Source organism: Cupriavidus sp. OV096 (genome assembly GCF_900115455.1).
GTDB lineage: Bacteria > Pseudomonadota > Gammaproteobacteria > Burkholderiales > Burkholderiaceae > Cupriavidus.
In genome coordinates this window covers 394,557-451,664 of the sequence record NZ_FOWM01000003.1, presented here as the reverse complement: position 1 = coordinate 451,664, position 57,108 = coordinate 394,557, and the positions used below count along the sequence as shown (strand labels likewise).

The window sequence follows — 57,108 nt, the reverse complement described above, 5'->3', positions numbered from 1 at the left end:
ACGCGCACAACGTGATCGGCCTGTTCAGCCTGCCGTTCCACATGGTGTTCGCGGTCACGGGCGCGTTCCTGTGCCTGTCGCTGGTCATGGTGATGGTGTTCAACGCGCTCACCTTCAACGGCAAGCTGTTCGAGCAGGTGCCCACCGCGATTGCGGCCACGCCGGAAATGACGGCGGCCGGACGGCCTTCGCCGACCATGTCGGCGGCGCAACTGCTGGCCATCGCGCGCGAGCATGGCGGCGAACGCTTCACGCCGGAAGCCATCCGCTTCCAGCGCTATGGCGATGCCAATGCCGTGGCGGAAGTCCGTGGCGACAGCGAGCGCGCGCTCGGCAATGGCGGCTCGGTGGGCATCCACGCGGCGGCCAACGAGCCGAACGCGGGCAAGCTGATCGCCAACCAGACCCCCGGCGCGCGCGACACCAATCACACGCTGTATAGCGGCGTCTTCGCGCTGCACTACGGCACCTACGGCAACCTGCCCGTGCGGATCTTGTACCTGCTGGCCGGTCTGGCGGGCGCGTTCCTGTTCTATTCGGGCAACCTGCTGTGGATCGAGTCGCGCCGCAAGACGCGCCAGGCCGAGCAGCCGCGCGTGCATCGACTGCTGGCGCAGGCCACCGTGGGCGTGTGCATCGGCACCTGTATCGGCGTGGCGCTGTGCTTCCCGGCCGCGCTGCTGTGGCCTGAGCGCGCCGTGAGCTATGTGTTCTGGCCGGTGTTCCTGCTGGCGGTGGGCTGGTCGCTGGTGCGTCCGCCGGTGCGGGCGGCCGCCGAGCTGCTCTATGTGGCGGCGCTGGCCTCGCTGACTGTGCCGCTCGCCAATGCCCTGCTGACCGGCGACCACTTCGTCGTGGCCGCCCTGCACGGGCGCTGGGGTGTGGCGGGCTTCGATATCGGCGCCATCGCGCTGGCAGTGGGCTATGTGGTGCTGGCCCGCGCCACCCAGCGGCGCGCGCACAACGGCCCGGCGGAATCGGTCTGGGCGCTGCGCCCGGCTACGTCCGAGCAAGCCGCGCAGCCGGCCCTGCGCAAGGCCGACGCGTCCTGATGTGCCGGCGTCTCTCCCCCTCGGGGAGGGACGCCTTCTGCTTCCCTCTTCAGCGCAGGTGCTTTTCCATCGCCTGTTTCAGGTCCGCGATCAGATCGCGTGAATCTTCCAGGCCGATGTAGAGCCGCACCAGCTCCCCCGCATTTTCCCAGCCAGCCGGCGGCCACGTGCCCGCCGGGCGCATGCCCTCCACGTGGTACGGCACGGCCAGGCTGTGCGCCCCGCCCCACGACCAGCCAATTGCATACAGCTTCAGCGCCTCGACGAAGGCATCCACCTGCTCGCGCCCAAAACGGCTGTGCAGGATGATCGAGAACAGCCCGCTCGCGCCGGTGAAGTCACGCCGCCATTCGGCATGGCCGGGGCAATCGGGCAGCGCGGGATGCAGCACGCGGGTCACCTCGGGCCGCTTGGTCAGCCATTCGGCAATCTCGCGTGCGGCGCGGTCGTGCGCGGCCAGCCGCACCGGCATGCTCGCCATGCCGCGCAGGACCAGGAAGCAGTCATCGGCGGACACGCCCCAGCCCATCACCATGCGCGTGCGCTTGAGGCGGTTGTGGAGCGATTCGTCGGCCGTGATCACGGCGCCCATCAGCACGTCGCTGCCGCCCGACTGGTACTTGGTCAGCGCCTGCACCGAGACGTCGATGCCCTTCGCGAACGGCTGGAAGTAGACCCCCGCCGACCATGTGTTGTCGATGGCCGTCAGCACGCCGCGCGCCTTGGCCGCTGCGACGATGGCCTCGGTATCGGGCACCTCCATCGTCACCGAGCCCGGCGACTCGAGCCAGATCAGCTTGGTGTTCGGCTGGATCATCGAGGCGATACTGGCACCCGCCATCGGATGGTAGTAGCGCACGCTCACGCCGAATTCGCGGGCCAGCCACTCGCCATGGTCGCGATTGGGGCCGTAGACGTTGTCCGGCACGAGCACATCGTCGCCCGACTTCAGGAACGCGAAATAGACCAGCGAGATGGCGCCCATGCCAGACGGCAGCAGCAGGGTCTGCCGGCCTCCTTCGATCTGGGCGAGTTGCTGGCACAGCGCCTCGCTGGTGGGCGTGGCGTGCAGGCCGTAGCGCCAGTACGTCTTGGTGGGGTCGCCATAGGCGCGCAATTCGTCCAGATTGCGGAAGACCACGGTCGAGCCGCGATAGGTCGGCGTGGAAAACGAATCAAAGCCCGGCGCGATATCGAGTTCGGGCTGGACGGCGAGCGTCTGGAGATAGCGGGAGGCGTCGGATTGGGAATGGTCGGACACGGCGAGTTCCTCGTTTTGCGGGAGGTCGGATCAGACGTCCGAGCTTACCAGCAAATGCCGGGGTGGCCGAGGGGCCACCACGCCGATGTCAGCGCGAGTTGCCGATCGAGATCGAGGATTTCGGCACGAGCGGCGCGTAGGTGACGCCGCTGCTGGGCCGCATGTCGAACGGGGGAATGACGAGATAGCCGCCGAGGGGGCGGATGAAGAACGGCAGCACGATGGCCGGGTTGAAGGCGTCGGTCCAGGTGCCGCTCACCGCGCCATTCTGGTCGATACGGCCTTCCCAGTTGCCCGAGACACGCGTGCCGTCATCGGACTCTTCCATCAGGAAGGCGCCTTCGTTCCATTCGCCGGACAGCAGGCGCACACCGCCCTTGCCGTCGCCGGACGCGTATTCGCCCTGCAGGCTGTCGCGGGTGTCGGTCTTGGCGCCCACGCGCAGCCGCACTTGTTTGTCGCCGACGTTGCCGACGTAGACCGGGAACTTCGCGTACTCGGAGCGCGGCGCCAGCGAGCCGACCGGGCCCGAAGACAACGACGTCCCGCGCCGGGCTTCCCCAGCGCGGATCGCGTCATTGATGCCGAGACTGCCCTGCCCACCCGTCGACAACGACTCGCCGCCAGCCGCCTGGGCGGCCAGCGGGACGAACACCGCAAACGCGGCCACAACGGTCAGGCGGAAAGGCATCGGACGCAGCAAGGCAAACCCCGGATCAGGACTCAGATACGCTCAAAGATAGCAGCAATGCCCTGGCCACCGCCAATGCACATCGTCACGAGCGCATAGCGGCCCTGCACGCGTTGCAGTTCGTGCACGGCCTTGACGGTGATCAGTGCGCCGGTGGCACCGATCGGATGGCCCAGCGAGATGCCCGAGCCGTTCGGGTTGACCTTGGCCGGATCGAGGCCGAGCGCCTTGGTCACCGCGCACGCCTGGGCGGCGAAGGCTTCGTTGGCTTCGATTACATCGAGATCCTTGACCGTCAGGCCGGCGCGTTCGAGCGCGATCCTGGTGGCCGGCACCGGGCCGATACCCATGGTCTTCGGGTCCACACCGGCGTGGCCGTAGGACACCAGGCGCGCCAGCGGCTTCAGGCCGCGGCGCTCGGCTTCGGCGCGCACCATCAGCACCACGGCGGCGGCCGCGTCGTTCAGGCCGGACGCATTGCCAGCCGTCACCGTGCCGTTTTCCTTGACGAAGACCGGCTTGAGCTTGGTCATGTCGTCGATGGTGGCGTCGTGGCGCACGTGCTCGTCGGTGTCGAACACGACATCGCCCTTGCGCGACTTCAGCGTGACGGGAACGATCTGGTCCTTGAAATGGCCGGCCTTGATGGCGGCGGACGCGCGGCGGTGCGACTCCAGCGCAGCCTCGTCCTGCTGGGCGCGCGAGATGTCGTACTCCTTGGCCACGTTCTCGGCCGTCACGCCCATGTGGATGGCGTGGAACGGGTCGTGCAGCGCGCCGAGCATCATGTCGACGAGCTTGGCATCGCCCATGCGCGCGCCCCAGCGCGCCATCGGCGCCAGGTACGGCGCGCGGCTCATGCTCTCCGCGCCACCGCCGATGGCCACGTCGGCATCGCCGAGCAGAATGGTCTGGGCGGCGCTGATGATGGCCTGCAGGCCCGAGCCGCAGAGACGGTTCACGGTCAGCGCGGGGGCGTTGATCGACACCCCGCCGTTCACGGCCGCCACGCGGCCCAGGTACATGTCCTTGGGTTCGGTCTGGATCACATTGCCGAATACCACGTGACCGACGTCATCGCCGGACACATTGGCGCGGGCCAGCGCCTCGTGCACGACCAGCGCGCCCAAATCGGTCGGGGCCAGGTCCTTCAGGCTGCCGCCGAAGGTGCCAACTGCGGTGCGCACACCGCTGACAACCACCACTTCACGCGTCATGTCTTGTCTCCATGAGTTTATGTTGCGGCGCACAGTATAGTCCCGGCCACCCCAAAACGAACGACCGTACTTTTACCTAATGTCCCGGACCCGGCAGTGATCCTTAGACCACTTCACCCCACAGGTCGTGACCATCGGCACCGGTGATCTTCACGTGGACGAAGTCTCCGGTCTTGTAGCGTTGCGAGGGCTTCGCGGCCGGGTCGATATAGACCAGACCGTCGATCTCGGGCGCATCGGCCGACGACCGACCCACGCCGCCATCCTGGTTCACTTCGTCCACCAGCACGCGCAGCGTTTGGCCAACCTTGCGCTGCAGGCGGCGTGCGGAAACTTCCTCGGCCACTTCCATGAAGCGCGCGCGGCGCTCCTCACGCACGGCGTCCGGCAGCGCGCCGGGCAGGTTGTTGGCGGTGGCGCCGTCCACGGGCGAGTAGGCGAAGCAGCCCACGCGGTCCAGTTCGGCTTCGGCGATGAAGTCCAGCAGCGTCTGGAACTCTTCCTCGGTCTCGCCCGGGAAACCGGCGATGAACGTGCTGCGGATGGTCAGCTCGGGGCAGATCTCGCGCCAGGCGCGGATGCGATCGAGCGTCTTTTCGGCATTGGCCGGGCGCTTCATGCGCTTGAGCACGTCCGGGTGGGCATGCTGGAGCGGCACGTCCAGGTACGGCAGCACGTTGCCCTGCGACATCAGCGGAATAATCTCATCCACGTGCGGATAGGGGTACACGTAGTGCAGGCGCACCCAGGCACCGTACTGGCTGGCCAGCTCGCCCAGCGCGCCGACCAGTTCGGTCATGCGGGTCTTGAGCGGACGGCCGTTCCAGAAACCGGTGCGGTACTTCACGTCCACGCCATAGGCGCTGGTGTCCTGCGAGATCACCAGCAGTTCCTTGACGCCCGACTTGAACAGGTTTTCCGCCTCCAGCATCACTTCCGCCACCGGACGCGATACCAGATCGCCCCGCATCGACGGGATGATGCAGAACGAGCAGCGGTGATTGCAGCCCTCGGAGATCTTCAGGTAGGCGTAGTGCTTGGGCGTCAGCTTGATGCCGGCCGGCGGCACGAGGTCCGTGAACGGATCGTGCGGCTTGGGCAGGTGCGTGTGGACGGCCTGCATGACCTCGCCCAGCGCATGCGGGCCGGTCACGGCCAGCACCTTCGGGTGTACCGACGAGACGATGTCATGCCCGGCCGCATCCTTCTTGGCCCCCAGGCAGCCGGTGACGATGACCTTGCCGTTCTCGGTCAGGGCCTCGCCGATGGCGTCCAGGCTCTCCTGCACGGCTTCGTCGATGAAGCCGCAGGTGTTGACCACGACCAGATCGGCATCGTTATAGGTACCGCTGATCGCGTAGCCTTCGGCACGCAGCTGGGTCAGGATCTGCTCGGAATCCACGAGCGCTTTCGGACAGCCCAGGCTGACAAACCCCACGCGGGGCGAATTGGCTACGCCGGCCGCGTAAGCCGTTGATTTTTCGTCACTTTTCACTTGTACTTCCTGACTGCATCTTGTGGGGGCCGGCGCAAGGCCGAAGGTGGGGCGAATTCTAACCCAGGGCGGGCAATTGGGCGTCGTGATGCAGAAGCGGGAGCCACTCGCTTCATGACAAACGACATCGCCGCGCGCGCCTCATTCCAGGCGCGCGCGGCGATGGGGGGGAATCCGGATGGCCGGCGGTGCCGGCTCAGGTGTCTCGCGGTGGCTTACTTCTTTTCCTGCTGGTTGAACGGGAACGTGCCGAACATGTTCTTGGCCTGGCTCTGCATCTGTTCCTGCATCTGCACGAACAGATTCTTGCTCTGCTCGATGTAGTTGCTCATCATCCCTTGCATCATCGGGCCCTGCATGTTCATGAACTGCGACCACATGTCCGGGCTGAACGCTTCGCCCGAGTAGAGACCCTTCGAGTTCTCGGCCAGCTTGTTCTGGATGTCGATGAACGCCTGGATGTTCTTTTCCAGGTAGGTGCCCATCATGCCCTGCATGGCATGGCCGTAGAAGCGGATGATCTGCGACAGCATGGGGCTCGAGAACATCGGCACGCCGCCGGTTTCCTCTTCCAGAATGATCTGCAGCAGGATGCTGCGCGTCAGTTCATCGCCGGACTTGGCGTCCACGACCTTGAATTCCTCGGAATCCATGACCAGCTGCTTGACGTCCGCGAGCGTAATGTAGGTGCTGGTCTGCGTGTCGTAGAGCCGGCGATTCGGGTATTTCTTGATCAGTCGCTCTGCGCCTTTTTTGGTCGTGGCCATCGGTGCTCTATCCTTTGTCGTCGCTGATGCAGGGGGTGCGCATCTGCTGCTGCGCGCTGCTGCACCGCATGCGATGCACTGCGCAATTGGGGGCGCCCGCGCCGCGCTCTAGTTTGGTGCCGGGGGCGCCGCTGACCTGATTCTATGCTCAAGAAAGCACTAAGAAAAGCCACCCCGATTAAGGAAAACCCGCAGCATCGTATGCAAAACGGGCCGTCCTGGCAGCCAGGCGGCCCGTTTTCCGAGGTGCGCCGTGGCACGCTTCCGGCCTGCTGCAGCGCGCTCGGTGCGCCGCAGCAGGCCGGCCGCGCGCCGCGCAGCCAGCGGTCGGTCAGCCCATGTGCAGGCCGCCGTTGAGCGAGAAGTCGGCGCCCGTGGAGAAGCCCGATTCGTCCGAAGCCAGCCACGCGCAGATCGACGCGATTTCCTCCGGCAGACCCAGGCGCTTGACCGGAATCGTCGCCACGATCTTGTCCAGCACATCCTGGCGGATGGACTTGACCATGTCCGTGGCGATATAGCCCGGCGACACCGTGTTGACCGTCACGCCCTTGGTGGCCACTTCCTGCGCCAGCGCCATGGTGAAGCCGTGCAGGCCGGCCTTGGCCGTCGAGTAGTTGGTCTGACCGAACTGGCCCTTCTGCCCGTTCACCGACGAGATATTGACGATGCGGCCCCAGCCGCGGTCCGCCATGCCGTCGATGACCTGCTTGGTCACGTTGAACAGCGACGTCAGGTTGGTGTCGATCACCGCGTCCCAGTCGGCACGCGTCATCTTGCGGAACACCACGTCGCGGGTGATGCCGGCATTGTTGACCAGCACGTCCACCTCGCCGACATCGGCCTTGACCTTGTCGAAGGCGGTCCTGGTCGAATCCCAGTCGGCCACGTTGCCCTCGGACGCCACGAACTCGAAGCCGAGCGCGCGCTGCTGTTCGAGCCACTTCTCGCGGCGCGGCGAATTCGGGCCGCAGCCCGCCACCACCTTGTAGCCGTCACGGGCCAGGCGCTGGCAAATGGCGGTTCCGATGCCGCCCATGCCGCCGGTCACATATGCAATGCGCTGAGTCATATCCACTCCTGTTGGCTCGCTGATCGATGCAAGGGCACCGATCTCTGTTATAGACGCCGACGGCCAAAACCATGTCTCCTGCCGCCGGCTACCCCTCAGTGCAACTCAAATACTCGTTTTCGGCCAGATCGGTCTGACTTAGTTCCGTTCCACGGCCAGTGCCACGCCCATGCCGCCGCCGATGCACAGCGAGGCCAGGCCCTTCTTGGCGTCGCGGCGCTTCATTTCGTGCAGCAGCGTCACCAGGATGCGGCAGCCGGACGCGCCGATCGGATGGCCGATGGCGATGGCGCCGCCGTTGACGTTGATCTTCGACTGGTCCCAGCCCATCTGCTGGTGCACGGCCAGCGCCTGCGCGGCGAAGGCTTCGTTGATTTCCATCAGGTCCAGGTCCTTGACTTCCCAGCCGGCGCGCGACAGGCAGCGCTTGCTGGCCGGCACCGGGCCCATGCCCATCACGGCCGGGTCCACGCCGGCGTTGGCGTAGGCCTTGATGGTGGCCAGCGGGGTCAGGCCCAGCTCCTTGGCCTTGGCGGCCGACATCACCACCACGGCGGCGGCGCCGTCGTTGAGGCCAGAGGCGTTGGCGGCGGTCACCGTGCCGGCCTTGTCGAAGGCGGGCTTCAGGCCGGACAGGCTGTCCAGCGTGGCGCCCTGGCGCACGAATTCGTCGGTCTTGAACGCCACCGGGTCACCCTTTCGCTGCGGAATCAGCACCGGCACGATTTCCTCGTCGAACCGGCCGGCCTTCTGGGCGGCCTCGGCCTTGTTCTGGGAGCCCACGGCGAACTCGTCCTGCGCCTCGCGCGTGATGCCGTACTCCTTGGCGACGTTCTCGGCCGTGATGCCCATGTGGTACTGGTTGTACACGTCCCACAGGCCGTCGACGATCATCGAGTCGACCAGCTTGGTATCGCCCATGCGGAAGCCGTCGCGCGAGCCGGGCAGCACGTGCGGCGCGGCGCTCATGTTTTCCATGCCGCCGGCCACGACGATCTCCGCCTCGCCGGCGATGATGGCGTTGGCGGCCAGCATCACGGCCTTCAGGCCGGAGCCGCACACCTTGTTGATGGTCATGGCCGGCACCATGTCCGGCAGGCCGGCCTTGCGCGAGGCCTGGCGCGCCGGGTTCTGGCCGGCGGCAGCCGTCAGCACCTGACCCATGATGACTTCGCTCACCTGGTCCGGCTTCACGCCGGCGCGCTCGAGCGCGGCCTTGATGACGAGGGCGCCCAGCTCCGGTGCCGGGATCTTGGCCAGCGAGCCGCCAAACTTGCCAACTGCGGTGCGGGCTGCGGAAACGATGACGATGTCGGTCATTTGAAGTCCTTTCGAGATAGCGTGAAGCCAATCGGTACGAAACCCCGGGCCGGTCCCACGGAACCGGCCCCGGCGGAAAACGTTCAGGCGCGCTGCTTGACGTAGCGGCCCGGTGCGGGTTCGATGGCCCGGTAATGGGCGTTGCCATAGTCGGCCGGCGCGGCGCGCTTGGCGCCGGCCTGCTTGCCGAGCCACGCCATCCAGTCCGGCCACCAGCTGCCGGGCTTTTCCTCGGCGCCGGCCAGCCATTCCTGGGCCGAGCCGGGCAGCGCCTCGTTGATCCAGTGGCTGCGCTTCTTCTTGGCCGGCGGGTTGATCACGCCGGCGATATGGCCGGACGCGCCAAGCACGAAGCGCAGCTTGTTCTTCAGCAGGCCGGTGGAAGCGAAGGCAGACGTCCACGGCACGATGTGGTCCTCGCGCGAGCCATAGATATAGGTCGGCACGTCGATATCGCCCAGGTCCAGCGGCGCGTTGCAGACGCTCAGCTTGCCGGGCACCTTCAGTTCGTCCTGCAGATACATATGGCGCAGGTACCAGCAGTACCACGGGCCGGGCAGGTTGGTCGCGTCGCCGTTCCAGAACAGCAGGTCGAACGGTACCGGCGTGTTGCCCTTGAGGTAGTTGTCGACCACGTAGTTCCAGACCAGATCGTTCGGCCGCAGGAACGAGAACGTGTTGGCCAGCTCCACGCCGCGCAGCAGCGCGCACGGGGCCCCGGCAGCGCCGCCGATGGTGGCCTCGCGCAGTTGCACGTGCGGTTCGTCGACGAATACGTCCAGGATGCCGGTGTCGGTGAAGTCGAGCAGCGCGGTCAGCAGCGTCAGGCTGGCCACCGGGCGCTCGCCGCGCGCGGCCAGCACGGCCAATGCCGTGGCGACGATGGTGCCGCCCACGCAGAAGCCGAGCACGTTGATCTTGTCCTGCCCGCTGATGTCCCGTGCCACCTCGATCGCGCGGATGGCCGCGTGCTCGATGTAGTCGTCCCAGGTGCGCTCGGCCATCGACGCATCGGGGTTGCGCCACGACACCAGGAAGACCGTGTGGCCCTGCTCCACCACGTAGCGGACCAGCGAGCTTTCGGGCTGCAGGTCGAGGATGTAGAACTTGTTGATGCACGGCGGCACCAGCAGCAGCGGCCGGGCGTGGACCTTGTCGGTCAGCGGCTTGTACTGGAGCAGCTGGAAATATTCGTTCTCATAGACCACCGCGCCCTCGGTCACGGCCACGTTGCGGCCCACCTCGAAGGCGGTGTCGTCGGTCTGGGAGATCTTGCCCCGGGTCAGATCCCCGAGCATGTTGCGCATGCCGGTGCGCAGCGATTCGCCGCCCGATTCGATCAGGCGCTGCTGGGCGTCCGGATTGGTGGCGAGGAAGTTGGCGGGCGACATCGCGTCCACCCACTGCGACACCGCGAAGCGGATGCGCTGGCGGGTCTTGGCGTCGGCCTCCACGGCGTCGGCCAGCTCGGTCATCGTGCGGGCGGTCAGCAGGTAAAACGCGGCGGCGTAGCGGTACGGCGCGTTGTTGCGCCAGGCCGCGCTGGCGAAGCGGCGATCGGACAGCCGCTGACTGGCGGCCTCGGCATCGCCGTTGCTGTTGCCACCGGCTGCGCCGTTCGGCACGGCAGCCGCGCCCATTTCACGCCAGAGTTCGGAGAAGTCTTTCAGGTAGCGTTCCTGGATCTGAGCCAGCAACGTCGGCGGGATCTTCAGGCCGGCGCCTGCCGGGCCCTGGAATGCACCCTGGAACGCCTTGGCAAATGCATCGCCGCCGGGAAAGCCCGGGAACGCGCCGGGCACGCCGTTCGGCATGCCTGACGGAAAACCGGGCGGCAGCTTGCCGTTGATTTCAGGAGCCCACTGACGGGACCATTCCAGCCATGCAGCTGGATCGAATGGCCCCGGCGCAAACTGAAACGGTTGGGACTTGTCTTCCGCGCTGGAAGCTGCCGCACCTTTGCCGGTCGCCATGATGTATTCGTCTCTCTGCCGTCGTGATGGGTAGACGGGCTCGGGGTAACTGTCTCCCGACCCGCCCCGATTCCGGGTTGCGCCTCTGGATGATCTGGTCACCCAGACCGGGACGCCGCATTGGCGGCGCCAGGTCATACGCTATGCTTGCCGGCGAAACCCTGGAGAACTTCCTCGGTTCCGATACATTTGAAGGCATTGTTGCCTTGCAATGTAGACGCTGTCAATGCGGAATTCCGCATTGCGAACGCGCGTGCGGGAAACGCATCCCCGACCTACCGGACGGTAAGCCTGACGCGGGTTCGCGGGCAGTCCGAGGACCATTTCCGGCTGCCACGTGACGCCACCGTACTTTTAACAGATAGAGATGAACGCCTGATGTATATCGTCGCAATCGGCTGGATCTACGTGGCCCTGATGATGTCGATTACCGAGACGAACCTCGTGGCCGGGGTCGCCACGTTCCTGTGCTACGGCGTGGCGCCGGTATCGATCATCATCTACATCATGGGAACGCCCGGCCGGCGGCGCCGGCGCCAGGCGCGCGAGGCGGCCGAACAGGCGGCCGGGCAAGCCGGGCCGAAGCCCGTCGAGGAAGCGGAAGGGTCAGGCCGCTAGCCAGACCAGCGTGGCCATGCGACCCGTGGTGCGGTCGCGGCGGTAGGAGTAGAAACGCGCGGCGTCGGCCACGGTGCAGGCATCGCCGCCGTAGACCCGCGTGCAGCCGGCGCGCGCCAGCCGCGTACGCGCCAGCGCGTACAGATCGGCCCAGTACTTGCCCGGCGCGCCGGGGCGGAACGCCGCCTCGATGGCCGGCCGCTCCGCTTCGCGGGCCTGGGCCAGGAATGCTTCCCGAACCTCGGCGCCCACTTCGAATGCCGATGGGCCGATGGCCGGGCCCAGCCACGCCAGCCATTCCGAACCGGGGCCGGCCTGCGCGGCCATGCGCGCCAGGGTGGCCTCGATCACGCCGTCGCAGAGCCCGCGCCAGCCGGCATGGGCGGCACCGACCACCGTACCCGCCGCATCGCACAGCAACACCGGCAGGCAGTCCGCCGTCATGATCGCGCAGACGTGGCCGGGAGTGGTGGCGATGCTGGCGTCGGCACGCGGCACACCGCCCTCCCCGTCTTCCACTCCGTCTTCCACCCCGTCGGCGGTCGCCACGGCGCAGCCATGCACCTGTTCGAGCCAGCGCGGCATGGCAGGCAGATGCGCCGCCAGCCGGGCACGGTTCTCCGCCACGGCGGACGGGTCGTCCCCCACATGCGTACCGAGATTGAGCCCGCGCGGGCTGCCATCGGCCAGCCCGTAGGGGCCGACGCTCACGCCACCCTGCCGGGTCGTGGACAGCGCCCGCACGCGGGCCGGCGCCGGCCAGTCCGGCACGATCCAGCCGGGTTGCCGCTCAAGCGTCATCGTCATCCCTTACGTAGATGATCTCGACGTCATGGTCGTCATCGTCGTCGAAGTCGTCATCGTCGTCCTCGACCGGCCGCGCGGCGTAGCCTTCAAAGTCGAGCGCCTCGATCAGGTCCAGCATGTCCTCGGGCGGCTCAACCTCCCACGACACCTTGCGCCCGCTCTCCGGATGCACCAGTCCCAGCTTGCACGCATGCAGCGCCTGGCGCTCGAACGGCACCGGCAGCGTCACGCGGATGGCCGGGCGCTGGCCGCGCTTCGTGGCCTTGTGGTAGACCGGGTCGCCCACGAGCGGATGGCCGATCGACTCGAAATGCACGCGAATCTGATGCGTGCGGCCGGTTTCGAGCTGGCACATCACCATCGACACCTTGCCGCGGCCCAGCGGCACCGTGCCCAGCGTCTTGAAGTGCGTACGCGACGGCTTGCCGCTATTCGTATGGACGATGGCCATGCGCGTGCGCTCGCGCGGGTCACGGGCGATGGGGGCGTCGATGGTGCCCTCGTCCGGCGTCTCGCCCCAGACCAGCGCGAGGTAGGTGCGCTTGACGGTCCGGGCGGCCAGCTGGCGCACGAGGTCGGTCTGCGCGGTAAGCGTACGGGCGACGACCATCAGGCCCGAGGTTTCCTTGTCCAGCCGATGCACGATGCCGGCGCGCGGCAGCCGCCCCGCGGCCGGGTCGCGGTGCAGCAGGCCGTTTAGCACCGTGCCGCTCCAGTTGCCGGCGGCCGGATGCACGACCAGCCCGGCCTGCTTGTTGATGACGAGTAGCGTGGCGTCCTCGAAGACCACGTCCAGCGGCACGTCCTCGGCCGTGAAGGCGAGCGACTCGGGCGCGACCTGCGGCTGGATCTCGATCTGCTGGCCCATCTGGACCGATGCCTTGGCGCGGCTCGGCTCGCCATCCACCCGCACGGCGCCTTCCTCGATCCATTGCTGGATGCGGCTACGGGAGAATTCGCTGAAATGCCGCGCGAGCAGCTTGTCCAACCGCTCGCCATGTGCAGCACTATCCACTTCAAGGTACAAAGGCGGCTGGTCCGGCGCGGTGGCCGGCGTGGCCATCACCGCGCCGCCGTCTTCGCTGACATCGCCGAGATCGTCGTTGAAATCATCGGTGTCCAGCGGGGAATCGACATCCGCCGGGGAATCGTTCGCCGGACCGTTTTCGGCCTTAGGGCTTGGGCTATAATGCTTGACGCTATTTTTCATCCGGAACAGGTTGCCCAATGCAATTGCAGAGCATGAAACGCGCGAACTGGCGCGCGAGAGTTGGAGCGATTTTGCTCGCAGGCGGCTGCCTCATGCTGTCTGCATGCGGCCTGCTTGGCGACCAACCCGACGAAACGGCCGGCTGGTCGGCGAACAAATTATATTCGGAAGCCAAGGATGCGCTGGATGGCGGCGACTATACACGTGCCGTCAAGCTCTATGAAAAGCTTGAAGGCCGCTACCCGTTCGGCCGCTACGCCCAGCAGGCGCAGATCGACACCGCGTTCGCCAACTACAAGGATGGCGAGACCGCCGCCGCGCTGGCCGCCGTCGACCGCTTCATCCAGCTCCACCCGAGCCATCCCAACATCGATTACGCCTACTACCTCAAGGGCCTGATCAACTTCAACGACAACCTTGGCTGGCTGGGCCGCTTCTCCGGCCAGGACCTGAGCGAGCGCGATCCCAAGGCCGCGCGTGCCGCCTACGACGCTTTCCAGATCCTGATCACGCGCTACCCGGACAGCAAGTACGCGCCGGACGCGACGCTGCGGATGCAGTACATCGTCAACGCGCTGGCCCAGCATGAAGTGCATGCCGCCCGCTATTACTATCGCCGTGGCGCCTACCTGGCGGCCGTGAACCGGGCCCAGCAGGCGCTGAAGGACTACGATGGCGCGCCGGCCAACGAGGAAGCGCTGTACATCATGGTCCGCTCGTACGATTCGCTCGGCATGAAGGATCTGCGCGACGACGCGGCCCGCGTGATGGAGCGCAACTATCCGAACAGCGACTTCGTCAAGTACGGCTCGCGCCGGAAAGACAAGTCCTGGTGGGAAGTGTTCTGAGCCTCGCCCGCAGGTAAAAAAAGCCCGACGAATCGTCGGTCTTTTTTTTGGCGCTTATTCGTCCGCTGGCTCGTCTGCCGGCTCGTCCGCCGGCGCCGGCTCGGCCTTGCGCAGACCCTCCAGGAAGCGGATGACGGTGTCTGCCTCCCGCGTGCGCGTGAACGGCGGCAGGCTCTGCCAGATCTGGCGGCCGTAGGGCTTCTCCACGAGCCGGGTATCGCAGATCGCCAGCACGCCCCGGTCGGACTCGGAACGGATCAGCCGCCCGGCGCCCTGCTTCAGCGTGATAACCGCGTGCGGCAACTGGTGCACGGCAAACGGGCTCAGGCCCTTCTTCTGCAGGACCTCCATCCGGGCGGCCAGCACCGGGTCGTCGGGCGGGGCGAACGGCAGCTTGTCGATGATGACCAGCGACAGCGCCTCGCCGCGTACATCCACCCCCTCCCAGAAGCTCTGGCTGCCGACCAGCACCGCGTTGCCGAGTTGCCGGAAGCGATCCAGCAGTTCGGTCCGGCTCGCCTGCCCCTGCACCAGCAGCGGCAGGTTGAGCCCGCGCTCGGCAAACAGCTCGTACAGCATGTCCGATGCCTTCTGCACCGCGCGCAGCGTGGTACAGAGCAGGAAGGTGCGGCCGCCCGCGGCCTCGATCAGCGGCAGGGCCTCATGGACCACCGCTTCGGTGAACTGGGGCGACTGCGGCGCCGGCATGTTGCGCGGCACGTAGAGCAGGCCCTGCTTCGCGTAGTCGAACGGGCTCGGCAGCGTCAGCGACCGCTCCTTGTCCAGCCCGAGCTGGGCCGCGTAGTGGGTGAAGTTGCCCTTCACGGACAGCGTGGCCGAGGTAAAGACCCAAGCGCGCGGTTGGCCCTCGCGCTGGCGCGTGAAGATCGGCGCGATGGACAGCGGCGTGCGATGCAGTTGCACGGTATGCGAGAACACCTCGACCCAGCGCACGGTTTCCGGGCCCAGGGACACCGGCGCGGGCGGCGGCGTGCTTTCGCTCCCGCCATCGCCCTCATCTTCCGCCGGCGCAGCCGGGGCCGGAGCGGGCGCCACTCGGTCGTCGCGCCAGGCGGCCAGCCGCTGGGCCAGTTCCACCGCCCGGCGGTGGCATTGTTCGAGCGACTCCGCGCGTTCGGCCTGGCTCTCTAGTGCTTCGACGAAATCGGACAGCGCACTGTCCAGCGCGTCGAGGGTCTCGAAGAACGGCTCGCGCGTGCGCGGATCGGATTCGATCTGGCCCAGCGCCAGCCGCAAATTGTCTCTGCCGAAGGCCAGCCGCAGGTCACGCGCCGCTCGCTCCAGCGGGCCGCCCAGCGCCACCCAGTCCACGGCATCGCGTGCATGGGAGAGCCCTTCCGCCACGGTATCGCGCGCCAGTTCCAGCAACTGGCTGGTGGAGAGCGTCTCGCCGAAGAACAGCGTCGCGGTTTCCGGCAACTGGTGGGCTTCGTCGAAGATCACCGTGTTGGCGGCGGGTAGCAATTCGGCCATGCCGGTGTCGCGCAGCACCACATCGGCAAAGAACAGGTGATGGTTCACCACCACCACGTCGGCCTGCTGCGCCTCCTTGCGGGCGCGCATCACGAAGCATTCCTTGTACTGCGGGCACTCGCTGCCCAGGCAATTGTCGCGCGTGGAGGTCACAAGTTGCCAGACCGGCGCGTTTTCGGGCACGGCAGCCAGTTCGGCCTTGTCGCCCGAGGTCGTGGTCTTGGCGAAGCGGGCGATATCCCGCAGCCACGCCGCGTCCTGCTTCGACGCCAGCCGGCCGTTGGCCTGCGCGCGCTCGAGGTGGTAGTGGCACAGGTAGTTGGCGCGCCCCTTGAGCAGCGAGACCGAGATCGGCACGTTCAACGCCTTGCGCACCGTGGGAATGTCGCGCAGGTACAGCTGGTCCTGGAGGTTCTTGGTGCCCGTGGACAGGATCACCTTGCCGCCCCACAGCATGGCCGGGACGAGGTAGGCGAAAGTCTTGCCTGTGCCCGTGCCCGCCTCGACGATCACCGAGTCGTTCTGGGCGATGGCACCCGCCACGGCCTCGGCCATCTTCTGCTGCGACGCGCGCGGCCGGTAGCCGGGAATGCCGGTGGCCAGCGTGCCGGTATCGGCGAAGATCGTCGCCAGTTGCGCCGCCTGCGTAGCCGCCTGGTTGGCCGATGCGGCGGCCACCGCCTCGTTCAGCGAGGTGTGGTCGTCCTGCGGCAGCGCTTCAGGGGATGGCGTTTCGGCGGATTCGGGAAGCGCGTCGTCGGTCGGTTCAGACAAAATGAGTTTTCTGCAAAGGCGTGGCGTGCGGGGGGCGCCTGCGGGAATTCAGGCCGGTACGTCCGGCTCGAGCTGAAGCTGCAACAGCGTGATGGCGTCCTTGAGCTTGAGCCGGCGCTTCTTGAGCCGGCGCAGCTGCAGTTCGTCGTGGGCGGCGTCCTCGGACAGGTGATCGATCAGGAAATCGAGATCGCGATGCTCGATTTGCAGTTCGATGATCTGCCGCGCCAGTGTGTTGAGATTCTCATCCATGTAGCGGCTCCCCGTGGATCGTCCGGCCTGCGCCGACAGCCTGGGCTGTCACGCCGGTCAGAACCCGAACGGGCTCGGGGTGGAACCCTGGCCCTGCTTTTTCTTTTCCTCGGCATTGGCGCGGCGCTCGTCCAGGTCCTTCTGGCGCTGGGCGGCGTCCGCCTGCTTCTGCTGGTAGGCCCGCGTGTTTTCCTGTCGCTGGCGGGCCTGGTCGGCGCCCTTCTGCTTCGCCTCGTTCATCTTGGCGTCGAAGTCGGACTGCTTCTGGTTGTATTTTTCGGCGTTGGCGGCGCGCTGGGGCGCGTCGGCGCCCTGTTGGGCGTCGCGCAGCGCCTGTTCCTGCTGCTTGCGGTCGTAGGAGGCACGGCTGGCGGCCTCGTTGGCGGCGCGGCCCGGCTGGCCGGCCTCGTACTCGGCCTGGCGCAGCGCCTGTTCGCGGTCGCGCTCGGCGGCCTTCCAGGCACGTTCGGCGTCGCCCACTTCCAGCTCCTTGGCGCGCAGCACGTGGAGTTCATCGCGCTGCACGTCCTTGGCCTTGTCGATGCAGCTGTTCACGAGGAACTTGCCGTAGCAGGCGCGCTCGGCCTCCGCAAAGCGGTAATTGGTCCACGCGCGGGAGTCGCCAATCGCCTTGCGCTCGGCCTCGAAGTCGCGCGGGGGCGGATTCTTGGTCTGCGCCAGAGCCGGTGCGGCCAGCAACAGGGCGGCGCACATTGCGGCAAGGACGGGGGTGGAGACGAGATGGGCCACGGCGGCCGAACGGGGCTTGACGATCATGGCCGAATTCTAGCATCCGGGGGCCTTGTCAGCCCCACCGGCAAACGTTGCAACATGTGTCCGATCCGGGGCCGGGGTGGGCCCAGGGTGGGGTCCGGGGGAGGCTGGCACGGGGCTGGCGCGGGGTTGGGTGGCCCGCCCGGGCGCGGTGTCGCGGAACAGGCACGTGAAAAGCCGTCTTCCCGTCACCGGCAGCGCCGTGCGCTTGTGGCAAAATGCCCCGCTTTCGACCGACTAGTTTCCCGATGTCCAACTTGCCTGCTTCCGTCTCGCAAAAGATTGTGTCGCTCATCGCGGCAGAACTGTCCGTGCAACCGCGCCAGGTGGCGGCAGCCGTCGCGCTGCTGGACGAAGGCGCCACCGTGCCGTTCATCGCCCGCTACCGCAAGGAAGTGACTGACAACCTGGACGATACGCAGCTGCGTAACCTCGAGGAGCGCCTGCTGTACCTGCGCGACATGGAGGACCGCCGCGCGACGATCCTGGCGTCGATCGAGGAACAGGGCAAGATGACCGACGCGTTGCGCGCCGCCATCGAGGCCGCCGACACCAAGCAGACGCTGGAAGACCTGTATCTGCCGTACAAGCCCAAGCGCCGCACGCGCGCCCAGATCGCCCGCGAATGCGGCCTGGAGCCGCTGGCCCAGGCGCTGCTGGCCGATCCCACGCTGGACCCGCAGGCCGAAGCCGCCAAGTTCGTCAACGGCAACCCCACCGCCGACGGCGGCGTGCCCGACGTCAAGGCCGCGCTGGACGGCGCGCGCGACATCCTCTCCGAACAGTTCGGCGAAACCGCTGAATTGCTAGGCAAGCTGCGCGAGCACCTGTGGAACCACGGCGTGGTCGCCTCCACGGTGATGGAAGGCAAGGAAGGCGCCGAGGAAGAGAAATTCCGCGATTACTACGCCTATAGCGAGACCATCCGCACCGTGCCGTCGCACCGGGCGCTGGCGCTGTTCCGCGGCCGCAACGCGGGCGTGCTGATGGTGAAGCTGGGCCTGGGCGAGGAACAGGACGCGATGGTGCCGCACCCGTGCGAAGGCATGATCGCGCGCCATGTGGGCATCGAGAACCGGAACCGTCCGGCAGACAAGTGGCTGGGCGACGTGTGCCGCTGGTGCTGGCGCGTGAAGGTGCAGCCGCATATCGAGACCGAACTGCTGACGCAACTGCGCGAAACCGCCGAGAACGAGGCCATCAAGATCTTCGGCCGCAATCTGCATGAGCTGCTGCTGGCCGCGCCGGCCGGCCCGAAGTCGGTGATGGGCATCGACCCGGGCATCCGCACCGGCTGCAAGATCGCCGTGGTCGACCATACCGGCAAGCTGCTGGACACCGCCACGATCTACCCGCACGAGCCCCGCCGCGACTGGGAAGGCTCGCTGGCCACGCTGGCCCGCCTGGCGAAACAGCACAACGTGGCGCTGGCCTCCATCGGCAACGGCACGGCCAGCCGCGAGACCGACAAGCTGGTGCAGGACCTGATGAAGCGCGCCCCGGAACTGAAGCTGACCAAGATCGTGGTCAGCGAGGCCGGCGCCTCGGTCTACTCGGCTTCCGAGCTGGCCGCCAAGGAATTCCCGGAGCTTGACGTGTCGCTGCGCGGCGCGGTGTCGATCGCCCGCCGCCTGCAGGACCCGCTGGCCGAACTCGTGAAGATCGATCCGAAGTCGATTGGCGTGGGCCAGTACCAGCACGATGTGAACCAGCGCGAGCTGGCACGCGCGCTGGACGCCGTGGTGGAAGACTGCGTGAACGCCGTGGGCGTGGACGTGAACACCGCCTCGGCCCCGCTGCTGGCCCGCGTGTCGGGCCTGAACACGGTGCTGGCGCGCAATATCGTCGAATTCCGCGATGCCAACGGCGCGTTCCCGAACCGCGATGCGCTCAAGAAGGTGCCGCGCCTGGGCGACAAGACGTTCGAGCAGGCCGCCGGCTTCCTGCGCATCAACACGGGCGACAACCCGCTGGACCGCTCGTCGGTCCACCCGGAAGCGTATCCGGTGGTGCAGCGCATTCTGGATCACATCAAGAAGGGCCTGCCCGACGTGATGGGCAACCGCGACGCGCTGCGCGGCGTGACCGCCCAGCAGTTCACCGACGAGACCTTCGGCCTGCCGACGGTGCGTGACATCCTGACCGAACTCGAGAAGCCGGGCCGCGACCCGCGTCCCGAGTTCAAGACCGCGACGTTCCAGGACGGCGTGGAGGACATCAAGCACCTCCAGCCGGGCATGGTGCTCGAAGGCGTGGTGACCAACGTGGCCGCCTTCGGCGCCTTCGTGGACATCGGCGTGCACCAGGACGGGCTGGTCCACATCTCGGCGCTTTCCACCAAATTCGTGAAAGACGCGCACGAGGTGGTCAAGGCCGGCCAGATCGTCAAGGTCAAGGTGATGGAGGTGGACGTCAAGCGCAACCGCATCGGCCTGACCATGCGTATGGACGACGAGCCGGGCCAGGCCGCGCCCCGCGCCGGTGGCGAACGGAGCGATCACCGCGGCGGCCAGCGCCACGGTGGCCATGGCGGTGGCGGTGGTGGCGGCAAGGGGTTCGGCGGCGGCAAGCGCGAACCCGAAGTGGCCGGCGCCATGGCGGCAGCCTTCGCCAAGCTCAAGCGCTGATCCACCCGGGCGGCCACCCCACACACCGGGCCGGCCGCCCCGCCCCCCCCCCTCACAGCGGATTGATGATCCCGCTGGGCTGCTGGACCCGCGTGGGTCCGATGATGCTGTTGAACAGCAGGTCGCCATCCGGCAGGAACTGCATCACCGCGTAGAAGCCGTTGCCCCAGATCCCGGTTCCGAGGATGGTCTGGTGCACGGTGGCGCCGGTATTCCAGTCCAGCCCCGTCACCACCCATCCCCAGCCGTTCTGGTAGTAGCCGTTCGTGAACACGAGGTTCGAGCCCGCGCTGATGGCGGGCACCATCGAGTTCGACGAAATGTCGCTGCGCGCCCAGCTCGAGGCCCACGCATGGGTCAGCGGGTTCCACGCAAAGCGCTCGACGCCAATCGGCGACGGCAGCAGCGGCCCCCGGATCAGTCCATCCACGATCGCACTCGTCCCGCTTCCGGTACTGCCGTCCGCCGCAGACACGTTATTGACGACGAAGGCGCCGTAACCGTTCACCGCGACCGACTGGTCGGTCTGGATGGCGTACCCGGCCGGCAAGCCGCAATTCACCTGGATCTGCCCCGCCAGGCGGTTGGTGAAGCCGGCGGGAATCTGGTCGCGCCAGAACGCCAGCAGGCTCATGCGTGTGAGGCCGTCGGTGATGACCACGAGTTTGTCGGGATCGGTGCCGAAGCCCATCAGGGTCGGCGTGCTGCCCGAGCCTGAGCCGAAGATGGTCGGGAAGGTGTCGCCGCTGGGATAGGCGCTGCTCCACGCGCCGTCCGCCGCGTTCTGGGACAGCGCGCTGCCGGTCCAGACGAGTTTTCTCAAGATCTTGTCGGAAACGACATAAATCCCATTGTTCTCGTCGACGGCGGCGGAATTGCTGACGCTCTCGTCCGCGCCGAGCGTGACCGTATGCACCGGCCCCGTGAACGACCGGTCGACAATCGACACGGACCGCGTGCCCAGCACCACCAGCTTGCCGTCATAGGTCATCACCACGCCGGCCAGGTTCTCGCCGGGCTGGAGGAAGGTGGTGGCGTTCAGCGACCGCACCACGCTGATCCCCAGCAGGGGCACGGCCGGCACGTTCAGCGCGAGGGCCAGGATCTGGTTGCCGCTATTGATATAGAGGACGTTGTTGTTGTCCACCACGCCGTAGGCGCTGGGAATGCCGCCGGTGGGCAGCAACTGCGCCACGATGGCCTGGGCCTGGGCGATGGTGCCGATCGGATTGGTCAGCAGGCCGAGCAAGCTGGTCTGCAACGTGGCCGTCGCGCCCGGCAGGAGCGCCCGCGCCACGGGCGTGAAGGCGTCGTTGGCCACCGAGATATAGGTCACGCCCGTCGGCGACACGCCCCACATGTAGTTGGGCGATGTCGACGCGAAGGTCATGATGTTGACCGGCCCGTTCGTCGCCTGGGAAAGCTGCAACGGCGGCGGTGGCGCCACGGTGCGCGAGCCGCCGGTCACCGCATAGGGGAAGGTGTCGCTCTGGGACGAATCGAAATGGGTGATGGCGTAGGTGGGGGCGGCCAGGAAGGGGTTGGGCACTGGCGTGCCCGCGCTGGCGAACTGGCCGACGCCCGTCATCAGGCCGATGGCGACCGCCATCCGGCGCCAGCTGCGTACCGTGCAGAATCTGAACATGAGAGGCTCCCGGGGGCAAAAAGAAACCCGGCCAGCGGGCCCTACTCCGCTGGCCGGGTTCTCATGTATAGGCGAAGCGCCGCCCCGGAGCGGTCAGATTTCGACCTTGGTCCCCAACTCCACCACCCGGTTCGCCGGGATCGAGAAGAAGTCAGACGGCTTGGCGCCGTTCTGATGCATCCACGCGAAGAGACTTTCCCGCCACATCGACATACCCGGCAGTTTGGACGGAATGACCGACTCGCGGGCGATGAAGAACGACGTCTCCATCAGCTCGAAGGACATGCCCAGCTTGCGCTGCGCGAGGTCCAGCACGCGCTGCACGTCCGGGGTCTCCTTGAAGCCGTATTCGGACTTGAGGATGAACACGCCGCCGCCGAGATCCTTGCAGGTCAGGCGATGGTCGTCATCCACGAACGGGATGTCCCGCGTGACAAAGCTCAGGAACACCACGCGCTCGTGCAGCACCCGGTTGTGCTTGAGGTTGTGCAGCAGGGACACCGGCACCGACTCGGTATTGCCGGTCAGGAACACGGCCGTGCCCTCCACGCGGTGCGGCGGGTGCGCCAGCAGGCCGGCGATGAACGGCTCCAGCGGAATGCCGTCCTCCAGGCTGCGCGCGCGCAGCAGCTTGCGGCCGCTGTACCACGTCATCAGCAGGAAAAACGCCACGCTGCCCATCAGCAGCGGGAACCAGCCGCCCTCGGCCACCTTGAGCAGGTTGGCCGCGAAGAAGGTCAGGTCCACCAGCAGGAAGCCACCGGCCAGCAGGGCCACCAGCACCGGGTTCCACTTCCAGACGCTGCGCATCATGAAGGCGGCCAGGAACGAGGTGATCAGCATCGTCGTGGTCACGGCAATGCCGTAGGCCGCGGCCAGGTTTTCCGATTTCTTGAACGAGATCACCACGGCAATCACCAGCACCAGCAGGATCCAGTTGATCACCGGCAGGTAGATCTGGCCGATCTCGGCCGCCGAGGTGTAGCGGATGCGCATGCGCGGCACGAAGCCGAGCTGGATCGCCTGGCTGGTCAGCGAGAACGCGCCGGAGATCACCGCCTGCGAGGCAATCACGGTGGCGCAGGTCGAGAGCAGCACCATCGGAATCAGCAGCGGCTCCGGCACCATCAGGTAGAACGGGTTGACGGCGGCGGCCGGGTTCTGGAGCAGCATCGCGCCCTGGCCGAAGTAGTTCAGCATCAGGCACGGCATGACCAGGATGAACCAGCCGATGCGGATCGGCCGCGCGCCGAAGTGGCCCATATCCACGTAGAGCGCCTCCGCCCCGGTCAGCACCAGGAACACCGCGCCCAGCACGATGAACGCCTGCAGCGAGTGGTCGATCAGGAAATTGACGCCATAGAGCGGGTTCACCGCCGCCAGGATGCCGGGCGCCTGGATCAGGTTGTAGATACCCAGCGCGCCGAGCGTGATGAACCAGATCGTCATGATCGGGCCGAAGAACTTGCCCACGGTGGCGGTGCCGTGCCGCTGGATCAGGAACAGGATGGTCAGGATCACCAGCGTGATCGGGATCACGAAGTGCGATAGCTGCGGCGCGGCGATCTCCAGGCCCTCCACCGCCGAGAGCACCGAGATGGCCGGCGTGATGACCGCATCCCCGTAGAACATGCACGCGCCGAAGATGCCCATCATCATCAGCATGCGGGCCTTGCGCGAGCGCGGCGTGGCGGTGCGTAGCACCAGCGCCATCAGCGCCAGCACGCCGCCTTCGCCATCGTTGTCCGCACGCATCACGAAGACCACGTACTTCAGCGACACCACGATGATCATCGCCCAGAACAGCAGCGAGATGATGCCTAGCGCGGCGTCCGGCGTGAACGGAATGCCGTGCTCCTTGCTGAAGCACTCCTTGAGGGCGTAGAGCGGGCTGGTGCCGATGTCGCCGAAGACGACGCCGATAGCGGCGATGACGAGGGCCCGGGTACTCGGACTCTCGACGAAATAGTGACTGGTTGCGGATTGAGTCATTGTTTTGGGTCTGGTGGACCGGCTTGCGCCTCCCCGGCCATGGATGGCACCCCAGACAATGTGACGTTCTGGGCACGGGTTCTCTCACGCAAGCGGCTCCGGCCGCTCGGGGGCTTAGTGGCCTCTATTGCATTGCACAAACGGGCGCATTCTAGATGAAGTGAACTAATACGACCACTGTGGAAGATGCCCATCGCGGGCTCGGTGACCGATCAAGGATGGGAAAGAAGCGGCGGCGGGTCAAGGCGGATTCGGGCGGATTGGCCCCCGAAGGGTGCGCCGCACCGCGCACCACCGTTGCGGCACGACCACAAAAGAGATCGATGCGTTACTTGATGCAGGACGGTTCAAACGCCGAGGTAGCGGTCGAGCGCAGCCGGCGCGGCGGCCAGATCGGCGGCGGGGCCGGCCAGTACCACCTGCCCCTTCTCCAGCACCACCACGCGGTCCGCATGGGCCAGCACGGCGCGGTAGTTGCGGTCCACCACCACCGAGGCGATGCCGGTGGCCCGCACCGTCTCGATCACGTGCCAGATCTCCCGCACGATTTTCGGCGCCAGACCCTCGGTGGCTTCGTCGAGCACCAGACAGTCCGGGTTGGTCATCAGCGCCCTGCCGATGGACAGCATCTGCTGCTCCCCGCCCGACAACTGCTGCCCGCCATGGGACAGCCGCTCCTTGAGCCGGGGGAACAGGTCCAGCACGCGCGCCTCGTCCCAGTCCTTGCGGCCATGGCAACCCGCCCGCGCCGCCATCAACAAATTTTCCCGGACCGACAGATTCGGAAAAATGCCACGCCCTTCGGGGACGTAGGCGATGCCGAGCCGCGCCACCTCGTGCGGCTGGGCGCGGGACACATCCCGGCCCGCCACGCGGATATCGCCCTCCCGCTGGCGCACATGGCCCAGCAGGGTCCGCAGCAGCGTGCTCTTGCCCATGCCGTTGCGGCCCAGCAGGCCCACGGTCTCGCCTGCGCCGACGTGGATGTCCACCCCGCGCAGCACATGGCTGGAGCCGTACCAGGCGTTCACGCCGATGGCGTCGATGATGTCCGGCGATGCCGCGCTCATGCGTGGGCCCCTTCTTCTTCCCCGAGGTAGGCCAGCTGCACCGCCTCGTTGGCCCGGATCGCGGCCGGATCGCCGGTGGCGATGACCGCGCCGTTGACCATCACCGTGATGCGGTCGGCTACGGCGAAGACCGCCTCCATATCGTGCTCGACCAGCAGGATCGCGTGGCCGTCGCGCAGGCCGCGCAGCAGGTCCAGCATCCGCGCGGATTCCTCGGCGCCCATGCCGGCCAGCGGCTCGTCCAGCAGCAGCGCCACGGGCTGCGTGGCCAGGCACATCGCCACTTCGAGCTGGCGCTTCTGGCCGTGGGCGAGTTCGCTGGCGAGACGCCCGGCGTGCGCGGCCAGGCCGGCGCGCTCCATGGCTTCGTCGGCCAGCGCGCGGCTGGTGCGGCAGGCCTGCGCCGGCTCCCACAGCCGCCAGGCCCGCTGCGCGCGTGATTGCGCCGCCAGCCGGCAGTTCTCGCGCACGGTCAGCGGCAGGAAGATGTTGTTGCGCTGGTAGCTGCGGCCGATGCCCTGCCGCGCCAGCCGGGGCTGGCTCCAGCCGGTCACGTCCTCGCCCTGCAGCCGCAGGCGGCCGGTGGACGGCGGCAGTTCGCCGGACAGCATATTGATCAGGGTGGATTTGCCGGCGCCGTTGGTGCCGATGACCGCGTGGATCTCGTGCAGGCGCAGCGTCAGGTTCACGCTGTCCACGGCGGTCAGCCCGCCGAAGCGGCGCGTCAGCCCTTCGGCCTGCAACACGGGGATGGCTTCCGTCATACGGCCTCCCGGCTGCGCGCGTGGCTGTCAGCAGCGGCCTCGCCTGCCGCCCCACCATTGCCGCGCCGGCGCGGCGAACGCTGGCGCAGCACGGCCGGCACGCTGACCAGCCCGCGCGGCAGCAACGCCACGGCCACGATGATGAAGCCGCCCATCAGCAGTTGCCAGTGCTTGGTCAGCGTGCTGAACCATTCGGCCAGCAGCACGAACGAGAACGCGCCCAGCACCGCGCCGGCCAGGCTGCCCACGCCGCCCAGGATCACCATCAGCATGGCATTGCCCGACTGGTGCCACGAGGCGATTTCCGGGTTCACGAAGCCGAACTGGATGGCGTAGAGATAGCCCGCCAGCCCCGCGAACACGCCACCGGCCACGAACGCGCCGAGCTGGTAGCGATAGGTGGCATAGCCGGCCGCCCGCATGCGCTGCTCGTTATGACGGATGCCGACCAGCGCGTGGCCGAAGCGCGAGCGCAGCAGCACCGCCAGCGCCACCACCGTCAGCACCAGCGCCACCAGCACCAGCCAGTAGAAGTTCACCGGGTCGTTGACGGTCAGCGGCCGGTCCCGCAGCAGGCTGAATTCGGGCCGGAAGTAGATATAGGTGCCATCGCTGCCGCCGGCGATCTTCGTATCGTGGAACACGAAATAGACCATCTGGGCGAAGGCCAGCGTAACCATGATGAAGTACACGCCGCGCGTACGCAGCACCAGCGCCCCCACCACCAGCGCCAGCGCCCCCGCAGCGCCCAGCGCGCCCAGCAGCAGCAGCCAGCCGTTGCCGGCCCCGCCCTCGGGCGCGAGCATGGCCGTGGCATAGGCCGCCACGGCGAAGTAGGCGGCATGGCCCAGGCTCACCAGCCCGGTGTAGCCAATCAGCAGCTGGAGCGAGAGCGCGAAGATCGCCATGATCATCACCTTGCTCAGCAGCTCGATATAGAACTTGTGGCTGTCGGCGGTCAGCAGCAGCGGCGCCACGGCCAGCACGGCGAGCGCCACGAGCCAGCCCAGCGCCGCCAGCCAAAGCGGCCGGCGCACGTCTTGCAGCGGGGGAGCGGAGAGAGTCGGTTTCATCGATGGAGCACGCAGGTCAGCCGGCCCGGAACAGCCCCTGGGGCTTCCACAGCAGGATCAAGGCCATCAAGACGTAGATCAGCACGCCGGCGGCGTCCTGCCAGAACACCTTGCCGAAGGTATCGACGAAGCCGAGCAGCAGCGAGGCCACCAGCGCCCCCTTGACCGACCCGATCCCGCCAATCACCACCACCACGAAGCAGACAATCAGCACCTGCCCGCCCATGCCCGGGTAGACCGACGACACCGGCGCGGCAATCATCCCCGCCAGCACCGCCAGCGCCACGCCCAGCGCAAACACCAGCCGGTACAGCACGTTCACGTTGATGCCGAGCGACTGCACCATCTCGCGGTTGGTGGCCCCGGCGCGGATCATCATGCCCAGCCGGGTGCGGCGGATGACCCAGTACATCGCCCCCGCCACCAGCAGGCAGACGGCCGAGATGAACAGCCGGTAGACCGGATAGGTCATGTCGTTGCCGATCGGCAGCGCGCCGTCGAGCAGGCCGGGAATCGTCACGCCGTGCACGTCATCGCCTACCAGGATGCTGCGCAGCTCCTCGAACACGAGGATCAGGCCGTAGGTCATCAGCACCTGCTGCAGGTGGTCACGCTGGTAGAGGTAGCTGAAGAACGCCCATTCGAGCACGTAGCCGAACGCCACGGCCAGCACGATGCCGAGCGGCAGCGCGATGAACAGGTTGCCGGTGAGACTGGCCAGCGTGAACGCCAGGTAGGCGCCCAGCATGTAGAAGCTGCCATGGGCGAGGTTGATCACGCCCATGATGCCGAAGATCAGCGTCAGCCCGCTGGCGACCAGGAACAGCAGCAGCCCGTACTGCACGCTGTTCAGGCACTGGATGAGGAAGGAAACGATGTCCATGCTGGGGCCAGTCTCGATTCACGCCGGCGGTGCGCCGGCGCCTTACAGGCGGCAGCCGCGCGCCGGGTCGGCCAGGGCCTTCACCGCCACGCCGCTGACCTTGTTCTCGCGGCCGTCCACCTTGCGCAGGTAGAAGTCCTGCACCGGGTTGTGGGCCTTGGAGAGCGTGAACACGCCGCGCGGGCTGTCGACCTTGGCGGCTTCCATGGCCTTGATGACGTCCGGCTTGCGCGACATATCGCCCTTCACGGCATTGGCGCCGGCGGCCAGCAGCTGCGCGGCGTCGTAGCCCTGCACCGCGTACACATCCGGCTGGAGCTTGTAGGTCTTGGCGTAGTCGGTGCGGAAGGTCTTGTCGCGGGCGTTGGTCAGGCCATCGGCATAGTGCAGCGTGGTTTCCAGCCCCTGCGCCGCCGTGCCCTGGGCCTCCAGCGTGCCATCGGTCAGGAAGCCGGAGCCGTACAGCGGAATCTTGTCCTTGAGCCCAGCCGCCTGCCAGTCCTTGACGAACTTGACCGCGCCGCCGCCGGCGAAGAACACGAACACGGCGTCCGGCTTGAGCGAGGCCACCTCGGTGATCAGCGCCTGGAACTCCACGTTCGGGAACGGCAGGCTCAACTCCTTCACGACCTTGCCGCCCTTGGCCTCGAAGGCTTCCTTGAAGCCCTTCACGGACTGCTCGCCCGCCGCGTACTTCCACGTCAGCGTCACCACCTTCTTCATGCCGCGCTCGGCCAGCACCTGCCCCATGGCATAGCCGGGCTGCCAGTTCGAGAACGAGGAACGGAAAATATTGGCCCCGCACAGCGGCCCGGTGGCCTCGTCGGCGCCGGCGTTCGGAATGATCAGCAGCGTGTTGTTTTCCTTGGCCACCTTGACGATGCCCATCTGCACGCCCGAATGCACCGTGCCCACCACCACGTCGACCTGATCCCGCTTGATCAGCTTGGTGGCGTTCTCGGGGGCCTTGGCCGGGTCCGATTCGTCATCCACCTTGAAATATTCGATGTCGCGCCCGCCCAGCTTGCCGCCCTGCTGCTGCACGTACATGCGGAACCCGTTCTCGATGGCCGAGCCCAGCGCCGCATAGGTGCCGGTGTACGGGAGCATGAAGCCCACCTTGATCTTGCCGCCCGGGGCCGGCTGTGCCGGCTGGGCTGATTGCGCCAGCGCGCTGCCCCCGGCGACCAGCAGCGTGGCGGAAATCGAGGTGACGAGCGATGTAAACAGCGGCCTGCGCAATGCGGTGCGTTGCATGGGTGCTTCCTCCCCGGGGTCGAATTATTTTAAGGTTGAAGTATGTGCCGTTATAAACGCCGCCGAGGCCGCCGTCAACGCCCCCGCCTGGTCGCGATGGGGCGAGTGTCCACAGCGCGCGAGTTTAAGCAGCACGGTCTGCGGGGCATATCGATGGATACCCTCGATCTGCGCCATGGTCCCGTACTCGTCGTCCTCGCCCTGCACGGCCAGCACCGGGCAGCGGATATGGTCGAGCATCGGGCGCAGGTCCCAGTGGCGGAAATCGGCGTTGAGCCAGATATCGTTCCAGCCCCAGAAGGCGGAATCCACGTGGGCGTGGTGGCGCGCCAGCCGGGCGCGCAGGTCGGTGTGGAGGTAGGTCTCGCGCGTGGCGGCGATGCTGTGTACCGAAATGTCTTCCACCATGATGTGGGGGGCGAGCACGGTCAGGCCATCCACATCGTCCGGGAAGCTGGCCGCGTGGATCAGGGCGATGGAGCCGCCGTCGCTGTGGCCCAGCAGCCAGGGCTTGCCGTGGCGGCGTCCGGGGCCGATCTCCAGGGCATCGAACAGGGCCGGCAGCGCCTCGCGCGCCTGGCGGTGCATGAAATCCACGCCCCACTGCTCCTCCGGCGGGCGCGGTGTGGAACGGCCGTAGCCGTAGCGCGAGAAAACCAGCCCGCGAAAATCGCCCGCCTCGCACAGCTTGCGCGGAAAATCGCGCCACATGCTGACTGAGCCGAGGCCCTCATGCAGGAAGACCACGAGGGGCCGATGCTTCCGGCGCGCGGCTATCCACTGGTATTCGATGTCGAGTGTGCGGCCGTCGAACGGCACCTTGACCAGCGCGGTGTCCACGGTAGTCTCCATGGCGGCCCCTCAGGCGTGCCGCGCGGCGTCTTCGCGCTGGCGCAGCCGGAATCGCTGGATCTTGCCCGTGGCGGTCTTGGGCAACTCGTCCACGCACTCGATCTGGCGCGGATATTTGTAGGGCGCCAGCCGCGACTTGACGAAGGCCTGCAGCTCGGCCGCCATGCCGTCGTGCCACTGGTGGCCGGGGCGCATCACCACGAACGCCTTCGGCTTGACCAGCTCGGCGGCATCGGCCACGCCGATCACGGCGGCTTCCAGCACGGCCGGATGCTGGGCCAGCGCCGCCTCCACCTCGAACGGCGAGACGTAGATGCCGCCGACCTTGAGCATGTCGTCGCTGCGGCCGGCGTAGGTGTAGTAGCCCGCTTCATCGCGCAGGTACTTGTCGCCGCTGCGGGTCCAGGCGCCGACGAAGGTGTCGCGGCTCTTTTCGCGATTGCACCAGTACATCAGCGCCGCCGAGGGCCCTTTTATATAGAGGTCGCCGATTTCGCCCGCCGCGCAGGGCTCGCCGCGCTCGTCGAGCAGCTTCAGTTCGTAGCCGGGCACCGGCAGGCCGGTGGTGCCGTAGCGGACCCTGCCGGGCTGGTTCGACAGGAAGATGTGGAGCATCTCGGTGGAGCCGATGCCGTCGAGGATGTCGCAGCCGAAGTGGGCCAGGAAGCGGTCGCCGATGTCACGCGGCAGCGCCTCCCCGGCGGAGGTGCAGACGCGCAGCGCCACGGCATCACGCGGCGGCAGGTCCGGCGCGGCGAGCAGGCCGGCGAACAGCGTCGGCACACCGCAGAAAACGGTAGGACGGTGCGTGGCCAGGCGTTGGAACACCGCCTGCGGCGTGGGCCGCTCGGCCATCAGCACGGTCGTGGCGCCCACCGACAGCGGAAAGGTCAGCGCATTGCCCAGCCCGTAGGCGAAGAACAGCTTGGCGGCCGAGAAGACCACGTCGTCCTCGCGCAGGCCGAGCACCTGCCGCGCGTAGAGGTCGGCGGTGTGGAACAGGTTGCCGTGCGTGTGCACCGTGCCCTTCGGGCGGCCCGTGGAGCCGGAGGAATAGAGCCAGAACGCCATGTCGTCCGGGCCGGTGGCGAGGGCTTCCGTCAGCGGCGGCGCGCTATCCAGCATGGCGGCCACGGTCGGCAAGCCGGTGCTCTCGACATAAGGTGCAGCAATGATCACATCGACGTGGATGCCCGCCTTGTCGATGGCCGCCTGCATCGTGCCGAGCAGCGGCGCGGACACCACCACCGCCCGCGCGCCGCTGTGGTCGAGCATGTAGGCGTAGTCGTCCACGGTCAGCAGCGTGTTCACCGCCACCGGCACCACGCCTGCCAGCAGGCAACCGAGAAACACGGTCGGGAAATCGATGGTATCGAGCGCGCAGAGCAGCACGCGCTCCTCGCGCCGGAAGCCCGCCTGGCGCAGCGCGCCGGCAAAGCGGCGGCAGCGCGCGTCGAGTTCGGCAAAGGTGGTCGGGCCGGTATCGTCGATATAGGCCACCTTGGCGCCACGGCCAGCGGCGAGGTGGCGCGACAACAGGTCATCGGCCGCGTTGTAACGGGCGGGCAGCGCGGCGACGACCGTCTCGGCGCTGGGGGTCGGGGGCGTCATGTCTCCACTCCTCTGGCCGCCCCGGCGATGGCTCGACGGGTGCGGCGGGATCGGCTACAGCGATGGTCTTGTTCTGGCTGTCTCGTGACCGGCAGTCTTTGCCGCCGATGTCGATGCATTTTATTTCACATCGACTATTATGCAAGCGAGGGTATGCACTATATAACAGTATGCAGCACCCGCCGACCAGCACTTTGTCGCACGTATAATGCCGCCCTGGCTGGCCTCATCCCGAACTTTTTCCCATGCGTCGCGACCCCGAACCGTCACTGAATGCCGAAGCGAATGCCGACAACCGGACCGCGGAGCGCGATCCCTATCTGACGCACCTCGGGGAGCGCATCCGCTCGCTGCGCGCGGCGCGCGGCATGTCCCGCAAGGACCTCGCGCGTGGCGCGGGGGTGTCCGAACGCTACCTCGCCAATCTGGAAACCGGCACCGGCAACGCCTCGGTACTGCTGCTGCGCCACGTGGCCGGCGCGCTGGACGTGCCGCTGCCCGTGGTCCTGGCTGAGGTGGATGGCCACGCCGATCCGGCGGGCGGCGCGGAGCAGCCCGGCAGCCAGCGCGCCGCCGAGTTCTCGCAGCTCGTGCAATGGCTGGCGCAACTGCCTGCCGGCGACCTCGCCCGCGTGCGCGAAGCGGCCCGCCACGCCTTGTCCCCGGCGGAATCGCGCGATGCGCGGCATCGCCGCATCGCGTTGATCGGCCTGCGCGGCGCCGGCAAATCCACGCTGGGCCGGGCGCTGGCGGCGGCCGAGGGCATCCCCTTCGTCGAACTGAACACAGCGATCGAGCAGGAAGCCGGCGCGAGCCTCTCCGAAATCCACTCGCTCTACGGCCAGGCCGCCTACCGTCGCTACGAAATGCGCGCGCTGGAGCGTGTGCTGCGCGAGCACGACACGATGGTGCTGGCTACGCCGGGCAGCCTGGTCTCCGAGCCGGCCACCTTCAACCTGCTGCTGGCGCGCTGCTACACGGTCTGGGTGCGCACCTCGCCCGAGGAACATATGGCGCGCGTGGTGGCGCAGGGCGATATGCGGCCGATGGAAGGCAACCGCGAGGCCATGACCGACCTGCGCCGCATCCTCCAGGCGCGCACGCCGCTCTACTCGCGCGCCGATGTGTCGATCGACACCAGCGGCCAGGACGCCAACAGCTCACTTCAGGCCCTGCGCGCGCAGATGCCCGCTATCGGCTGAACGTCGACAAGCCAGCCGGTCTGCATCGGGCCTTGCATCGCCTCCGTCGATGCACTATATTTCATCTCAAAGATGAAGGCACTATAGTGCATCAAGGAGACACGCCCCATGTCGGTCCCGGCCCCCGTTACGTTTGCGCGCCATCCGTCCCAGTATCGCCACTGGCTGCTGACCTTCGACGGTCCCGTCGCCACACTGTCCATGAACGTGGACGAGGAAGGTGGCCTGCGGCCCGGCTACGCGCTGAAGCTGAATTCCTACGATCTTGGCGTCGATATCGAACTGCACGACGCCCTGCAGCGCATCCGCTTCGAGCATCCCGAAGTGCGCACCGTGGTGCTGACCAGCGCCCGCGACCGCATTTTCTGCTCGGGCGCCAATATCTTCATGCTCGGCAAGTCCAGCCACGCCTGGAAGGTGAACTTCTGCAAGTTCACCAACGAGACGCGCAACGGCATCGAGGATGCCAGCCGCCATTCCGGCATCAAGTTCATCGCCGCCTGCAACGGCACCACGGCCGGCGGCGGGTACGAACTGGCGCTGGCCTGCGACGAAATCCTGCTGGTGGATGACCGCTCCTCCGCGGTCAGCCTGCCCGAAGTACCGCTGCTGGGCGTGCTGCCCGGCACCGGCGGCCTGACGCGCGTGACCGACAAGCGCCGCGTGCGCCGCGACCACGCCGACATCTTTTGCCTGACCACCGAGGGCGTGCGCGGCCAGCGCGCCAAGGACTGGAAGCTGGTGGACGATGTCGTCAAACCCGCGCGCTTCGCCGAACACGTGCGCGAGCGGGCGCAGGCGCTGGCCGCCCAGAGCGACCGCCCCGCCGACGCCAAGGGCGTGACGCTGACGCCCCTCGACCGACAAGACAACGCCGATGGCTACCGCTACGACACCGTGCGCGTGGAAATCGACACCACGGCGCGCCGCGCCACGCTGACGGTCTCGGCACCCGCCGCCGACCAGCCGCGCGACCTCGACGCCATCCTGGCCGCCGGCGCCCAGTGGTGGCCGCTCAAGATGGCGCGCGAACTCGATGACGCCATCCTCACGCTGCGCACCAATCATCTCGACATCGGCATGTGGATCCTCAAGACCGAGGGCGATGCGGCCGAGGTGCTGGCCGCCGATACGCTGATGGAGGCCCACGCCAGCCACTGGTTCGTGCGCGAGACCATCGGCATGCTGCGCCGGACGCTGGCGCGGCTGGACGTCTCGTCGCGCAGCCTGTTCGCGCTGATCGAGCCGACCTCCTGCTTCGCCGGCACGCTGCTCGAACTGGCGCTGGCCGCCGACCGCAGCTACATGCTCCAACTGCCGGATGATCCCGACACCGCCCCGCGCCTGGTCGCCCATGACGCCAATTTCGGGCGATATCCGATGCCGAACGGCCTCTCGCGGCTCGCCGCGCGCTTCTATGAAGACACCGCCGCCATCGAGGCCGTGAGCGCTCAAGTCGGCCAGCCGCTGGACGGCGCGCAGGCCGAGGCGCTGGGGCTGGTGACGGCCACGCCGGACGACATCGACTGGGAAGACGAGATCCGCATCGCGCTGGAGGAACGCGCGAGCCTCTCCCCCGACGCCCTCACCGGCCTGGAAGCCAACCTGCGCTTCGGCCCGCGCGAGACCATGGAAACACGCATCTTCGGCCGGCTCACCGCCTGGCAGAACTGGATCTTCAATCGACCCAACGCCGTGGGCGAGCAAGGCGCGCTCAAGGTATTCGGCACCGGCAACAAGGCACGCTTCGACTGGGACCGGGTCTGACCGCCCCCTTCGACCGAACGACAACCAGACCCAAGGAGACCCCGGCCATGAGCATCGACTACAGCCAGAAGATTCCGAACAACGTGAACCTCTCCGATGACCGCGCCCTGCAGCGCGCGCTGGAGCACTGGCAGCCCGCCTTCCTCGACTGGTGGCGCGACATGGGCCCCGATGGCTCGCACAATTACGATGTCTACCTGCGCACGGCGGTCTCGGTGGACCCGTCCGGCTGGGCTCACTTCGACCATGTGAAGATGCCCGACTACCGCTGGGGCATCTTCCTGCAACCGGCGGACGCCGAGCGCAAGATCCACTTCGGCGAGCACAAGGGGCAGGCCGCGTGGCAGGAGGTGCCGGGCGAACACCGCGCCAATCTGCGCCGCATCATCGTCACGCAGGGCGATACCGAGCCGGCGTCCGTGGAGCAGCAGCGCCACCTGGGCCTGACCGCGCCGTCGCTCTATGACCTGCGCAACCTGTTCCAGGTCAATGTGGAGGAAGGCCGCCACCTCTGGGCGATGGTCTACCTGCTGCACCGCCACTTCGGCCGCGACGGCCGCGAGGAAGCCGAGGCGCTGCTGGGCCGCCGCTCGGGCGACGAGGACAATCCGCGCATCCTGGGCGCCTTCAACGAGCGCACGCCGGACTGGCTCGCCTTCTTCATGTTCACCTATTTCACGGACCGCGACGGCAAATTCCAGCTCTGCGCGCTGGCCGAGTCCGGCTTCGACCCGCTGGCGCGCACCACGCGCTTCATGCTGACCGAGGAAGCCCATCACATGTTCGTGGGCGAAAGCGGCGTCTCGCGCGTGATCCAGCGTACCTGCGAGGTCATGCGCGAGCGCGACATCCAGGACCCGGCCGACGTGCGCGCCGCCGGCGTGATCGACCTGGAGACCATCCAGCGCTACCTGAACTTCCACTACAGCGTGACGATCGACCTGTTCGGCGCCGACCAGTCCTCCAACGCGGCCACCTTCTACAGCGCCGGGCTGAAGGGCCGCTTCGAGGAAGGCAAGCGCGGCGACGACCACGTGCTCAAGGGCGACGTGTACCGGATCCTCGACGTGCGCGACGGCAAGCTGGCCGAGCGCGAGGTGCCGATGCTCAACGCCCTGAACGAGGTGCTGCGCGACGACTACATCAAGGATTCGGTCGGCGGCGTGGCGCGCTGGAACAAGGTGATCGAGAAGGCCGGCATTCCGTTCCGGCTGACCGTGCCGCACAAGGCGTTCAACCGCAAGATCGGCACCTTCGCCAATGTGCATGTCTCGCCGACCGGCGAGGTGCTGAGCGAAGCCGCCTGGCAGGCCAACGCGGACACCTGGCTGGCCACCGACGCGGACCGCGCCTTCGTGGCCTCGCTGATGGGCCGCGTGGTGGAGCCGGGCCGCTACGCCAACTGGATCGCCCCGCCGGCGGTGGGCGTGAACCGCCAGCCGGTGGATTTCGAATACGTCCGTTTCAACTAGATCGCTGAATCACTGGATAAGAGGCCGACATGGGCGCCCCCGACATCATCAAGCAGCACCTGATCGATCCGGAAATCTGCATTCGCTGCAACACCTGCGAAGACACCTGCCCGATCGACGCCATCACCCACGACGACCGCAACTACGTGGTCAAGGCCGAGGTTTGCAACGGCTGCAACGCGTGCCTGTCGCCCTGCCCCACGGGCGCCATCGACAACTGGCGCACGATGCTGCGCGGCGAGGCCTATCCGATCGACGCCCAACTGCTCTGGGACGAGCTGCCAGCCCAGGTGCCGCTGCCCGAGGCCGAGATCGACGCGGCGACGTCCGCCACCGCCACGGCCGCCGAGGCCCTGGCCCAGGCCGCCGCCGGCACTGGCAAGGCGCCCGCCACCGACGTGCAGGCCGTGGAAACCAGCCGGCATACCTCGCCCAAGGCGCCATGGTCGGCCGCGCATCCCTATGTCAACCTGCACGGCGTGCGCGCGCCGGTGTCGGCCACGGTGGCCGGCAACTATCGGCTGACGGCCGAAGAGGCGTCGAGCGACATCCATCACATCGTGCTCGACTTCGGCAACCAGTTCTTCCCGGTGCTGGAGGGGCAGGCCATCGGCATCGTGCCGCCCGGCACCGATGCGTCGGGCAAGCCGCACTACATCCGCATGTACTCGGTGGCCAGCCCGCGCGACGGCGAGCGCCCCGGCTACAACAACCTCGCGCTGACCGTGAAGCGCGTGAACCAGGACCACGACGGGCAGCCGGTACGCGGCGTGGCGTCGAACTTCCTGTGCGACCTGGCCAAGGGCGACACGGTGCAGGTCGTCGGCCCCTTCGGTAGTACTTTCCTGATGCCCAACCATCGCGAGGCCAGCGTGATGATGATCTGCACGGGCACCGGCTCCGCACCGATGCGGGCGATGACCGAGCGGATGCGTCGCAATATGGCGAGTTTCGATGGGCGCCGCCTGCTGTTCTTCGGCGCGCGCAACCAGCGTGAACTGCCCTATTTCGGCCCGCTGCTGAAGCTGCCCAAGGACTTCCTCGACATTCACTTCGCCTTCTCGCGCGATGCCGAGATGCCGCGCCGCTATGTGCAGGATGCGATCCGCGAAGCCAGCCCGCAGGTGGCCGCGCTGCTTGCCGACCCCCATGGCCATGTGTACATCTGCGGCCTGAAGGGGATGGAGGAAGGCGTGCTGGCCGCCTTCGGCGAGGTCTGCGCGGCGGCGGGCCAGTCCTGGACGGACCTGGAGGCCACGCTGCGCGCGGAGGGACGGCTCCACATTGAGACGTATTAGGCACTTTACAGCCTATGTCACGGCCTTTCCTTCTGAAATACACCGCCTATAATGTTTCCCAAGAAAGGAGCAAAGGCGATGCAATCTCATCAGATTCCGGACACCGAGCCCGCCGGCGGCGTGAACCCCGGCGCCACGCTCACCAAGGCCGTGATGCGCGCGGCCGGCTTTCTTGGCATCAGCCAGGCCATCGTGGCCAGCGTGCTGGGCATCAGCACGGCGTCGGTCTCGCGCATGGCGTCCGGCGGCTATGTGCTCGATGCGCACCGCAAGGAGTGGGAGTTCGGCGTGCTGTTCGTGCGCCTGTTCCGCTCGCTCGATGCCATCCTCGGCCACGACGAGCAGGCGCGGCTGTGGCTCACCCATGACAACCTCTCGCTTGGCGGCAAGCCGCTCGAGCTGATTCGCACGACTGAAGGGCTCGTACGTGTCGTTCACTACCTGGACGCCACCCGCGGTCGCATCTGAGCGCAAGCCGTTCGCGCTCAAACTGTGGCGGGCGGTGGAGGCCCAGCATGTGGTCTCGACCATGCCCCTGGTGGACAGCCTCGAGGAACAGGCCGTGCTCGAAGCCGTGCTCGACGCCGGCAAACCCGCAGTACCCCCCGACGCGCGCCACCTCCACTATCTGATCTTCACGCCCTTCCGATATCCCCCCTCGCCCTGGGGCTCGCGCTTTCGCGGCGGACAGGACCCGGGCGTGTTCTATGGCGCCGACGCCATTCGCACAGCCTGTGCCGAACTGGGCTACTGGCGCTGGCGCTTTCTGCTCGACAGCCCCGCGCTGCCCCGCATCGACGCCCGCGCGCAGACGCTGTTCCAGGTCAGCGTGAAGACCGACGGCGTGGCGCTGGACGCCGCCCCGTTCCACGATGACCCGCGCTGGACCGATCCCGACGACCACGCGCCCTGCCAGGACTTCGGCCGTCTGGCGCGAGAAGCCGGGCTGGGCCTGATCCGCTACACCTCCGTGCGCGACCCCGAGCGCGGCCCGTGCGCAGCGGTGCTGACGCCACGCGCGTTCGACCAGCCGAACCCGCTCGCCACCACCACGTGGATGCTGACCGTGCGCCCCGACCGCGTGATCTGGCAACGCGACGACCTGCAGCAGCGCGACAGCTTCGAGTTCGAAGCGACGCTGTGGCAGCGCACAACCGAAACCCCGAAATCGACCTGAACCACGGACCCCTTCGCGTGCTCTAACGGGAAGATGGGTGCCGGTTGCACGGCACTCATCAGAAGCGAGAGGCAAAGGTGTTGCATTGCGCAAACGGTTGTCATATACTCTCAGCTCTTCGACGGACGCGGGGTGGAGCAGTCTGGCAGCTCGTCGGGCTCATAACCCGAAGGTCGCAGGTTCAAATCCTGCCCCCGCAACCAACCGCCGGAACGAATACGCAGCAGAACACGCTGCAACAAGAAAACCCGCCCAATCAGGCGGGTTTTTTGTTTTCCGGCCGCCGTCCTTACTTGGCGGTCGCTTGGTACTTCACACGCGTCGGGCCGCCGATGCTGTTGAACAGCAGGTCGCCATTCGGCAAGGACTGGATCAGTGCATAGGCGCCGTTACCCAGATTGTCCTGACCGAAGATCGAGCGATGGACTGTCTTGCCGGTTTCCCAGTCCATGCCAGTCACTTCCCAGCCGTCCGCCTTGGTATAGCCGTTCACGAACACGATCCGCGACGGACCGCTCACGGTCGGCACCATGCTCGTGGACACCACATCGTTGCGCGTCCACACCGAGCGCCACGCCTTGGTCTTCGTATCCCACTCGAAGCGCTCCGCGCCCGCCGCCGGCGTCAGCGCCGGGCCGCCCGCAAGCACATCGACCAGTCGATCCGCCACACCCTTCGGCCGGATGTTGTTCACGACGAACGCGCCATAGCCCAGCGCCACCACCGATTGCTCGGACTGGACGTAGGGCGTGCTGCCGGGCAGCCCGCAGGTGACCTGAATCTGATCGGCGATGCGGTTCGACTTCGTGCCGGGCCGCTGCGTGAAGCCGGCCGGGATCTCGTCGCGCCAGAAGGCCACCAGCTTCATGCGGTCAGAGCCGTCGGTGATGACCACCAGCTTGTCCGCATCGTCGCCGAAGCCCATCAGGGTCGGCGTGGAGCCCGTGCCATTGCCGAACTTCACGCTGGGCATCGGCGTCTGGCCCGAGTCATAGGCCGATTCCCAGGCGCCGTGCGCGGCATCGCGGGAGAGCGTCTTCCCGGTCCACACAAGCTTGCGCATCACCTTGTCGGAGGCGATATAGATGCCGTTCTTCTCGTCGACCGCCATCGCGTTGGAGACGATCTCGCCTTCCGGGAACTGGAACGCATCGCCGACGGGCTTGAAGTCGCGGTCGAGCACGCGGATGGACTGCGCGGCGCCCACCACCAGATGGCCGTCATATGTCATGTTCAGCATCACGCCGCCGGCATTCTCCACCGCCGTCAGGCGATCCTTGAGATCGATCGTCCGCAATAGCTTGATGCCCGCTTCCGGGCGCTTCGGATCGACCAGTCCATAGGCGCGGACCGCGGAGCGATTGGTCGCATACAGCACGCCATCCTTGCCGGACACCACATAGATATTGGCGCTGATCCGTTTGCGGTCGAGCGCCAGGTCGGTCTTGACCGCCTTCTCCACGCGCGCGACATCGTCCAGCGGTTCGGCGAGGATCTTGTCGAGCAGGCCGGCGGGCAGCGGCCTCGCGTCTGGATCGGGCAGCCTGGCCACCTCGCGCCAGCCGCCATCGCTGACATCCACATAGGAAACCCCGCCCGACGAGGCCGCCCACATATAGCGCGGCGACGGCGTGGCCAGGGTCATGATGCTGATCGGCCCGGCCTGCACGCGTGGGGCCTTGCGCAGATCGACATGGAAGGTGCCGCGCGGGAGCGCGTAAGGCATCACATCGGTCTGAGCGGGGTCGAAATGGGTCACCGCGTACGCCTCTGCAGCGAGGAAGGGATTGGGCCGGGGCTTGCTGCGGGTGGCGGCATTCTCCTTCGCCGCCGTCACGGCCATGGCGGGGATGCTCGTCCCCACGAACATGGCCAGGGCCAGGGCGGTTGCGCTCAACCGCACCACGTGTCTTGTTCTCATCTTTCTGCTCCGCGTTGGAAAGGAGCGGCCGATGGTAGGCATCGCGGTCCGTTCAGGCGAGGTCGCAGGGGGCGTAATCGCCACAGAGTTGATGTCGATCATGTTCATGGCGCCGAGGATGCACCTTGCATCACATCGCCAGGTCAATCCATGGCGGCGGACGCCCGAGGTCCGTAGGGTGCTTCTCACACGCAACGGAAGGAGAACCCAACATGACCATGCGTAGCGCGAAATCGATGGCGATCTGGGCGGCGGCTTGCACGGCGGCCTGTGCCACGCTGGCGGGCGGCGCGGCCCTCGCCGAAACCTCGGCCAAGCCGGCGGCCCAGAAGCCGGCACACGGCGCCAAGGGCCACCGCAACGACCGGCCCGCGCCGGTCAACCTGCCGGACCCCAGGAAGGGCAAGGCGGACATCGTGCCGCCAGACCGCCCCGAGGACTGGGTGCCGACCGCCAGCCCGGGCGCGACGGGGGGCGCGAAGGCAACTCAGCGCAAGTAGCCACCTCCCTCCGAGGCAGCGCGATGTGCGCCCCAGGAGCGCACATCGCGCCCGCAGCGGCCGGGCGGCGCGGTGATACACTTGGCGCCATTCCTCCCGGACGCCCCTCATGAAATTCTGCTCGAACTGTGGTCATGCGGTTGTCCTGCGCGTACCCGAAGGCGACAATCGCCCGCGCAGCGTATGCGACGGCTGCGGCACCATCCACTATGTCAATCCCCGCAACGTCGTGGGCACGATCCCCGTCTGGGAAGACAAGATCCTGATCTGCAAGCGCGCCATCGAGCCCCGCTACGGGTTCTGGACGCTGCCGGCCGGCTTCATGGAGATTGCCGAGACCACGGCCCAGGCCGCCTCGCGCGAGACCCTCGAGGAAGCCGGCGCCCGCGTGGAAGTGGGCGAACTGTTCTCGATTCTCAACGTGCCGCACGTGCACCAGGTGCACCTGTTCTACCTGGCGACGCTGCAGGACCTGGACATCGCCCCGGGCGAGGAAAGCCTCGAGGTCAAGCTGGTCGATGAAGCCGATGTGCCCTGGGACGACCTGGCCTTCCCCACCGTCATCCACACGCTGCGCTGCTTCTTCGCCGACCGCGCGGCGGGCCGGATCGCCGATGGCAGCTTCCGGCTGCACAGCCTGGACATCGACAAGCCGATGCGGCCGCTGACCAGCCGTGCCACGCCGCTGCCGGCGACCGAGGTGTCACCGGCCACGTCGCCCGCCACACCGCCCGTTACCCCCTGAACGCGGGCAACGCCCTGCCCGCCCCATGATCACCTGGCTGGACCCACAGGACCCGTTTCCGCCTGTCGAGCGGGCGCTCGGCCCGGCCAGCGATGCGCCCGGCCTGCTCGCCGCCAGTCGCGAACTCTCGCCGCAGCGGCTGCTGCTGGCCTACCGGCAAGGCATCTTCCCCTGGTATTCCGAAGGACAGCCGGTGCTCTGGTGGAGCACCGACCCGCGCATGGTGCTGGCTCCGCAGGCGCTCAAGGTCTCGGCCACCCTGCGCAAGACGCTGCGCCGCACCCTGCGTGACCCGGACTGGGAAATCCGCGTTGACGACGATTTCATCGCCGTGATGCGCACCTGCGCCATGACCGCGCGCGACGGCCAGTTCGGCACGTGGATCACCGACGACATCGTCAACGCCTACGGCGCCCTGCACCGCGCCGGCCGCGCCCACTCCGTGGAAAGCTGGTACCAGGGCGAGCGTGTGGGCGGCCTCTACGGCGTGGCGCTGGGCCGCATGTTCTATGGCGAGTCGATGTTCGCGCAGCGCACGGACGCCTCCAAGATCGCCCTGGCCGCACTCTGTGCCTTCCTCGACCAGCACGGCGTGACGATGATCGACTGCCAGCAGGAAACTGACCACCTGGCCTCCCTCGGCGCCAGCCCGATCCCGCGCGCGGACTTCGTCGCCCACGTCCGGGCCGCCACCGCCCAGCCCGACATCGCGCCGTGGCAGTTTGACAAGTCGGTACTGGCGCGCTGGGCGCCAGCTATTTGACGCAGCGCAAATCCGCCTGAAGGCAGGTGGGCAGACACTCGCTACTTCGCGTGTCTTGCCGTTCACCTGCCGGATGAAAGACCCCAATTACGATCTCGTTCTCAAGACCACCTGTGCCACGCTGCTGACCGACAAGGCCAACACGGTAATGGGGCTCGCCATCCGGCTCGGCAACACGCCGCGCCGCTATCTGGAGCTTGGCTTCCCGGACCTTCCGCTGGCCGTGAAGGTCGCCAATGTCGAGAAAATGCTGTTCCGGCACAACGTGCCGCGGCGATTTCTGGAAGGGATATATGGCACCCTGCTGGCACCCAAGGCGATCTTCAGGTCACACACCCGTCCGCATGATGTGAACGCGGTAGTGCTGTCCTTCGACACCATTCATCTGGGCCCGCTCGTTGCCATCCTGCATGCGGACAAGCAAATCGGCCGCGCCCGTTGCAACGAGCTCGCGAGCATCTATGCGAAGGAAGACAGGGATTTCGAGCGCGTGTGGCGCGCGAAGGGGCTACTGCTTTGGGAGGGGGCCAGCGAACGTGGCGACATGCCCACCATGACGGTGGCGCACAAAAGAAAAACCGCCTGAGAGACACGACTGTCCGGCTCTGATTGCCATAAGTGGGACGCCTCTCAAGCGGTGTGGCCAGTATATGACCTTCGCCCCATCATTGCAACGCCAGCGGATCTGCACCGCGTTGCACACGCCGCCCGGCTTGCTCTGATAGACTGCCAGACAGGATGCTGCCACGCGGTGTCCGCCGCCTCCGTCTTTTTGTCATGAGCGAGCCATGAGCAAGCTGAAGGAACTTCCGCTCTCCGCGTTGCAGTTTTACGCAACGGCGCCCTACGCTTGCAGCTATCTCGATGGCCGCATGGCGCGCTCGCAGGTGGCCACGCCCGCGCACCTGATCAATGCCGATGTCTACTCCCGGCTGGTGCGCGCCGGCTTCCGCCGCAGCGGCATCTTCACCTATCGCCCCTATTGCGACGAATGCCGCGCCTGCACGCCGTGCCGCGTGCTGGTGGACCAGTTCCGTCCGGACCGCAGCCAGCGCCGCGCCTGGCGCCAGCACGAGAACCTGCAGGCGCTGGTGGCGCCGCTGACCTACGTCGAGGAGCATTACGCGCTGTATTTGCTCTATCAGTCGATGCGCCACGCAGGCGGCGGCATGGATCAGGACAGCCGGGACCAGTACGAGCAGTTCCTGCTGCAAAGCCGCGTGAACTCGCGGCTGGTGGAGTTCCGCGAACCGCCGGGCTCGCCCGAGGCGGGCCGCCTGCGCATGGTCAGCATGATCGATGTGCTCGATGACGGCCTGTCGTCGGTCTACACCTTCTATGACCCGATGGCCGTCGGCGCGAGCTACGGCACCTACAACATCCTCTGGCAGATCAACCAGACCCGCGAGCTGGGCCTGCCGCACCTCTACCTGGGTTACTGGATCGCCGACAGCCGCAAGATGGCCTACAAGGCGCGCTTCCGGCCGCTCCAGGTGCTCACGGGCAACCAGTGGCATCCGTTCGACGACGAGGCCACCGCGCCCGTCACCACGTCAGCCGCCCCACCCCAACCGGGGCCCGCCCAGGAGTAGCGCCTGCCGCACGCTACAATGCCGCCCTGGTACCGACTTCGCGCCGGCCCCGGCCGCGCCCCCTCCCCGTGCTCAACGCGCTCTATCCCCTGTTTCGCCCCGCCCTGTTCTCCATGGATGCGGAGGATGCCCACCATTTCACGCTGAACAACCTCATGCGCGCGCAGCGCATGGGCCTGGCCGGCTGCCTTGGCAACACCATCGCCGCCGATCCGCGCACCGTCATGGGCGTGCGCTTCCCGAACCCCGTGGGGCTGGCGGCCGGTCTCGACAAGGATGGCGCGTACATCGACGGCCTTGCCGCGTTCGGCTTCGGTTTTATCGAGGTGGGCACGGTCACGCCGCGCGCGCAGCCCGGCAACCCGCGTCCGCGCATGTTCCGGCTGCCGCAGGCCGATGCGCTGATCAACCGCATGGGCTTCAACAATGGCGGCGTGGATGCCTTCGTGGCCAACGTCCAGGCGTCGCGCTGGAAGGCCGAGGGTGGCGTGCTGGGTCTCAATATCGGCAAGAACGCCGATACGCCGATCGAGCGCGCGGCTGACGACTACCTCTACTGCCTCGAGCGCGTCTATCCGCACGCGAGCTATGTGACGGTGAACATCTCGTCGCCGAATACCAAGAACCTGCGCCAGTTGCAGGGCGCCAGCGAGCTGGACAGCCTGCTCTCCACGCTGAAGACCGCCCAGCAGCGCCTGGCCGAGCAGCACAAGCGCTACGTGCCGTTGGCCCTGAAGATTGCCCCGGACCTCGACGACGACCAGATCGGCAATATCGGCGATGCGCTCGTGCGGCACGGCATCGACGGGGTGATTGCCACCAACACCACGATTTCGCGCGAGGCGGTCCAGGGCCTGCCCCATGCCGAGGAAGCGGGCGGCCTCTCGGGACGTCCGGTCTTCGAATCCTCCACCCGCGTGGTGCGCGCCCTGCGCGCCGTGGTGGGCGATGCCCTGCCGATCGTCGGCGTGGGTGGCATCTTCAGCGGCGCCGAGGCGCGCGCGAAGATCGATGCCGGCGCGCAGTTGGTCCAGGTCTACAGCGGCCTGATCTATCGCGGCCCCTCTCTGGTGCGTGACTGTGCCGCCGCGTTGCGCCACCCCGTTGCCGGCTGAGGATGCTGCACCGCAACACATTCTCGATAATCGGCTTTCTGGCGCAATAATTTGCGGCACGCCTTGTCCCCCGAGGCGTTTAACAGCAGGATATGGCCGACCGGTGCACTAAAAGGGAGCCGCGAGAGCCCCGAAAATGGTATCCTCGCAGGCTTCCAAAGTACCGAACCCTCGGGGGAGAACAATTACATGCAGCGTCTTCAGTCGCGCCTCAAGGCATCCACCCAAACGATTCTCGGCGGCGTGGTCGCCCTGTCCGTGCTGTACGGCGGCGCCGTGCAGGCCCAGACCGTGAAAGTGCTGTCGATTGTCGATCACCCGGCACTCGACGCCATCCGCGACGGCGTGCGCGCCGAACTGAAGGCTGCCGGCTACGACGCCGACAAGAACCTGAAGTGGGAATACCAGAGCGCGCAGGGCAACACCGGCACGGCCGCGCAGATCGCCCGGAAGTTCGTCGGCGACCAGCCGAACGCGATCGTGGCCATCGCCACGCCGTCCGCACAGGCCGTGGTGGCCGCCACCAAGACGGTGCCGGTGGTGTATTCGGGCGTGACGGATCCCGTGGCCGCCCAGCTGGTCAAGGGCTGGGGCGCTACTGGCACCAACGTGACCGGGGTCTCGGACAAGCTGCCGCTGGACAAGCAGGTGGCCCTGATCCAGCGCGTGGTGCCCAAGGTCAAGACCGTCGGCATGGTCTACAACCCCGGTGAAGCCAACTCGGTGGTGGTGGTCAAGGAACTGAAGGAACTGCTGGCCAAGCAGGGCCTGACGCTCAAGGAAGCCGCCGCGCCGCGTACCGTGGACATCGGCCCGGCTGCCAAGAGCCTGATCGGCAAGGTCGATGTGATCTATACGAACACCGACAACAACGTGGTCTCGGCCTACGAGGCGCTGGTGAAGGTGGCCAACGAGTCGAAGATTCCGCTGGTGGCCGCTGACACGGACAGCGTGAAGCGTGGCGCCGTGGCCGCGCTGGGCATCAACTACAGCGACCTGGGCCACCAGACCGGCAAGGTCGTCGTGCGCATCCTGAAGGGCGAGAAGCCCGGCGCGATTGCCTCGCAGACCTCGGACAACCTCGAACTGTTCGTGAATACCAGCGCCGCCGCCAAGCAAGGCGTGACGCTGGCGCCGGAACTGGTCAAGGAAGCCAAGACCGTCATCAAGTAAGACCCGCAACGGGCCGCGCCGCCCCCGAGGGGTTGCGCGGCCTGACGCTCTCCGGCCCCGGCCCGGCCTATCCGGCCGGCCGGGGCCTCCGGACCGCAGCGCACGCGCCGCCTACCCGCCGCGCGACAGCCCGGCCGGTCCCCCGCAACAGGATTTCCCCATGTCCCTCTTTTCCCTTATGGGCGCCCTGGAGATCGGCCTGATCTTCAGCCTCGTGGCCCTCGGGGTGCTGATCTCGTTCCGCATCCTCAACTTCCCCGATCTCACCGTCGATGGCAGCTTCCCGCTCGGCGGCGCCGTGGCGGCCACGCTGATCTCCGCCGGCCAGGACCCCTTCCTGGCCACGCTCGCCGCCATCGCGGCCGGCGCGGTGGCCGGCTGGATCACCGGCTGGCTCAACGTACGGCTCAAGATCATGGACCTGCTGGCCAGTATCCTGATGATGATCGCGCTGTACTCGGTCAACCTGCGCATCATGGGTCGCCCGAATGTGCCGCTGATTACCGAGCCGACCCTGTTCACGGTGCTCCAGCCCGAGTGGCTGCCCGACTACCTGCTGCGCCCGCTGGTGCTGCTGGTGGTGGTGATCGTGGCGAAGGTCGGCCTGGACTGGTTCTTCTCATCGCAACTGGGCCTGGCGATGCGCGCCACCGGTGCCAATCCGCGCATGGCGCGGTCGCAGGGCGTGCCTACGGGCCGTGCCACGCTGGCCGGCATGGCGCTCTCCAACGGGCTGGTGGCGCTGGCCGGCGCGCTGTTCGCGCAAACCCAGGGCGGGTCCGACATCTCGATGGGCATCGGCACCATCGTGATCGGCCTGGCCGCCGTGATCATCGGCGAGACCATCCTGCCGGCGCGGCGTCTGGTCTATGTGACGCTGGCCGTGGTGCTGGGCGCCATCCTGTACCGATTCTTCATCGCGCTGGCGCTGAACACGGAGTTCATTGGCCTCAAGGCGCAGGATCTGAATCTGGTGACGGCGGCGCTGGTGACGCTGGCGCTGGTGCTACCGGCGACGCGCAAGAAGCTGTTTGGCCGCAAGAACGGAGGTGCCTGAGATGTTGCGCGCACAAGTCCTGAAGCTGACCTTCAACCCCGGCACGCCGATCGAGAACCGCGCGCTGCGCGGCCTGAACCTGGAGATCCCGAGCGGCCAGTTCGTGGCCGTGATCGGCTCCAACGGCGCCGGCAAGTCCACCTTCCTGAACGCCGTCAGCGGCGACCAGATGGTGGATAGCGGCCGCATCACCATCGACGACATCGACGTGACCCGGCAGCCCGCCTGGGACCGCGCCCATCTGGTGGCCCGCGTGTTCCAGGACCCGATGGCCGGCACCTGCGAGGCGCTGACCATCGAGGAAAACATGGCGCTGGCCATGGCGCGCGGCTCGCGGCGCAGCTTCCGCCCGGCGCTGAACAAGGCGTCACGCGAGCTGTTCCGCGACAAGCTGCGGCTGCTGAACCTCGGGCTGGAGAATCGGCTGACGGACCGGATCGGCCTGCTGTCCGGCGGCCAGCGGCAGGCGGTGAGCCTGCTGATGGCGTCGCTCCAGCCGTCGCGCATCCTGCTGCTCGACGAGCACACGGCCGCGCTGGACCCGAAAACCGCCGCCTTCGTGCTGGAACTGACCGCGCGCATCGTCTCGGAAAGCAAGCTGACGACGATGATGGTGACGCACTCGATGCGCCAGGCGCTGGACTACGGTGATCGCACGGTGATGCTGCACCAGGGGCAGGTGGTGCTCGATGTGTCGGGCGACCAACGCAAGGGCCTCGACGTGCCCGACCTGCTGCGCATGTTCGAGCAGACCCGGCACGAGCAGCTGGATGACGACGCGCTGCTGCTGAGCTAAGTCGAACGGGATGGAATAACGGCCGGGGGCGCTCCCCGGCCGTTGTCGTTTACGACGCTTACGACGCTTACGACGCCTCGGCCTTGTCCAGCCAGCGTTTGAGCTGGTCCGTGACGGCCGTGCTCGAGAACGAGCAGCTATCCTGCGCGAACACCGCCGACATCTCCAGGCGGCGCAGCAACTCCTCCATCGCCTGACCGAATACCGGCGGCAGCGTCAGCGACGTGGCCGCCGCTCGCCATGCGCCGACGAGGTCCGCCACCGGCATGGTGCCGGCCACATGGCTGGCCAAAGCCTCGCGCATCGCGTTCAGCGCGCGCTGGTTGTCCTGGTGCGTACTCATGCGCGCGCCCTCCTCTCCTTGTACAACTCGCGGAAGGTCCGGCCGCTCGGCGCGGGCATGTCACGCGAGTCGGTCCAGCCCTTGCCCGCCATCGGCAGGCTGGCAATCAGCCGATTCCGGCCCCCCATCCGCGCCAGCAGACGCGCGCCCATGCGCGTGGCGAAGGCGTAGAGCGCCGGGCGGCGCGCCACATAGCCCCAGACCTGCAGCGACAGGCGCTCCTGCCACGGGCGCAGGCCGCGTTCCATCTGCTTCTCGCGCAGCTTGCGCAGCAGGTCGGACAGCGGGATCGAGGCGGGACACACTCTGTTGCACTCGCCGCAAAGTGTGGCGGCCTGCGGCAGATCGATGGCATTGGCGAGGCCGACATAACTTGGCGTCAGCACGCTGCCCATCGGTCCCGGGTAGACCCAGCCATAGGCATGGCCGCCGATCTTCTGGTACACCGGGCAGTGGTTCATGCAGGCGCCGCAGCGGATGCAGCGCAGCATCTCCTGGAATTCGCCGCCGATCAGGCCACTCCGGCCGCCATCGACGATCACGAAGTACATATGCTCGGGGCCGTCGCGCTCGCCCTCGGCGCGCGGGCCCGTCAGCAGCGAAAAGTAGTTGGAGATCGCCTGCCCGGTGGCCGAGCGCGGCAGCAGCCGCATCACCGTGGCCAGGTCCTCCAGCGTCGGCAGCACCTTCTCGATGCCGGTAACGGCCACGTGCACGCGCGGCATGACCGTGCACATGCCCTCGTTGCCCTCGTTGGTCACCACGGCCACCGAGCCGGTCTCGGCGATGATGAAGTTGCCGCCCGTCACGCCCATGTCCGCGGACAGGAACTCGGGGCGCAGCACCTCGCGCGCTTCGCGGGTCATCTGCGGGATGTCGGTCAGGCGCGGCTTGTGGTGCACCTTGGCGAACAGGTCGGCAATCTCGTCCTTGTCCTTGTGGATCACGGGCGCGATGATGTGCGACGGCGGCTCGGCATCGTTGATCTGGAGGATGTACTCGCCCAGATCGGTCTCGATGCTCTGCACGCCCATCTCGCCCAGCACCTGGTTCAGGCGCATCTCCTCGGTCACCATCGACTTGCTCTTGATGACCTTCTTCACGCCATGCTTCTGCGCGATTTCGGCCACCAGACGGGCTGCGTCGGCAGTGGTCTCGGCGAACAGCACCGTGGCGCCGCGCTTGGTCGCGTTTTCTTCAAACTTGGCGAGCCAGACGTCGAGGTTTTCCAGCGCGCGGTTGCGGCGCTCCTTGAGCGCGGCGCGCGTGGCGTCGAAGTCGATGTCGCGGATCGCATCGGCCCGCGCGGTCACGAACTTCGTCGACAGTTTCTTGAGGTTCTGCTGGAGGCGCTGGTCGGCGAGCTTCTGCCCGGCCCGCGCCTTGAATTCCATGCTGTGGACTTGCATCGTATTTTGCCGAGGTTCGATCGATCAGGCGTCGCCCGCCAGGACCTGCGCGATGTGCAGCACGCGGGTGCGCGTATCGCCGGACCGGCGCAGCCGGCCTTCGATATTGAGCATGCAGCCAAGGTCGCCCAGCACCACGGCATCAGCGCCGCTGGCCTGGATGTTGGCGCATTTCTCGTCGACGATGGCCGTCGAGATATTGCCGTATTTCACCGAGAACGTGCCGCCGAAGCCGCAGCAGGCCTCGCAATCCTTCATCTCGGTCAACTGCACGCCGGGCAGCTTGCCGAGCAGCGCGCGCGGCTGCTGCTTGACGCCGAGTTCGCGCAGACCGGAGCAGGAGTCGTGATAGGTGACGTGGCCGGAAAATGCCGAGTCGACGGTCTCGATCTTGGCCACGTTGACCAGGAAATCGGTCAGTTCGTAGACGCGTTCGCGCAGGCGCTCGTAACGGCCGTGGAGTTCGGGGTCGTCGCGCAGCAGGTCCTGGTAGTGCGCGCGGACCATGCCGCCGCAGGAACCGGAGGGGATCACCACGTAGTCGAACATCTCGAACTCACGCAGGAATTTTTCGGCCAGATCGCGCGAGACGGCGCGCTCGCCCGAGTTGTACGCGGGCTGCCCGCAGCAGGTCTGCGCCTCGGGCACCATGACCTCATAACCCGCCGATTCCAGCAGCTTCAGCACCGAAAACCCGATCTCCGGGCGCATGAGGTCCACCAGACAGGTGGCGAACAGTCCGATTCGCATCGCTTCCTTTTATCCAGACCCGAAACCTCGCAATTATGCGCCCCCACCGCGCCGCTGCGGGCAGCACGCGCCGCAAACTTGTTCATCGCCGCGCGCAATGCCGCTCATGCGAAAGCGGCGCCACCACTGGAAGGGAATCTCGGTAATTGCATTTCACCTATTGAAATTTTCACAATGCGAGATAGAATCAGGCAAACGCTTAATTTGCCGCACGGCAACATTTCCTCCTATGGCAGAAGCAGACAAGGCACCCGGCAAGACCTCGATCCAGGTCATCGAACGCATGATGACGTTGCTGGATGCGCTCGCCCAACACGCGGATCCCGTCAGTCTCAAGGAGTTGTCGCTGGCCACCGGCCTGCATCCGTCCACGGCGCACCGCATTCTCAATGACATGGTGGCGTGCCGTTTCGTGGATCGCTCGGACCCCGGCAGCTATCGGCTCGGCATGCGCTTGCTGGAACTCGGGAATCTCGTAAAGGCGCGGCTCTCTGTGCGTGATGCCGCACTCGCACCGATGCGCGCGCTGCACCGCGTCACCGGGCAGACCGTGAACCTGTCGGTGCGTCAGGGCGATGAGATCGTTTATATCGAGCGCGCCTACAGCGAGCGCTCGGGCATGCAGGTGGTGCGCGCCATCGGCGGCCGCGCCCCGCTGCACCTGACCTCGGTCGGCAAGCTGTTCCTGGCTGCCGACGAGGCCGGGCGCGTGCGCAGCTATGCCACGCGCACCGGGCTGGCCGGGCATACGGGCACGTCGATCACGGACATCGCCAAGCTGGAGCGCGAACTGAGCTGGGTGCGCACCAACGGCTATGCGCGCGACAACGAGGAACTGGAGCTGGGCGTGCGCTGCATCGCGGCCGGCATCTATGACGACTCGCGCCGGCTGGTGGCCGGGCTGTCGCTGTCCGCGCCGGCAGACCGCCTGCAGGACAGCTGGCTGCAGAACCTCAGGGACACCGCGCTGCAGATCTCGCGCGGCATGGGCTACGTGGCGGACGCCGTGTCGGCCTGATCGCGCCACGAGCGCGCCTCACGCGCGTATCGCCCAAAAAGAAACGCGCCGACGGGCTGCCCCGCGGCGCGTTTTCAATTGGCGGCGGCTACCTGAATCAGGTGCCGCGTGCCTGCTGCGAGGCCAGGATCGCGTGCGCCGCGTGCGGCGCGCTAGGACCCTGCGTAAGGTTTGGGGAGTTGGGGAACGGCCGTTGCGGACCCTGCACCGACGGCTGGTGCTCAAGCCACGTGCGCACGCGCGTGGCATCGGCAAAGCGCGACAGCTTGCCCACGGAGTCCAGGAACACCATCACCACGTTGCGATCGTTCACACGGGCCTGCATCACCAGGCACTGGCCGGCTTCCGAGATGAAACCGGTCTTCTGCAGGCCGATCTCCCAGTTGCCGCCGCGCACGAGGCGGTTGGTGCTCACGTAATGGAGCGGACGGCCCAGCACGTTCACTTCATGCTCGGTCTGGGTCGAGAATTCGCGGATGGTCGGGTTGCGGTAAGCGGCGTTGACCAGGCGGGCCAGGTCCATCGCGCTCGACACATTGCTGCTCGACAGGCCGCTCGAATCGACGAAGTGGCTGTCGTTCATGCCGAGTTCGCGCGCCTTGCGGTTCATCGCGCCCACAAACGCCGGCAGGCCGCCCGGGTAGCTGCGGCCCAGCACCGAAGCGGCACGGTTTTCCGACGACATCAGCGCCAGCAGCATCATTTCATGGCGGGTCAGCTGCGTGCCAAAGCGCAGGCGCGAGCTGCTGTGCTTCTCGGTGTCGCGATCTTCCTCGCTCACCGTCAGCACTTCGTCCATCGGCAGGTGCGAGTCCATGACCACCAGCGCCGTCATCAGCTTGGTGATCGAGGCGATCGGCAGCACCGCCGTCGGATTTTTCTGGAACAGGACTTCGTTCGTGTTCTGGTCCAGCACCAGCGCCACGGAGGAACGCAGCGCGAGCGCGTCTTCCGTATCGCGCAGGCCCATGGACTCTGCGAGCGTCGGTTTCGACGGCACGAAGGCCGCGCGAACCGGCTGCGCTCGACTGGCCACGACGGTCTTCTTGCCGTGGCGCAGCACGATCACCTTCCGCGATGACGAGGGTTTCTCGCTCGCGGCTGCGACCTTTTTAGTGGATTTGGAAGCAGTTACCTGCTTTTTGGCCGAGGTTTTCGTCGCAGTCGACTTCGTCGCTGCGTACGTCACCGGCGCGGCCAGCATGGACACCGACACCAGCGCCGAAGTGGCGATGGCGGTCAGGGGCATGCTGAAGAGTCGGGAAATAAAGGATTGGGACCGGAACATGATCTGTTCAGCGCGGCATTTGGTGGAATGGCGCTAGTTTAGGAAATAAAGAAATTGTTAGCAAGATTAAAGACTTACGAAGGCTCTTTAAAGTTCGATTCGCAAACAATTCCACATTACGGGAAATGTGCCGTATTGGCCATTTCTCGCGCCAGCGATTGTCGTTTGCACTTGTTTGTCGACAACTGCGCACAACGCTTCGCACCTAGATAAGAAACAGTTTCCCTAACATCAATATCGGTGGCTTTTGTGAAAACCTCATCAGGGGAAACCTCAATCCGGCGCGAAGTCATGAGAGGAAACGCGCGAACCCGCTCACCGGTTCACGCTCCGTGACCAATTGATTGGCCGTCGCCTCCGGGTCGGCGTAGCCCAGCGACATGCCGCACACCACCATCTCGTTCTCGGTCAGCTGCAGTTGGCTGGCCAGGACGCCGTGGAATTGCGTGAACGCCGCCTGGGGGCAGGTGTCTAGCCCGCGGGCGCGCGCAGCCACCATGATGCTTTGCAGGAACATGCCGTAGTCGAGCCAGCTGCCCTGCTCCATGATTCGGTCGATCGTGAAGATCAGGCCGACCGGCGCATCGAAGAAACGGAAGTTGCGGGCGTGCTGCTCGTGCATGCGCGCCTTGTCTTCCCGGCTGATCTCCAGCAGGCCGTACAGGTCCCAGCCCACCTTGCGGCGGCGCGCCAGGTACGGGTTGACCCACTCGCGCGGATAGTACGGATACTCCTCGCGGTACTTGGTGTCGCGCTCCGGGTCGTCATAGGCGGCCAGCACATCGGCGCAGAGCCGCGCCTTGGCGTCGCCCGCGAGCACGTAGACCCGCCACGGCTGGGTGTTGGTGCCGGACGGCGCGCGGCTGGCCACGGCGAGGATGTCCTCGACGGTCTCGCGCGGTACTGGCGTATCCAGGAACGCCCGGATCGAGCGGCGCGTGGTGATGGCGCGATCGACGATCGCCGCGGAATCGGTCACGGACGTATCGCCGGTGGCGGAGGTGACTTCAAGGGTGTCGCGGGGGGCAGCGCCATGGTTGGACATGCTTCGAAGGTCTCCGGGTTATTGTGTTTTATTGATCACGCCGCGCTCGGCCGCACCAGCGGCGTCAGCGCCTGGCGCAATGCGGGCGGTAGCGCTGCCGGGCGGCGTGTCGCGCGATCCACATAGACGTGGACGAAGTGGCCCTGCGCAGCGGCCACCTCATCGTCGTTGCAGAACAGGCCCACCTCGTAGCGCACGCTCGAGTTGCCCAACCGCGCCACGCGCAGGCCGGCCACGACGGTGTCCGGGAACGACAGCGACGAGAAATAGTTGCATTGCGTCTCGATTACCAGCCCGATGGTCTCTCCCGCCTCGATGTCCAGCACGCCCGCGCGGATCAGGTAGGTGTTCACGACGGTATCGAAATAACTGTAGTAAACAACGTTGTTCACGTGGCCATAGACATCGTTGTCCATCCAGCGCGTGGTGATCGGCTGGAAATGCGCGTAGGCGCTGCGGGTGTCCGGTTGTGGCTTCATCGGCATCGGCGTTGTTGTTGGGATTTGTTGCGATCTCAAAAAGCTGCCGCCGCAGCGGCGGTCGCCCCGGCGCCGTAGCGCTGGTGGTGGCGCGCGGCTAGCCGCACGGTCTGGGTGTGCACGGCCACGGTGTCCTCGATCTGGTTGCCGTAGCCGCCGGCCATTGCCACGGCCATCGGCAGGCGCCGCGCGAGCGCGGATTCGAACACGAGCGTGTCGCGCCGGGCCAGGCCGGCCAAGGTCAGGCGCAGCCGGCCCAGGCGGTCGCCCTCATGGGGATCGGCGCCGGCGAGGTAAATCAGCAATTCGGGATCGAAGCGCGCGTAGAGCGTGTCCAGCGCGCCAGCCAGCGCAGCCGCGTAGGTGTCGTCGTCACAGCCGTCCGGCAGGCCGACGTCGAGGTCGCTCGCCTCCTTCCGGAACGGGTAGTTTTTCTCGCCATGGAGCGACAGCGTGAACACGCTCGGGTCGTCGCGCAGGATCGACGCCGTGCCGTTGCCCTGATGCACGTCGAGGTCGATCACCGCCACGCGGCTTACGCGCCCTTCGCGCTGCATCTGGCGCGCGGCGATGGCGGCATCGTTGAACACACAGAAGCCGCCGCCCTTGTCGGCATAGGCATGATGGGTACCGCCGGCGAGGTTGACCGCGATGCCCTCCGTCAGCGCGCTGCGGCAGGCGGCCATCGTCGCGCCGGCCGAGCGCCGCGAGCGCTCCACCATCTCGTGCGACCACGGGAAGCCGATCTCGCGCTGACGGGCGGCATCGAGCCGGCCGGAGGAGACATCGGCGATGTAGTCGGCGTTATGGGCCAGTGCCAGCGCCGCGTCGTCGGCGCGGGGCGCCTCGTGCAGGGTCAGGCCCGGCACCTCACGCACCACGGCGTCTCGCAGCATGCTGTACTTGCGCATCGGGAAGCGATGGCCGGGCGGCAGCGGCAGGACGAAGTGATCGGCGTAAAAAGCTTGCATCGGGGCGGATCGGGCGAGGATCGGGCGGGAAATTCCCGGGAAGTGACGGTGCGTGACCATTTACCGACCGGGCAGTCTGCGATGGTAGCACCGCGTTCCGCATTGCGTGAAAACGTATCAAACAGCAGACCTTCCCCGCGTTGCATCATGGTGACCGCATCGGGATAAACCCTTGCCTGGCGCCCTATACGTGGTCATTACGACGCATATGTCTGCTCAATGTCTGCTATTTCTTGTGCAGTGCAGCAAAACTGCTTGACAGGCTTTTTTCTGCCCTTAGAATAGGAATTGTTGCGGCGCATCAAAGCTTTTTACGAGGTCCGATTCGACCGCACACCAATATATCGCTCGGGCTGGCCAGGACATCGCGTTCATGGCTTTGACATTCGGGCGGCTTAATTTCTATTTTGCTTGACCTTGAAGTTCACCACTGGAGACCAGCAATGATCCTGACCCCGGAACAAGTTGCAGCCGCACAAAAAGCCAATCTGGAAACCCTGTTCGGTCTGACCACCAAAGCATTCGAAGGCGTTGAAAAGCTTGTCGAACTGAACCTGCAAGTGGTCAAGGCCACCTTTGCCGAAAACGTCGACAACGCCAAGAAGGCCCTGTCCGCCAAGGATGCCCAGGAACTGCTGGCCATCCAGGCTTCGCTGGTGCAGCCGGTTGCCGAAAAGACCCTGGCGTACTCGCGTCACCTGTATGAAATCGCCTCGGAAACGCAGAGCGAGTTCACCAAGGTGGCCGAAGCCCAACTGGCCGAAGGCACGAAGAACGTGCAAGCGCTCGTCGAGAACTTCGCCAAGAACGCCCCGGCCGGTTCGGAATCGACCGTCGCCATCGTGAAGTCGGCCATCTCGGCCGCCAACAACGCGTACGAGTCGGTCCAGAAGGCCACGAAGCAAGCCGTGGAAATGGCCGAAACCAACTTCCAGGCTGCCGCCACCGCCGCAACCAAGGCTGCTCAGCAAGCCTCGGCCACGGCCCGCACGGCTGCCAAGAAGCCGGCTGCCACCGCCTGAGCGGTAGCGCCCTCGCCCGCCCCGCGCATCGGCTCCGGCCGCTGCGACGGGTTGGCAAGAACCCGGCCCCTCTGACGAGGGGCCGGGTTTTTTTTCGTCTCTATGGTTTGAGGAACGTGGCGCGCCATGGCTCGCCACCCTCGATGGTGCCCCGCATCTCGCGGCCATCCACGTGGCCGACGTAGCGCTCGTCGTCGATGGTGAAGACGATCTCCGTGCCGCGCAGGCGGCCGTCCCAGATCGGCGTCGACCGCTCGCCTTCGCGCATCACGCCTTCCAGCTTCTGGAACGTCTGCGACAGCACCAGCAGCTTGTTCCCCATCGCCCATATCCCCGCCACCCTCGCCGGCACCAGCCACAGGTAGACGCCGCACGGCCCCGGGCAGGCCTCGACGCTCGGCACGTACTCGTCCGGCCGCCAGTCCGCCATATCGAACGAGTTCGAGACGATGCGCGTGCCGGCCCGCATCCCCAGCAACGTGGGACGGAGACGCAGGTTCACGCTTGGCAGCAGGAACAGCGTGACGACCGTGGCATCGGAAAAATCCGACTTGAAGATGTCCGCCCGCTCGAAGGTGGCGCGACTGGCCACGCCTTCGGCCTGGGCGGTGCGTCGGGACACCTCGACCAGTTCGTTGTTGAATTCGATGCCACGCGCGGTGGCGCCTCGCTTGGCGGCGGTAATGACCAGGCGGCCATCGCCGGAACCCAGATCGACGAGCCGATCCTGGGGCGTCAGCTTCGCCATGTCGAGCATCTGGTTCACCAGCGGCTGGGGCGTCGGAATCCAGATCACGTCCTTGCCC

Annotated in this window: 52 protein-coding genes and 1 tRNA gene (2 of these 53 running past the window's edge); 22 read left to right on the top strand and 31 right to left on the bottom strand. The window is 66.8% G+C overall.

What is annotated here, in order from left to right; all coding sequences use genetic code 11:
- Positions 1-1,052, top strand: partial view of a PepSY-associated TM helix domain-containing protein gene (locus tag BM115_RS09400; protein WP_092292947.1) — the 3' portion only. The gene continues 580 nt to the left of window position 1, outside the view; 1,052 of the gene's 1,632 nt are visible here — the last part of the coding sequence; the start codon falls outside the window, past its left edge; it ends in the stop codon at positions 1,050-1,052.
- Between the two features lie 49 nt (positions 1,053-1,101).
- Here the strand turns inward: BM115_RS09400 and BM115_RS09395 are convergent, their stop codons facing one another.
- From BM115_RS09395 to phaC, 8 genes are all read right to left on the bottom strand, one after another.
- A complete protein-coding gene (locus BM115_RS09395; protein WP_092292946.1) occupies positions 1,102-2,313 on the bottom strand; it encodes a cystathionine beta-lyase in 1,212 nt (403 codons plus the stop codon).
- 88 nt (positions 2,314-2,401) lie between these two features.
- Positions 2,402-3,004 carry a hypothetical protein gene (locus tag BM115_RS09390; protein WP_092292944.1) on the bottom strand — a complete coding sequence of 201 codons (603 nt, stop codon included), beginning with the start codon at positions 3,002-3,004 and terminating at the stop codon, positions 2,402-2,404.
- A gap of 32 nt (positions 3,005-3,036) precedes the next feature.
- Complete coding sequence (gene bktB / locus BM115_RS09385; protein ID WP_092292942.1) at positions 3,037-4,221, bottom strand: beta-ketothiolase BktB; 1,185 nt, start codon at positions 4,219-4,221, stop codon at positions 3,037-3,039.
- A 103-nt stretch (positions 4,222-4,324) separates the two neighbouring features.
- Positions 4,325-5,716 carry a 30S ribosomal protein S12 methylthiotransferase RimO gene (gene rimO / locus BM115_RS09380; protein ID WP_369823384.1) on the bottom strand — a complete coding sequence of 464 codons (1,392 nt, stop codon included), beginning with the start codon at positions 5,714-5,716 and terminating at the stop codon, positions 4,325-4,327.
- Between the two features lie 215 nt (positions 5,717-5,931).
- The gene (phaR, locus tag BM115_RS09375; RefSeq protein WP_092292938.1) at positions 5,932-6,483 is read right to left on the bottom strand and encodes a polyhydroxyalkanoate synthesis repressor PhaR; all 552 of its coding nucleotides are present in this window, start codon (positions 6,481-6,483) and stop codon (positions 5,932-5,934) included.
- A gap of 331 nt (positions 6,484-6,814) precedes the next feature.
- A complete protein-coding gene (locus BM115_RS09370; RefSeq protein ID WP_092292936.1) occupies positions 6,815-7,555 on the bottom strand; it encodes a 3-ketoacyl-ACP reductase in 741 nt (246 codons plus the stop codon).
- 138 nt (positions 7,556-7,693) lie between these two features.
- Positions 7,694-8,875 carry an acetyl-CoA C-acetyltransferase gene (locus tag BM115_RS09365; RefSeq protein ID WP_092292934.1) on the bottom strand — a complete coding sequence of 394 codons (1,182 nt, stop codon included), beginning with the start codon at positions 8,873-8,875 and terminating at the stop codon, positions 7,694-7,696.
- Between the two features lie 83 nt (positions 8,876-8,958).
- Entirely contained in the window at positions 8,959-10,848 is a 1,890-nt protein-coding gene (gene phaC / locus BM115_RS09360; RefSeq protein WP_092292932.1) for a class I poly(R)-hydroxyalkanoic acid synthase, read from the bottom strand.
- A 378-nt stretch (positions 10,849-11,226) separates the two neighbouring features.
- On the opposite strand from phaC, the gene BM115_RS09355 reads away from it, so the two are divergent.
- The gene (locus BM115_RS09355; protein ID WP_092292930.1) at positions 11,227-11,466 is read left to right on the top strand and encodes a hypothetical protein; all 240 of its coding nucleotides are present in this window, start codon (positions 11,227-11,229) and stop codon (positions 11,464-11,466) included.
- Here BM115_RS09355 and pgeF read toward each other — a convergent pair.
- Both pgeF and BM115_RS09345 read right to left on the bottom strand, forming a co-directional pair.
- Positions 11,455-12,267, bottom strand: coding sequence for a peptidoglycan editing factor PgeF (gene pgeF, locus BM115_RS09350; RefSeq protein WP_092292928.1), 813 nt, complete (start codon positions 12,265-12,267; stop codon positions 11,455-11,457). The genes BM115_RS09355 and pgeF overlap by 12 nt on opposite strands.
- Positions 12,257-13,483, bottom strand: coding sequence for an RluA family pseudouridine synthase (locus BM115_RS09345; protein WP_092293319.1), 1,227 nt, complete (start codon positions 13,481-13,483; stop codon positions 12,257-12,259). Before BM115_RS09345 ends, pgeF begins: the two co-directional genes overlap by 11 nt.
- 17 nt (positions 13,484-13,500) lie before the next feature.
- On the opposite strand from BM115_RS09345, the gene BM115_RS09340 reads away from it, so the two are divergent.
- Positions 13,501-14,331, top strand: coding sequence for an outer membrane protein assembly factor BamD (locus tag BM115_RS09340; RefSeq protein ID WP_092292926.1), 831 nt, complete (start codon positions 13,501-13,503; stop codon positions 14,329-14,331).
- 54 nt (positions 14,332-14,385) lie between these two features.
- On the opposite strand, the gene BM115_RS09335 is transcribed toward BM115_RS09340, so the two are convergent.
- The 3 genes from BM115_RS09335 to BM115_RS09325 are packed head-to-tail and all read right to left on the bottom strand — an operon-like array spanning position 14,386 to position 17,628.
- Entirely contained in the window at positions 14,386-16,599 is a 2,214-nt protein-coding gene (locus BM115_RS09335) for an ATP-dependent DNA helicase (protein ID WP_092292925.1), read from the bottom strand.
- A gap of 48 nt (positions 16,600-16,647) precedes the next feature.
- On the bottom strand, positions 16,648-16,851 hold the full coding sequence (locus BM115_RS09330) for a DUF465 domain-containing protein (protein WP_092292923.1): 204 nt from the start codon (positions 16,849-16,851) through the stop codon (positions 16,648-16,650).
- 57 nt (positions 16,852-16,908) lie between these two features.
- Entirely contained in the window at positions 16,909-17,628 is a 720-nt protein-coding gene (locus tag BM115_RS09325) for a hypothetical protein (RefSeq protein WP_092292921.1), read from the bottom strand.
- A gap of 245 nt (positions 17,629-17,873) precedes the next feature.
- Between BM115_RS09325 and BM115_RS09320 the strand changes: the two genes are divergently transcribed.
- On the top strand, positions 17,874-20,252 hold the full coding sequence (locus BM115_RS09320) for a Tex family protein (RefSeq protein WP_092292919.1): 2,379 nt from the start codon (positions 17,874-17,876) through the stop codon (positions 20,250-20,252).
- Positions 20,253-20,304: 52 nt separating this feature from the next.
- Here BM115_RS09320 and BM115_RS09315 read toward each other — a convergent pair whose 3' ends face one another.
- The 9 genes from BM115_RS09315 to BM115_RS09275 form a co-directional block, all read right to left on the bottom strand.
- Entirely contained in the window at positions 20,305-21,897 is a 1,593-nt protein-coding gene (locus tag BM115_RS09315; protein ID WP_092292917.1) for a hypothetical protein, read from the bottom strand.
- A 93-nt stretch (positions 21,898-21,990) separates the two neighbouring features.
- On the bottom strand, positions 21,991-23,889 hold the full coding sequence (locus BM115_RS09310) for a potassium transporter Kup (RefSeq protein WP_092292915.1): 1,899 nt from the start codon (positions 23,887-23,889) through the stop codon (positions 21,991-21,993).
- A 347-nt stretch (positions 23,890-24,236) separates the two neighbouring features.
- Positions 24,237-24,959: a branched-chain amino acid ABC transporter ATP-binding protein gene (locus tag BM115_RS09305; protein ID WP_092292913.1), complete on the bottom strand. Its 723-nt coding sequence runs from the start codon at positions 24,957-24,959 to the stop codon at positions 24,237-24,239.
- A complete protein-coding gene (locus BM115_RS09300) occupies positions 24,956-25,723 on the bottom strand; it encodes an ABC transporter ATP-binding protein (protein WP_092292911.1) in 768 nt (255 codons plus the stop codon). The genes BM115_RS09305 and BM115_RS09300 overlap by 4 nt, the downstream gene beginning before the upstream one ends.
- A complete protein-coding gene (locus tag BM115_RS09295; protein ID WP_092292909.1) occupies positions 25,720-26,796 on the bottom strand; it encodes a branched-chain amino acid ABC transporter permease in 1,077 nt (358 codons plus the stop codon). Before BM115_RS09295 ends, BM115_RS09300 begins: the two co-directional genes overlap by 4 nt.
- Before the next feature lie 16 nt (positions 26,797-26,812).
- Positions 26,813-27,679: a branched-chain amino acid ABC transporter permease gene (locus BM115_RS09290; protein ID WP_092292907.1), complete on the bottom strand. Its 867-nt coding sequence runs from the start codon at positions 27,677-27,679 to the stop codon at positions 26,813-26,815.
- A 42-nt stretch (positions 27,680-27,721) separates the two neighbouring features.
- Entirely contained in the window at positions 27,722-28,936 is a 1,215-nt protein-coding gene (locus tag BM115_RS09285) for an ABC transporter substrate-binding protein (protein ID WP_092292904.1), read from the bottom strand.
- Between the two features lie 24 nt (positions 28,937-28,960).
- Complete coding sequence (locus BM115_RS09280; RefSeq protein WP_092292902.1) at positions 28,961-29,788, bottom strand: alpha/beta fold hydrolase; 828 nt, start codon at positions 29,786-29,788, stop codon at positions 28,961-28,963.
- 9 nt (positions 29,789-29,797) lie between these two features.
- Positions 29,798-31,399 (bottom strand): benzoate-CoA ligase family protein, encoded by a 1,602-nt coding sequence (locus BM115_RS09275; protein WP_092292900.1) that lies wholly within the window; start codon positions 31,397-31,399, stop codon positions 29,798-29,800.
- 245 nt (positions 31,400-31,644) lie between these two features.
- Between BM115_RS09275 and BM115_RS09270 the strand changes: the two genes are divergently transcribed.
- The 7 genes from BM115_RS09270 to BM115_RS09240 all read left to right on the top strand — a co-directional run bounded on the left by BM115_RS09270 (position 31,645) and on the right by BM115_RS09240 (position 38,518).
- Complete coding sequence (locus BM115_RS09270) at positions 31,645-32,601, top strand: helix-turn-helix transcriptional regulator (RefSeq protein WP_092292898.1); 957 nt, start codon at positions 31,645-31,647, stop codon at positions 32,599-32,601.
- Positions 32,602-32,709: 108 nt separating this feature from the next.
- Positions 32,710-34,368: a 2,3-epoxybenzoyl-CoA dihydrolase gene (boxC, locus tag BM115_RS09265; RefSeq protein WP_092292896.1), complete on the top strand. Its 1,659-nt coding sequence runs from the start codon at positions 32,710-32,712 to the stop codon at positions 34,366-34,368.
- A gap of 47 nt (positions 34,369-34,415) precedes the next feature.
- Complete coding sequence (gene boxB, locus BM115_RS09260; protein WP_092292894.1) at positions 34,416-35,840, top strand: benzoyl-CoA 2,3-epoxidase subunit BoxB; 1,425 nt, start codon at positions 34,416-34,418, stop codon at positions 35,838-35,840.
- A 29-nt stretch (positions 35,841-35,869) separates the two neighbouring features.
- Positions 35,870-37,138, top strand: a complete 1,269-nt coding sequence (gene boxA, locus BM115_RS09255) for a benzoyl-CoA 2,3-epoxidase subunit BoxA (protein WP_092292892.1) — start codon at positions 35,870-35,872, stop codon at positions 37,136-37,138.
- A gap of 78 nt (positions 37,139-37,216) precedes the next feature.
- On the top strand, positions 37,217-37,606 hold the full coding sequence (locus tag BM115_RS09250) for an MbcA/ParS/Xre antitoxin family protein (protein WP_092292890.1): 390 nt from the start codon (positions 37,217-37,219) through the stop codon (positions 37,604-37,606).
- Entirely contained in the window at positions 37,566-38,315 is a 750-nt protein-coding gene (locus BM115_RS09245; protein WP_177219879.1) for an RES family NAD+ phosphorylase, read from the top strand. Before BM115_RS09250 ends, BM115_RS09245 begins: the two co-directional genes overlap by 41 nt.
- Before the next feature lie 126 nt (positions 38,316-38,441).
- Positions 38,442-38,518 (top strand) — tRNA-Met (locus BM115_RS09240).
- 86 nt (positions 38,519-38,604) lie between these two features.
- On the opposite strand, the gene BM115_RS09235 is transcribed toward BM115_RS09240, so the two are convergent.
- Positions 38,605-40,236 (bottom strand): hypothetical protein, encoded by a 1,632-nt coding sequence (locus BM115_RS09235; RefSeq protein WP_218158023.1) that lies wholly within the window; start codon positions 40,234-40,236, stop codon positions 38,605-38,607.
- A gap of 212 nt (positions 40,237-40,448) precedes the next feature.
- Here BM115_RS09235 and BM115_RS09225 point away from each other — a divergent pair, with 212 nt between their 5' ends.
- From BM115_RS09225 to BM115_RS09185, 9 genes are all read left to right on the top strand, one after another.
- Positions 40,449-40,736: a hypothetical protein gene (locus BM115_RS09225; RefSeq protein WP_092445153.1), complete on the top strand. Its 288-nt coding sequence runs from the start codon at positions 40,449-40,451 to the stop codon at positions 40,734-40,736.
- 109 nt (positions 40,737-40,845) lie between these two features.
- On the top strand, positions 40,846-41,481 hold the full coding sequence (locus tag BM115_RS09220) for an NUDIX hydrolase (protein WP_092292882.1): 636 nt from the start codon (positions 40,846-40,848) through the stop codon (positions 41,479-41,481).
- A 25-nt stretch (positions 41,482-41,506) separates the two neighbouring features.
- Positions 41,507-42,244, top strand: coding sequence for a leucyl/phenylalanyl-tRNA--protein transferase (aat, locus tag BM115_RS09215; protein ID WP_092292880.1), 738 nt, complete (start codon positions 41,507-41,509; stop codon positions 42,242-42,244).
- Between the two features lie 73 nt (positions 42,245-42,317).
- The gene (locus BM115_RS09210) at positions 42,318-42,830 is read left to right on the top strand and encodes a MuF-C-terminal domain-containing protein (RefSeq protein ID WP_092292878.1); all 513 of its coding nucleotides are present in this window, start codon (positions 42,318-42,320) and stop codon (positions 42,828-42,830) included.
- A gap of 202 nt (positions 42,831-43,032) precedes the next feature.
- Positions 43,033-43,836 carry an arginyltransferase gene (locus BM115_RS09205; protein ID WP_092292876.1) on the top strand — a complete coding sequence of 268 codons (804 nt, stop codon included), beginning with the start codon at positions 43,033-43,035 and terminating at the stop codon, positions 43,834-43,836.
- A 68-nt stretch (positions 43,837-43,904) separates the two neighbouring features.
- On the top strand, positions 43,905-44,951 hold the full coding sequence (locus BM115_RS09200) for a quinone-dependent dihydroorotate dehydrogenase (protein WP_092292874.1): 1,047 nt from the start codon (positions 43,905-43,907) through the stop codon (positions 44,949-44,951).
- Between the two features lie 189 nt (positions 44,952-45,140).
- On the top strand, positions 45,141-46,124 hold the full coding sequence (locus tag BM115_RS09195) for an ABC transporter substrate-binding protein (protein ID WP_092292871.1): 984 nt from the start codon (positions 45,141-45,143) through the stop codon (positions 46,122-46,124).
- 160 nt (positions 46,125-46,284) lie between these two features.
- A complete protein-coding gene (locus BM115_RS09190) occupies positions 46,285-47,181 on the top strand; it encodes an ABC transporter permease (RefSeq protein WP_092292869.1) in 897 nt (298 codons plus the stop codon).
- A gap of 1 nt (position 47,182) precedes the next feature.
- Positions 47,183-47,977, top strand: coding sequence for an ABC transporter ATP-binding protein (locus tag BM115_RS09185; protein WP_092292867.1), 795 nt, complete (start codon positions 47,183-47,185; stop codon positions 47,975-47,977).
- Positions 47,978-48,044: 67 nt separating this feature from the next.
- Here BM115_RS09185 and BM115_RS09180 read toward each other — a convergent pair whose 3' ends face one another.
- The 3 genes from BM115_RS09180 to BM115_RS09170 are packed head-to-tail and all read right to left on the bottom strand — an operon-like array spanning position 48,045 to position 50,479.
- Positions 48,045-48,320, bottom strand: coding sequence for a hypothetical protein (locus BM115_RS09180; protein ID WP_092292865.1), 276 nt, complete (start codon positions 48,318-48,320; stop codon positions 48,045-48,047).
- Positions 48,317-49,729 carry a LutB/LldF family L-lactate oxidation iron-sulfur protein gene (locus BM115_RS09175; RefSeq protein WP_092292863.1) on the bottom strand — a complete coding sequence of 471 codons (1,413 nt, stop codon included), beginning with the start codon at positions 49,727-49,729 and terminating at the stop codon, positions 48,317-48,319. The genes BM115_RS09180 and BM115_RS09175 overlap by 4 nt, the downstream gene beginning before the upstream one ends.
- A gap of 24 nt (positions 49,730-49,753) precedes the next feature.
- Positions 49,754-50,479 carry a (Fe-S)-binding protein gene (locus tag BM115_RS09170; protein WP_092292861.1) on the bottom strand — a complete coding sequence of 242 codons (726 nt, stop codon included), beginning with the start codon at positions 50,477-50,479 and terminating at the stop codon, positions 49,754-49,756.
- Between the two features lie 229 nt (positions 50,480-50,708).
- On the opposite strand from BM115_RS09170, the gene BM115_RS09165 reads away from it, so the two are divergent.
- Entirely contained in the window at positions 50,709-51,497 is a 789-nt protein-coding gene (locus BM115_RS09165) for an IclR family transcriptional regulator (protein ID WP_092292859.1), read from the top strand.
- 97 nt (positions 51,498-51,594) lie between these two features.
- On the opposite strand, the gene pbpG is transcribed toward BM115_RS09165, so the two are convergent.
- The 4 genes from pbpG to BM115_RS09145 all read right to left on the bottom strand — a co-directional run bounded on the left by pbpG (position 51,595) and on the right by BM115_RS09145 (position 55,280).
- Positions 51,595-52,785 (bottom strand): D-alanyl-D-alanine endopeptidase, encoded by a 1,191-nt coding sequence (gene pbpG, locus BM115_RS09160; protein WP_092292857.1) that lies wholly within the window; start codon positions 52,783-52,785, stop codon positions 51,595-51,597.
- A 289-nt stretch (positions 52,786-53,074) separates the two neighbouring features.
- Complete coding sequence (locus BM115_RS09155) at positions 53,075-53,830, bottom strand: nitroreductase (RefSeq protein ID WP_255370746.1); 756 nt, start codon at positions 53,828-53,830, stop codon at positions 53,075-53,077.
- A 35-nt stretch (positions 53,831-53,865) separates the two neighbouring features.
- Entirely contained in the window at positions 53,866-54,309 is a 444-nt protein-coding gene (locus BM115_RS09150; protein WP_092293313.1) for an acyl-CoA thioesterase, read from the bottom strand.
- Between the two features lie 35 nt (positions 54,310-54,344).
- Positions 54,345-55,280: a histone deacetylase family protein gene (locus tag BM115_RS09145; RefSeq protein ID WP_092292855.1), complete on the bottom strand. Its 936-nt coding sequence runs from the start codon at positions 55,278-55,280 to the stop codon at positions 54,345-54,347.
- Positions 55,281-55,723: 443 nt separating this feature from the next.
- Between BM115_RS09145 and phaP1 the strand changes: the two genes are divergently transcribed.
- The gene (phaP1, locus tag BM115_RS09140) at positions 55,724-56,302 is read left to right on the top strand and encodes a TIGR01841 family phasin PhaP1 (RefSeq protein WP_092292853.1); all 579 of its coding nucleotides are present in this window, start codon (positions 55,724-55,726) and stop codon (positions 56,300-56,302) included.
- Positions 56,303-56,402: 100 nt separating this feature from the next.
- Here the strand turns inward: phaP1 and BM115_RS09135 are convergent, their stop codons facing one another.
- Positions 56,403-57,108 carry the 3' portion of an SAM-dependent methyltransferase gene (locus tag BM115_RS09135; RefSeq protein WP_092293311.1) on the bottom strand. The gene runs 107 nt beyond the window's last position, so the window shows 706 of its 813 coding nt (coding positions 108-813); its start codon lies beyond the right edge, outside the window; its stop codon occupies positions 56,403-56,405.

Coding starts and splice junctions, on each gene's coding strand:
- BM115_RS09390 (WP_092292944.1), bottom strand. CDS start 3,004: ATGCCTTTCCGCCTGACCGTTGTGGCCGCGTTTGCGGTGTTCGTCCCG.
- bktB (WP_092292942.1), bottom strand. CDS start 4,221: ATGACGCGTGAAGTGGTGGTTGTCAGCGGTGTGCGCACCGCAGTTGGC.
- phaR (WP_092292938.1), bottom strand. CDS start 6,483: ATGGCCACGACCAAAAAAGGCGCAGAGCGACTGATCAAGAAATACCCG.
- BM115_RS09370 (WP_092292936.1), bottom strand. CDS start 7,555: ATGACTCAGCGCATTGCATATGTGACCGGCGGCATGGGCGGCATCGGA.
- BM115_RS09365 (WP_092292934.1), bottom strand. CDS start 8,875: ATGACCGACATCGTCATCGTTTCCGCAGCCCGCACCGCAGTTGGCAAG.
- phaC (WP_092292932.1), bottom strand. CDS start 10,848: ATGGCGACCGGCAAAGGTGCGGCAGCTTCCAGCGCGGAAGACAAGTCC.
- BM115_RS09355 (WP_092292930.1), top strand. CDS start 11,227: ATGTATATCGTCGCAATCGGCTGGATCTACGTGGCCCTGATGATGTCG.
- pgeF (WP_092292928.1), bottom strand. CDS start 12,267: ATGACGCTTGAGCGGCAACCCGGCTGGATCGTGCCGGACTGGCCGGCG.
- BM115_RS09345 (WP_092293319.1), bottom strand. CDS start 13,483: ATGAAAAATAGCGTCAAGCATTATAGCCCAAGCCCTAAGGCCGAAAAC.
- BM115_RS09340 (WP_092292926.1), top strand. CDS start 13,501: ATGCAATTGCAGAGCATGAAACGCGCGAACTGGCGCGCGAGAGTTGGA.
- BM115_RS09330 (WP_092292923.1), bottom strand. CDS start 16,851: ATGGATGAGAATCTCAACACACTGGCGCGGCAGATCATCGAACTGCAA.
- BM115_RS09325 (WP_092292921.1), bottom strand. CDS start 17,628: ATGATCGTCAAGCCCCGTTCGGCCGCCGTGGCCCATCTCGTCTCCACC.
- BM115_RS09320 (WP_092292919.1), top strand. CDS start 17,874: ATGTCCAACTTGCCTGCTTCCGTCTCGCAAAAGATTGTGTCGCTCATC.
- BM115_RS09315 (WP_092292917.1), bottom strand. CDS start 21,897: ATGTTCAGATTCTGCACGGTACGCAGCTGGCGCCGGATGGCGGTCGCC.
- BM115_RS09310 (WP_092292915.1), bottom strand. CDS start 23,889: ATGACTCAATCCGCAACCAGTCACTATTTCGTCGAGAGTCCGAGTACC.
- BM115_RS09305 (WP_092292913.1), bottom strand. CDS start 24,959: ATGAGCGCGGCATCGCCGGACATCATCGACGCCATCGGCGTGAACGCC.
- BM115_RS09300 (WP_092292911.1), bottom strand. CDS start 25,723: ATGACGGAAGCCATCCCCGTGTTGCAGGCCGAAGGGCTGACGCGCCGC.
- BM115_RS09295 (WP_092292909.1), bottom strand. CDS start 26,796: ATGAAACCGACTCTCTCCGCTCCCCCGCTGCAAGACGTGCGCCGGCCG.
- BM115_RS09290 (WP_092292907.1), bottom strand. CDS start 27,679: ATGGACATCGTTTCCTTCCTCATCCAGTGCCTGAACAGCGTGCAGTAC.
- BM115_RS09285 (WP_092292904.1), bottom strand. CDS start 28,936: ATGCAACGCACCGCATTGCGCAGGCCGCTGTTTACATCGCTCGTCACC.
- BM115_RS09280 (WP_092292902.1), bottom strand. CDS start 29,788: ATGGAGACTACCGTGGACACCGCGCTGGTCAAGGTGCCGTTCGACGGC.
- BM115_RS09275 (WP_092292900.1), bottom strand. CDS start 31,399: ATGACGCCCCCGACCCCCAGCGCCGAGACGGTCGTCGCCGCGCTGCCC.
- BM115_RS09270 (WP_092292898.1), top strand. CDS start 31,645: ATGCGTCGCGACCCCGAACCGTCACTGAATGCCGAAGCGAATGCCGAC.
- boxC (WP_092292896.1), top strand. CDS start 32,710: ATGTCGGTCCCGGCCCCCGTTACGTTTGCGCGCCATCCGTCCCAGTAT.
- boxB (WP_092292894.1), top strand. CDS start 34,416: ATGAGCATCGACTACAGCCAGAAGATTCCGAACAACGTGAACCTCTCC.
- boxA (WP_092292892.1), top strand. CDS start 35,870: ATGGGCGCCCCCGACATCATCAAGCAGCACCTGATCGATCCGGAAATC.
- BM115_RS09250 (WP_092292890.1), top strand. CDS start 37,217: ATGCAATCTCATCAGATTCCGGACACCGAGCCCGCCGGCGGCGTGAAC.
- BM115_RS09235 (WP_218158023.1), bottom strand. CDS start 40,236: ATGAGAACAAGACACGTGGTGCGGTTGAGCGCAACCGCCCTGGCCCTG.
- BM115_RS09225 (WP_092445153.1), top strand. CDS start 40,449: ATGACCATGCGTAGCGCGAAATCGATGGCGATCTGGGCGGCGGCTTGC.
- BM115_RS09220 (WP_092292882.1), top strand. CDS start 40,846: ATGAAATTCTGCTCGAACTGTGGTCATGCGGTTGTCCTGCGCGTACCC.
- aat (WP_092292880.1), top strand. CDS start 41,507: ATGATCACCTGGCTGGACCCACAGGACCCGTTTCCGCCTGTCGAGCGG.
- BM115_RS09210 (WP_092292878.1), top strand. CDS start 42,318: ATGAAAGACCCCAATTACGATCTCGTTCTCAAGACCACCTGTGCCACG.
- BM115_RS09205 (WP_092292876.1), top strand. CDS start 43,033: ATGAGCAAGCTGAAGGAACTTCCGCTCTCCGCGTTGCAGTTTTACGCA.
- BM115_RS09195 (WP_092292871.1), top strand. CDS start 45,141: ATGCAGCGTCTTCAGTCGCGCCTCAAGGCATCCACCCAAACGATTCTC.
- BM115_RS09190 (WP_092292869.1), top strand. CDS start 46,285: ATGTCCCTCTTTTCCCTTATGGGCGCCCTGGAGATCGGCCTGATCTTC.
- BM115_RS09185 (WP_092292867.1), top strand. CDS start 47,183: ATGTTGCGCGCACAAGTCCTGAAGCTGACCTTCAACCCCGGCACGCCG.
- BM115_RS09180 (WP_092292865.1), bottom strand. CDS start 48,320: ATGAGTACGCACCAGGACAACCAGCGCGCGCTGAACGCGATGCGCGAG.
- BM115_RS09175 (WP_092292863.1), bottom strand. CDS start 49,729: ATGCAAGTCCACAGCATGGAATTCAAGGCGCGGGCCGGGCAGAAGCTC.
- BM115_RS09170 (WP_092292861.1), bottom strand. CDS start 50,479: ATGCGAATCGGACTGTTCGCCACCTGTCTGGTGGACCTCATGCGCCCG.
- BM115_RS09165 (WP_092292859.1), top strand. CDS start 50,709: ATGGCAGAAGCAGACAAGGCACCCGGCAAGACCTCGATCCAGGTCATC.
- pbpG (WP_092292857.1), bottom strand. CDS start 52,785: ATGTTCCGGTCCCAATCCTTTATTTCCCGACTCTTCAGCATGCCCCTG.
- BM115_RS09155 (WP_255370746.1), bottom strand. CDS start 53,830: ATGTCCAACCATGGCGCTGCCCCCCGCGACACCCTTGAAGTCACCTCC.
- BM115_RS09150 (WP_092293313.1), bottom strand. CDS start 54,309: ATGAAGCCACAACCGGACACCCGCAGCGCCTACGCGCATTTCCAGCCG.
- BM115_RS09145 (WP_092292855.1), bottom strand. CDS start 55,280: ATGCAAGCTTTTTACGCCGATCACTTCGTCCTGCCGCTGCCGCCCGGC.
- phaP1 (WP_092292853.1), top strand. CDS start 55,724: ATGATCCTGACCCCGGAACAAGTTGCAGCCGCACAAAAAGCCAATCTG.